This window comes from Tropicimonas isoalkanivorans, from assembly GCF_900112335.1.
In the GTDB taxonomy this organism is placed as follows: Bacteria; Pseudomonadota; Alphaproteobacteria; order Rhodobacterales; family Rhodobacteraceae; genus Tropicimonas; species Tropicimonas isoalkanivorans.
Genome location: NZ_FOLG01000015.1, coordinates 57672 through 111079, shown reverse-complemented (window position 1 = coordinate 111079; position 53408 = coordinate 57672). Strand labels below are relative to the sequence as shown.

Sequence of the window (53408 nt, the reverse complement as noted above, 5' to 3'; positions counted from 1 at the left end):
CGTCGAAGGAACCGACTCGCAGCAGGTGGGCCAAGTCGCCGCCAACATCCGCGAATGGCGCAGCCCCGAGCCCTACAAGGGCAAGGGTATCCGCTACGTGGGCGAGTTCATCTTCCGCAAGGAAGGCAAGAAGAAGTAAGGACGAGAGAGATGGCAAACAGCAAACGGGACCTGTTCCTCAAGCGCCGCCTGCGCGTCCGGAACAAGCTTCGCAAGATGAACGCCGGGCGTCCGCGCCTGAGCGTGCATCGCTCCAACAAGAACATCAGCGTTCAGTTGATCGACGATGTGAACGGCGTGACGCTCGCCTCCGCCTCCTCGCTGGAGAAGGATCTGGGCGTTATCGGCAAGAACAACGTGGATGCCGCCAGCAAGGTCGGTGCCGCGATTGCCGAACGCGCAAAGAAGGCCGGGGTCGAGGAGTGCTACTTCGACCGCGGCGGGTTCCTCTTCCACGGCAAGGTGAAGGCTCTGGCCGACGCCGCGCGTGAAGGTGGCCTGAAGTTCTGAAAGTGCGGGCGGCGCTGGCGCCGCCCCGATGATCCGGGGCCGGGACGACCGTGCCGGCCACCAGGATTGAAACAGCCGTGGCGCACTGCGCCCATGAGACAAGGAATGCCGAATGGCAGAACGTGACAACCGCCGGGGCAACCGCCGCGACCGCGACGAGGCCCCTGAATTCGCCGATCGCCTGGTGGCGATCAACCGTGTGTCCAAGACCGTCAAGGGCGGTAAGCGTTTCGGCTTTGCCGCGCTCGTCGTCGTGGGCGACCAGAAGGGCCGTGTCGGCTTCGGCAAGGGCAAGGCGAAGGAGGTCCCCGAGGCCATTCGCAAGGCCACCGAGCAGGCCAAGCGCCAGATGATCCGCGTGCCGCTGCGCGAGGGCCGGACGCTGCACCACGACGTGCAGGGCCGCCACGGTGCGGGCCGCGTCGTCATGCGCACCGCCCCGCAAGGTACCGGTATCATCGCTGGTGGTCCGATGCGTGCGGTCTTCGAGATGCTGGGCGTTCACGACGTGGTCGCCAAGTCGATCGGGACGCAGAACCCCTACAACATGATCCGTGCCACGCTGGACGGCCTGAAGCAGGAATCCAGCCCCCGCATGGTCGCGCAGCGCCGTGGCAAGAAGGTTGCCGACATCCTGCCGAAGCGGGACGAAGCGCCTGCCGAGAGCACCCAGACGGCCGAAGACGCCGCTCCGGCCGAAGCGTAAGGAGACGGACACATGGCCAAGACCATCGTCGTGAAGCAGATCGGCTCGCCGATCCGCCGCCCCGCCATCCAGCGCCAGACGCTGATCGGGCTGGGCCTGAACAAGATGCACAAGACCCGCGAGCTGGAAGACACCCCGGCTGTCCGCGGCATGGTTGCGAAGATCCCGCACCTCGTCGAGATCGTCGAAGAGCGCGGCTGAGCAACGCTGCTCGAACCGTTTCATGGCGCCTCCGAGCAATCGGGGGCGCTTTGTCGTTCTGGGGTGCGGACGTTTTTGACCCTCAATCGTGTCGCATCCGCGGACATTAGTACGCAGCGATCGGCGCGGTAGACGTTAACCATACTTAATGAAGATATGGATGGCTTTCATGAAAACCGGCTGGATTGTCCTGGCGCTCGTTTTGAGCGCCTCCGGCACCGTGGCGGGATCGCCGATACCCCTCCTTGAGACCGCTCGCCCGGAGATCGCCCATGGTGGCGGATGCCGGAAGTCCTCACCACCGGGACAGTGCTGCCACATGCAGACGAGCACAGGGAAGGTGCACTGCCACTAAGGCGAGAGACGGTATCGGTGGCAATGGTGTCCCCCATTGTTCCCCGGCGTCTGTTCTGCCATTGGGATGGAAACCCTGTTCTTTGGAAGTCCCGACGTGCCCGACCTGAACGTCTCCAACCTGCTGCGGGAGTTCATCACGCTGTTCGTGGTGATCGACCCCATTGGCACTCTGCCGGTGTTCTATTTCGCAACGCAGTTCGTCCCGGATCGCCTGCATTGGCGGTTCGCTGTCCGGGCGGTGTCGGTGGCGACCGTGGTGCTCATGCTGTTCCTCGTCGGGGGGCAGTTCCTGCTGGAGGCGATCGGGCTGCGGCTGGGCTCGTTCCAGATCGCGGGGGGGATCGTTCTGTTCCTCTTCGCGCTCAGCATGATTTTCGGCGAGGCGAAGCCGTCGCGGGAGATCGAGGAGGCCGAGCGGGACCACCTTGCGGGGGCGATCTTTCCGCTGGCGATGCCGTCCATCGCCTCGCCGGGGGCGATGCTGGCCATCGTGATCCTCACGGACAACCACAGCAACTCCGTGTCCGATCAGATTGTTACGGCGATGGTTCTGCTCGTCGTTCTCGGCTTCACTCTGCTTCTGCTGCTGATGGCCGGCCGGCTGCGGCGCGTGATGGGCAACGTCGGGGCGAATGTCATCAGCCGCGTCATGGGATTGATCCTGGCCTCGGTGGCGGTCGACGCGGTGCTGTCAGGGGCGGAGACCGTGGGGCTGATCGCGATCCCGGAGGAGGGCTCGCTTCTGCAGGGCGCGGATGTGATGGAGGCGGCGCCCGATAAGCCTTGATGGACGCGCGCGCATCGCCTAAGAGGCGCTGCATGGCTCTTCGGGGCCGACTCAACCATCAAGAAACGCCGTGTTCGGCCGCTCCCGTCGCTGGGGGCCGCATCCGGCAAGGAGAAGCGACATGAAACTGAACAACCTCAGCCCCGCCGAGGGCTCCTCCCCCAAGAAGAAGCGCATCGCGCGTGGCCCCGGCTCCGGCAAGGGCAAGACCGCCGGGCGCGGTATCAAGGGCCAGAAGTCCCGCTCGGGCGTGGCGATCAACGGCTACGAAGGCGGCCAGATGCCGCTCTACATGCGCCTGCCGAAGCGCGGCTTCAACAAGCCGAACCGCAAGGCCTGGGCGGTGGTGAACCTGGGCATCCTCCAGAAGTTCATCGACGCCGGCAAGATCGACGCCGGTCAGCCGATCACCGAGGATGTGCTGGTTCAAAGCGGCCTCGTGCGCCGCAAACTCGACGGCGTGCGCGTTCTTGCCAAGGGCGAATTTGGCGCGAAGGTCGACCTCGAAGTCTCCGGTGCCTCCAAGTCCGCCGTCGAGGCGGTTGAGAAGGCCGGCGGCTCGCTGAAGGTCACGTCTCCGGCAGCCACCGAGGCCGCGGCCGAATAAGAGGTTGTGGGGGGCGGCAATGCCCCTTACTTAAACCCCAAGTTTTCCAGCGCCGCCGACCGGAGAACGGTTCGGCGGCGCATTGCCAAGAGAGACCGCGAATGGCATCTGCAGCAGAGCAAATGGCGGCCAACATGAGCTGGGCCGCCCTGGGCAAGGCCACCGAGCTCCGCCAGCGCATCTTTTTCACCGTGGGCCTGCTGATCGTCTATCGCCTGGGCACCTACATTCCCGTGCCCGGGATCGACGGTCAGGCGCTGCGCGATTTCATGGATCAGGCGGCGGCCGGCATCGGCGGCATCCTGACCATGTTCACCGGCGGCGCCCTCGGCCGGATGGGCATCTTTGCCCTCGGCATCATGCCCTACATCTCCGCCTCGATCATCATCCAGCTCATGGCCTCCATGGTGCCGGCGCTGGAGCAATTGAAGAAAGAGGGGGAGCAGGGGCGCAAGAAGATCAACCAGTACACGCGCTACGGCACGGTGTTGCTGGCGACCTTCCAGGCCTATGGCCTCGCGGTGAGCCTGGAGGCGGGCAATCTGGCCCACGATCCGGGCTGGTTCTTCCGCGCGGCGGTGGTCATCACGCTGGTGGGCGGGACGATGTTCCTGATGTGGCTGGGCGAGCAGATCACCGCCCGGGGCGTCGGCAACGGCATCTCGCTCATCATTTTCGTCGGCATCGTGGCCGAGATCCCGGCGGCGTTGGCGCGCTTCCTGGCTTCCGGCCGGTCCGGTGCCGTCAGCCCGGCGGTCATCATCGGGGTTCTGGTGGCGATGCTTCTGATCGTGTCCTTCGTGGTCTTCATGGAGCGGGCACTGCGGAAGATCCACATCCAGTACCCGCGCCGGCAGGTCGGCATGAAGGTGTATGACGGCGGGTCGAGCCACCTGCCGATCAAGGTGAACCCGGCCGGCGTGATCCCCGCGATCTTTGCCTCGTCGCTGCTGCTGCTGCCGACGACGATCGCCACGTTCTCCGGCGGCAATACAGGGCCGGTGATGTCGACGATCCTCGCCTACTTCGGGCCGGGGCAACCCCTTTACCTGCTGTTCTTCGCGTCGATGATCGTGTTCTTCACGTACTTCTACACGGAGAACGTCGCCTTCAAGACGGACGAAGTGGCTGACAACCTGAAGAACCAGAACGGGTTCGTGCCGGGCATCCGGCCGGGGGCGCGGACGGCGGAATATCTGGACTACGTGGTGCGCCGCATCCTCGTGCTCGGGTCTGCCTACCTTGCAGCGGTCTGTCTGTTCCCGGAGGTTTTGCGCAACCAGTTCGCCATTCCCTTCTACTTCGGCGGGACGTCGGTGCTGATCGTGGTGTCGGTCACGATGGACACGATCCAGCAGATCCAGTCGCACCTGCTGGCGCACCAGTACGAAGGGCTGATTGAACGCTCGCAGCTTCGAGGCAAGAAACGCACGCGCAAGGCGCCCGCACGGCGCTGACCCGTCTGAAACTCAACCGATGCACGGGCGCCCAGTCGGGCGCCCGTTTTCGTTTTGATCCGTCCCGCGATTACCGAGTGTTAACCTATTTGCGCTTGTCTCCGGGACCGTAGGGCCAGTGGACGCGGAGCGGCGCATGTCGAAGATCTGGGATCGCATATCGGGTGTGGCGACCGGACGGTCGGGATCGGCACGTGTGGAAACCCCGTTGCGCTACCCGCCGCCTGCGCGAAGTGGGACTGCCGGAGGCTTTTCGGAGGCCGCGTTGCAGGGTCTGGAAGACCTTGAGGCGCGTTTGCCCCCGCCGGGGGCGGAGACGCGTCCGGCCAGCGAACCGCGCTACCGCGAGACGGCGCGGTTAAAGGGCGATGCGGCGGCGGGCGGCGGGTTGGTGCCGGGGGACGACGGTCAACTCCGGCCGCATTACTGGGGCCACCGCGAACGGCTGCGCCAACGGTTCCTCGCGGGTGGGCACGCGGCGATGCCGGAATACGAGCTGCTTGAGATGCTGCTCTTCAACGCGATCCCGCGCGTCGACACGAAGCCGTTGGCCAAGCGACTATTGGCGGCCTTCGGCGACCTGAACGGCGTGATTGCCGCGCCCGAAGCACGACTGTTGGAGGTGGAGGGGGCGACCGACAAGGTCTACTACCAACTTCGGCTGGCAGAGGCGTTTGCCCACCGGATGGCGCGGGCGAAGGTGTTGCAGCGTCACGTTCTGTCCTCTTGGGACGCGCTGATGGACTATTGCAAGACCGTCATGGCGCACCGGGATACGGAGCAGTTCCGGGCGCTCTACCTCGACCGCAAGAACAACCTGATTGCCGACGAGGCGCAGGGGGAGGGCACGGTGGACCACGTGCCGGTCTATCCGCGGGAGATCGTGAAGCGGGCGCTGGCGCTGAACGCGAGCGCGCTGATCCTGGTGCACAACCATCCCTCGGGCGATCCGTCGCCCTCCAACGAGGATATCGTCATGACGGACCGGATCGCGGACGCCTGCCGCGCCGTCGGCATCACAATTCACGACCACGTTGTCATCGGCAAGGAGCAGGATGCGTCCTTCCGCCAACTGGGGTATCTGGCCTGACCGGACGCCGTGCGACGGGGCGCCGAAGTGGCAAGACGCGGGGCGGCGCGAACCTGCGCGGACGGCCAGCCCGCGCATTGACGGCGGTTCCAAATTCCGTAATGATCGGTCTTCCTGAAGGACCGGGTCGGGGGCCGTTTTGAAAACCCTTGACAGACCGGAGCCGGGGGTCTTGACGGCCTGCCGGTTTACCTTTAGTTGACACCCTCTCAATCGAGAATCGCCGTCGTCTCCCGTGCATGCGCAGCTTGGGGCGGTCGGCGGCAAACCTGGCCCGGTGGCGTTCGAGCTGTCGGGCCTCTGTTGTGAAAAAAGGTTCTGGAATTACGGAACCGCAACCATGAAGGAAGACGTTTCTTGGCACGTATCGCTGGGGTCAACATCCCGACCGCAAAGCGCGTTCCCGTCGCGCTGACCTACATCACCGGCATCGGGCACAGCTCGGCCGAAGCCATCTGCGACGCCGTCGGCATCGACAGCGCCCGCCGCGTCAATGAGCTCAGCGACGCCGAAGTGCTGGCGATCCGCGAGCACATTGACGCCAACTACACCGTCGAAGGCGACCTGCGCCGCGAGACGCAGATGAACATCAAGCGCCTGATGGACCTCGGCTGCTACCGTGGCCTGCGTCATCGCCGCAACCTGCCCGTGCGCGGTCAGCGCACCCACACCAACGCCCGCACCCGCAAGGGCCCGGCGAAGCCGATCGCCGGCAAGAAGAAATAAGGGGAGGCAAGGTCAATGGCTCGTGACAGACGTCCCGCAAAGCGCAAGGTTTCCAAGAACATCGCCGCTGGCGTTGCGCATGTGAACTCTTCGTTCAACAACACCAAGATCCTGATCTCCGACGTGCAGGGCAATGCGATCTCCTGGTCGTCCGCCGGCACGATGGGTTTCAAGGGCTCCCGCAAATCGACCCCCTATGCCGCACAGATGGCCGCCGAAGACGCTGGCCGCAAGGCGCAGGAACACGGCGTGAAGACGCTTGAGGTCGAGGTTCAGGGGCCCGGTTCGGGGCGGGAAAGCGCACTGCGCGCCCTCGCCGCTGTGGGCTTCAACATCACGTCGATTCGCGACGTGACGCCGATTGCGCACAACGGCTGCCGTCCTCCGAAGCGCCGCCGCGTCTGAGGAACAGGTCTTTTATTCCGGATCGCGCCGCACAGGGCGCGGTCCGTGCTGGCATTTTGATCCTCGGGCGTTCGTTTCCTCGGACATGGGACGCGAACAGGTATGGAGGCGACATACATGATCCACAAGAACTGGCAGGAACTCATCAAGCCCACCCAGCTGGAGGTCAAGCCCGGCGCAGATGCAAGCCGTAAGGCCACGGTCGTGGCCGAACCTCTGGAGCGTGGCTTCGGCCTGACGCTGGGCAACGCCCTGCGCCGGGTGCTGCTGTCCTCGCTGCAGGGCGCTGCCATCACCAGCGTTCAGATCGACAACGTGCTGCACGAGTTCTCGAGCGTGGCCGGCGTCCGTGAGGACGTGACGGACATCGTGCTGAACCTCAAGGGCGTGGCGATCCGGATGGATGTCGACGGGCCGAAGCGCCTGTCGGTCTCGGCCAAGGGTCCGGGCGCGGTGACGGCTGCGGACATCGCGGAAACGGCCGGCATCGAGATCCTGAACAAGGACCACATCATCTGTCACCTCGACGACGGCGCGGACCTTTACATGGAGCTGACCGTGAACGTCGGGAAGGGCTATGTGGCGGCGGACAAGAACCGTCCCGAGGATGCGCCCATCGGCCTGATCCCGATCGACGCCATCTACTCGCCGGTCAAGAAGGTCTCCTACGACGTTCAGCCGACCCGCGAGGGCCAGGTGCTCGACTATGACAAGCTGACGATGAAGATCGAGACGGACGGGTCGGTCACGCCGGACGACGCCGTGGCCTTTGCCGCGCGCATCCTGCAGGATCAGCTCAGCATCTTCGTCAACTTCGAGGAGCCGGAAGCCGCCGGCCGCCAGGAGGAGGACGACGGGCTGGAGTTCAACCCGCTGCTTCTGAAGAAGGTGGACGAGCTGGAACTGTCGGTCCGGTCGGCCAACTGCCTGAAGAACGACAATATCGTCTACATCGGGGATTTGATCCAGAAGACCGAAGCCGAGATGCTGCGCACCCCGAACTTCGGCCGCAAATCGCTGAACGAGATCAAGGAAGTGCTCTCTGGCATGGGCCTGCACCTCGGCATGGACGTCGAGGAATGGCCGCCGGAGAACATCGAGGACCTGGCCAAGAAGTTCGAGGACCAGTTCTGAGACTTGGGGGTGGGACGCGCCACGACGCGTGTCCCACCCGCCCACCCACACGCATCGTGGCGCGTGGGCCGGGCAAACGAGCGGGCATCCTGCCCCAAGGAGAGCCGGTGACACGCATCGCCGGCCAGACAAAGCAAAATCGCCCGTAGAGGGCAAACCGGAGATAGACACATGCGTCACGCCCGCGGATACCGCCGCCTGAACCGAACCCACGAGCACCGCAAGGCGCTCTTCGCCAACATGGCCGGCTCTCTGATCGAGCACGAGCAGATCAAGACCACGCTGCCCAAGGCCAAGGAACTCAAGCCGGTGGTCGAGAAGCTGATCACCCTCGGCAAGCGCGGCGACCTTCACGCCCGCCGTCTGGCCGCCTCCCGCTTGAAGCAGGACAAGCACGTGGCCAAGCTGTTTGAGGTTCTCGGGCCGCGGTACGCCGAGCGTCCGGGTGGCTGCGTCCGCGTTCTGAAGGCCGGCTTCCGCTACGGCGACATGGCACCCATGGCGATCATCGAACTGGTCGACCGCGATGTGGATGCGAAGGGCGCAGAGGACCGCGCCCGAGAGGGCGCCGCCGAGGCGTGACGCCTCGCGGATCTCTCAAAGGATACGAAGCCCCCGCTTGCCGGGGGCTTTTGCTTATCGTGTCGGAGGATTCGGACCGACCCCGATGGGGAGCCGATCCCACACTGCCCGATTTTAACACATTCACTGTTGATCGGGCTCCGCGCTCATGCTGAAAATTTTGGCGGAATAGCAGGTCTGCGATGATGCTCGAACGCGCGACAATCGACAGGGAACTCAAGGCGCTGCAGGCGTTGTCTCCGGCCGGGTATTTCGTCGGGCTTCACATCCGCTTCACTGCACCCCTACTGACCTACCAGACATACAATGCCGCCTGGATCGAGCATTACACCGCCAATGCCTATGCGATGCGCGACCCGATGACGGCGTGGGGCTTTTCCACCGAGGGTGCCGCGCGCTGGAGCGAGATCCAGATTCCGGACCCGTTCGGCATCATGGGGGAGGCGGCGGATTTCGGGCTGAAGTACGGGGTGCAGATCGCTGTCGGTCCAATCTCGTCGCGGACCATCGCAGGCTCAGCGCGGGCGGACAGGGAATTCGAAGATGAGGAGATCTCGGCCATCGCCGATATCGTGCGTCGTCTGCACGCGTTGGCCGAACCGCCGGAAAAGCTGACGACGGCGCAGGTGGAGGCGCTCCGCCTGATCGGTGCGGGCGATCGCCATGCCGCTGCGGCGGCGAAGCTCGGGATTTCCGAAAGCGCGCTCAAGGCCCGGCTGACGTCGGCGCGGCAACGGCTCATGGCCCGCACCACGGCCGAGGCGATCCAGCGCGCCAAGGATGCGCGCCTGCTCTGAGCCGGCATCTTTCGCTCGGCAAGGGCCGGCCCTAGGGTAGCCGCATGTCCGACCTATTCGACTCGCCCGGCGCCACCCAGGAGCCTCCTGCGTCCAGACCGCTGGCAGACCGCTTGCGCCCGGCGAAGCTGTCCGAGGTCATCGGGCAGGATCATCTGCTCGGCCCCGACGGCCCGCTGGGAACGATGCTTTCGGCTGGCCAGTTGTCGTCGCTCGTTCTGTGGGGGCCGCCTGGCGTGGGCAAGACGACCATCGCCCGGCTCCTGGCGGACGAGACGGACCTGCATTTCGTTCAGATCAGCGCCATCTTCACCGGCGTGCCCGATCTGAGGAAGGTGTTCGAGGCGGCGCGGCTGCGGCGGCGAAACGGGCAGGGGACGCTGCTGTTCGTCGACGAGATCCACCGGTTCAACAAGGCGCAGCAGGACGGCTTCCTGCCGCATATGGAGGACGGCACCATCGTTCTGGTGGGGGCGACCACGGAGAACCCGTCCTTCGAACTCAACGCCGCGCTTCTCAGCCGGGCGCAGGTGCTGGTGCTCAACCGGCTCGACGGGGCGGCGCTGGAGGCCTTGCTGGCGCGGGCGGAGGCGGAACTGGGCCTGAGCCTGCCGCTGACCGAGGACGCCCGCGCGGCGCTGCTGGCGATGGCCGATGGGGATGGGCGTGCGCTGCTGAACCTTGTGGAGCAGATCGCCGCCTGGGGCGCCCGGACGCCGATCGACACCGATGTGCTTCGGACCCGGCTGACGCAGCGTGCCGCGCAGTACGACAAGTCCGGCGAGGCGCATTACAACCTGATCTCGGCGCTGCACAAATCGGTGCGCGGCTCGGACCCGGATGCCGCGCTCTACTGGCTGTCCCGGATGTTGAAGGGCGGGGAGGACCCGCGGTTCCTGGCCCGGCGGATCACCCGGATGGCGGTGGAGGACATCGGGCTGGCCGATCCGCAGGCGCAGGGGATCTGCCTGGAAGCGTGGCAGGTTTACGAACGGCTGGGCAGCCCCGAGGGGGAATTGGCGCTCGCGCAGGCGGTGGTTTATCTGGCGCTCGCGCCGAAATCCAATGCGGGCTACGCGGGGTTCAAGGCGGCGATGGCGGCGGCGGCGCGCACCGGCTCCGAGCCGCCGCCGAAGCATATTCTGAACGCGCCGACCTCCATGATGAAGGATCAGGGCTATGGCGCGGGCTACCAGTACGACCACGACGCCGAGGATGGGTTTTCCGGGCAGAATTACTTTCCCGACGGGATGAAGCGCGGGCTTTATTATTTTCCCGTCGAACGCGGCTTCGAGCGGGAACTGAAGCGGCGGCTGGACTACTTCGTCAAGCTGCGTGCGCGGCGCGAGGGAGAGGGCAAATAGGAATTCGCGCGTTGGGCAGGGCGGCGACCCCGGAACGGCCGCAGCCGCCGGGGCGCTTGACAATCCGGCGTGGCCGCTCGACACCGGCGCCATGATCTTCACCGTTCTTCAGGTCGCCCTTGGCGGGGCGATCGGCGCCTCCTGCCGCTACCTCACCAACGTCGCAATGAAGGCGCTCTTTGGCATTGGCTTCCCTTGGGGAACGCTGACGGTGAACATCGTCGGCTCCTTCCTCATGGGCGCGCTGGTGGTGGTTCTGGAGCGCAAGGGCGGCAACCATCTGACTCCCTTGCTGATGACGGGGCTTCTGGGCGGGTTCACGACGTTCTCGGCCTTTTCGCTCGATACGATCTTCCTGATGGAAGAGGGCCGGGCGGAGATCGCGTTGATTTACATTGCCGCCTCCGTGCTGATCTCGTTGGCGGCGCTGGTGATCGGGCTTGCCTTTGCCCGCGGGGTGGTGCCGCTGCCATGAGCCGGGTTCAACAGATCGAGATCGGCCAAGAGGACGCCGGACAGAGGCTGGACCGATGGTTCCGCAACCGGTTCCCGCATGTGGCGCAGGGGCGGATCGAGAAGATGTGTCGCAAGGGCGAGTTGCGCGTCGACGGCGCGCGGGTCAAGGCCTCCACCCGCATTGAGGCCGGGCAGGTGGTGCGGGTTCCGCCACTGCCGGACCCGGGGACGGAGGCGGACCGGACGGAGCGGCCGACGGTGTCCGAGGCCGACGCCAAGATGATGCGCGATGCGGTGATTTACAAAGACGACCATATCATCGCGATCGACAAGCCTGCCGGGTTGCCGTCCCAGGGTGGCAGCAAGCAGACGCGCCACGTGGACGGGCTGGCCGAGGCCCTGAAATTCGGTCTGGAGGAGAAGCCGCGGCTGGTGCACCGGCTCGACAAGGACACCTCGGGCGTTCTGTTGCTGGCGCGGACCCGCAACGTGGCCGCCGCGTTGCAGGAGGCGTTCCGGGCGCGCGACACGCGCAAGATTTACTGGGCCGCCGTCGCGGGGGTGCCGCAGCCGCAGATGGGAACGATCCGCTTCGGGCTGGTGAAGGCGTCCGGCCATGGCGCGGGCGGCGAGGGGGAGAAGATGCGCTGCATCCACCCGCGCGAGGTGGAGACGACCCCGGGCGCGAAGCGCGCCACGACGGACTATGCGGTGCTGTCGGGGCTGGGCGGGCGCGTGAGCTGGGTGGCGCTGGTGCCGGTCACGGGCCGCACCCACCAGTTGCGCGCCCACATGGCCGAGATCGGGCATCCGATCATTGGCGACGGCAAATACGGCGGCTCGGGGCAGGAGAACCTGGGGGACGGCTGGGGCGCGGGGCTGGGCGGGGCGCTGTCGCGCAAGCTGCACCTGCACGCGCGCTCGCTGAGCCTGACCCACCCGGTGACGGGCAAGCGGCTGACGTTGACCGCGCCGCTGCCGGAGCACATGGCCCGCACGTGGGAGATGCTGGACTGGCGCGCGGCGGACGTACCGTCGGACCCGTTCGAGGAGGTCGAATGACCGCCGGTGCCCCCTTGCGCCTGGTCGTCTTCGACGTAGACGGCACGCTCGTGGACAGTCAGGCTCACATCCTCGCGGCCATGGCGCAGGCGTACGGCGCCCTCGGGCTCGCCGCGCCGCCACGGGAGGACGTGCTGAGCATCGTCGGGCTGTCGCTTCCGGTGGCGCTGGCGCGTCTGTCGCCGGACCTTGGCCCCGCAGATCGCGATGCACTTTCGGTTGCCTACAAAGAGAGTTTCGCCTCGATTCGCCTGTCCGGCGCGCCGGAGGTGATGTCGCCGCTCTTCCCCGGCATCCGCGCCGTCATTGACGGGCTGCTCGGGCGCGACGATCTGCTCGTTGGGCTGGCAACCGGCAAGTCGCGGCGCGGGCTCGATCACCTACTGGAGGCCCACGGCCTGACCGGCGCCTTCGTGACGGAGCAGGTGGCGGACTTCCACCCCTCCAAGCCGCATCCGTCCATGGTCCTGACCGCGCTGGAGGAGGCGGGCGTAGAGGCGGGGGATGCGGTGATGATCGGCGATACGACATTCGACATGGAGATGGGCCGGGCGGCCGGGGTGGCGACGCTCGGCGTCGCCTGGGGCTACCATCCGGCGGACGCCCTGACAGGGGCAGGGGCCAATGCGGTGGTGGATGCCGTCGAAGATCTGCCGGCGGCGATTGCGCGGATCTGGGAGAGCTGAATGGCGGACTGGAAGGCAAAACGCTTCTGGGAAAGCGCGAGCGTGACCGGGGATGCGGCGGAGGGCTGGGGCGTCGCGCTCGACGGCCGGCCGGTGCGGACGCCCGCGAAGGTGCCGCTGGCGGTTCCCTCCCGCGCGCTCGCAGAGCGGATCGCGGCGGAATGGGACGCACAGGACGGCGAGATCGACCCGCTCTCGATGCCCTTCACACGCTCCGCGAATGCCGCCATCGACAAGGTTGCCCCGCAGTTCGCCGCCGTGGCTGCGATGATCGCGGACTACGGCGAGACTGACCTGTGCTGCTACCGGGCGGCGGAGCCGGACCAGCTCTGCCGGCAACAGGCCGATGCGTGGGACCCCATGCTGGAGTGGGCGCGTGCGGCGTTCGGCGCGCGGCTTGTTCCCACCGTCGGTGTCGTCCCGGTCTCCCAGCCTGAAGAAAGCCTAGAGCGGCTTCGGGAACGCGTGGCCTCGCTGGATGCCTTCGCGCTGACGGCGCTGCACGACCTGGTGAGTCTCTCTGGTTCCCTGTTGCTGGGCCTTGCGGTGCTCGAAGGGCACCTGCCGGCGGAAGAAGCGTGGCGGCGCTCTCGAATTGACGAAACGTACCAGCAGAGCCAATGGGGCGTCGACGAACTGGCCGCAGCGGCGGCTGCCGTGAAGCGGGAGGAATTCCTGCACGCCATTCGTTTCCATGACTTATCTCGCGCGGATGCCTGATTCCTGACAGTGCGGGGGAATGGGTGCCTAAAATTTCGCCCATGCCCTCCGGCGCCCTTGCAGCACGTGGTCGCGTGCCGACGCACGGGGACGCGCCCTTGACCTTTATTTAGTAATTTGCCCAATGTCGTTGCGTTGAGAGGGCCAGACCCTTTCAAACGAAATCACCTCGGGTCTCAAGGCCCGGGTCAAAAAGGACCACCACTCGCTCACGGGTGGGACCATCAGGAAGAGGTACATATGAAACAGACCGTACTCGTTGGGGCTTTGGCTCTGGCCGGACTGTCCGCTGGCGTTGCGGGAGCCGCGACCCTGGACGACGTCAAAGCGCGCGGAAAGCTGAACTGCGGCGTCACCACCGGACTGACCGGATTTGCGAACCCCAATGCGAATGGCGAGTGGGAAGGCTTCGACGTGGCCGTCTGCCGCGCCGTCGCAGCCGCAATTCTGGGTGATCCGACCGCAATCGAGTTTGTCCCGACCACCGGCAAGACCCGCTTCACCGCGCTGGCGTCCGGCGAGATCGACATGCTCGCCCGAAACACCACGTGGACCTTCACCCGCGACGTCGACCTGAAGTTCGAATTCGTCGGCGTGAACTATTACGATGGCCAGGGCTTCATGGTTCCGAAGGAACTGGGCGTGTCCTCGGCCAAGGAACTCGATGGCGCCACCGTCTGCATCCAGACGGGCACCACGACCGAGCTGAACCTCGCGGACTTCTTCCGCGCCAACAACATGGAATACGAGCCCGTTCCGGTGGAAACCGACAACGAGGCGCAGCAGCAGTACCTCGCGGGTGCCTGTGATGCCTACACCACGGACGCGTCCGGTCTTGCCGCCGTCCGCGCCACGTTCGAGGCGCCCGGCGATCATATCCTGTTGCCGGAAATCATCTCGAAAGAGCCGCTGGGGCCGCTCGTGCGCCATGGCGACAACGAGTGGGGCGACATCGTCCGCTGGACGCTGAACGCGCTGATCGCGGCCGAGGAATACGGAATCACCTCCGCCAACGTCGACGAACTGGCGCAGGGCACCGAGAGCCCCGAGATCAACCGCATCCTCGGCACCGAGGGCTCGCTGGGTGAAATGCTCGGTCTCAATGCCGATTGGGCCAAGAACGCCATCAAGGCGGGCGGCAACTATGGCGAGCTGTTCGAGAAGAACATCGGCGAAGCCACCCCGATCGGTCTGGCGCGCGGGCTGAACGCGCAGTGGACCAACGGCGGCCTGCTCTACGCACCGCCCTTCCGCTAAGGATCAAATCAGGGGCGCGGCACAGGCCGCGCCCCTTTCCGTATCTTCCCAAGAACGAAAACATCCGGGCGCGGTCGCGGGACGTTATTCTTGCATCCCCAGGACGCCAGGAGCGACGTAGGGAACACTGCCATGAGCATAACGACCGCCCCGCCGAAGGAGTCGTTCCGGCTCGGCATGCTGGTCTACGATACCCGTTACCGCTCGATCACCATCCAGATCGTCGCGCTGATCGGGTTCCTGATCCTGGCCGGCTGGCTGGTGAACAACACCCTTCACAATCTCGCGGTCCTCGGGAAACCCATCGACTTCTCGTTTCTTAAGGACTCCGCCGGGTATGACATCAACCAGCGGCTGATCGATTACAACTCCCAGTCGAGCCATTGGCGCGCGACCGTGGTAGGGCTGATCAACACGCTCCTCGTGGCCTTTCTCGGCTGCATCACCGCGACGATCATCGGTATCATCGTCGGCGTGCTGCGGCTGTCCAACAACTGGCTCGTGGCGCGGCTGATGACGGTCTACGTCGAAACCTTCCGCAACGTGCCGGTGCTGCTGTGGATCGTCTTCACCATGGCGATCCTCATCGAGACCCTGCCCGCCCCCCGCGATTTCCGCGGCGACGATTCGGAGGCCAGCATGGTCCTGTTCGATTCCGTTGCGCTGACCAACCGGGGGTTCTACGTGCCGGAGCCGATGTTCTCCCGTGGACTGGGAGACCTGCCGATTTTGGCGGACCGGTCCAGTCCTGCCTGCGCGGTGCCGGAAGGGGGCGGACCGGTGAGCGACTCCTGCGGGCTGTTCCAGGTGAGCCTCGACCTGCTGCTGATCCTCGCGGTGCTGGGGGCCGGGTTCTACGTTTCGAGCCTGATCCGCAAGCGGGCCGACCGTATTCAGAACCAGACCGGCGACAGGCCCACCACGTGGTATCTTCGGCTGGGCGTGGTGGTCATTCCCACGGTGGCGGTGCTGGTGCTGCTGGGCTTTCACCTTGGGCGACCCGAGCTGAAAGGGTTCAACTTCCAGGGCGGCATCTACCTGCGCAACTCCCTCATCGCGCTGTGGCTGGCCCTGTCGCTCTATACGGCAGCCTTCATCGCAGAGATTGTCCGCGCTGGCATCCTTGCCATCTCCAAGGGGCAGAGCGAGGCCGCGGCGGCACTCGGGCTCCGGTCGAACCGGATCATGAGCCTGGTGATCCTGCCGCAGGCGCTCCGGGTCATCATCCCGCCGCTGATCTCGCAGTACCTGAACCTCACGAAGAACTCTTCGCTGGCCATCGCCGTCGGATACATGGACCTGACCGGCACCCTGATGGGCATCACGCTCAACCAGACCGGGCGGGAGCTGGAGACGGTGTTGATGGGGATGCTCGTCTACCTGTCGATCAGCCTCTGCATCTCGGCGGTGATGAACCTTTACAACCAGCGCGTGAAACTGGTGGAGCGGTAAGATGACAGAAACGCATTTCGTCCGCACCCAGATGATCGAAGAGCAGGAACCGCCCGGGGCAACGACCGGTGCTGTCGGCTGGATGCGGGAGAATCTCTTCTCCTCGCCGCTGAACGCGATCCTGTCGCTCCTGTCGCTGGCGTTCATCTACTGGCTACTCGCGCAGGCGCTGCCGTGGCTGATCTCGCCCACGTGGCAGGCCAACTCGCTGACCGAGTGCCGGGAGATCATTGCCGAGGCGGGCTACGGAGGGGCGTGCTGGGGCCTGATCCGCGAACGCTTCCTGCAGTTCATTTTCGGCTTCTATCCGCCCCACCTCTATTGGCGTGTTGTCCTCGACTTTGCCCTGCTCGCGGTCGCCCTTGCGCCGATCCTGTTCACGGGGCTGCCGCGCAAGATGCTGTACTTCTCGGCGGTCTATCCCTTCCTGATGCCGTGGCTGCTTTGGGGCGGTACGATCTGGACTCCGGTCATGGCGGCGGTCGGGTTCGTCATCGGCTATCTCGCGCAGCGGTTTCTCAAGCCGGTGGTCGGCGACCTGGCGGCGACGATCCTTGCGTTCGTCCTTCCGGTGGTCTGGTGGATCTTTCTTGCCGGGCCGGTGCCCAATGCCTTTGCCTCGATCCTGCCTCTGGCCATCGAGACGGTGGAGAGCCGGGCCTTCGGCGGGTACATGCTGTCGATCACCATCGGTGTCGTCGCCATCGCGTTGTCGCTGCCGATCGGTATCCTCCTGGCGCTCGGGCGGCAGTCGGATCTGCTGATCGTCCGCTCGCTGTCGGTGGGGTTCATCGAGTTCATCCGCGGCGTGCCGCTTATCACGCTGCTCTTCGTCGCCTCCACGCTGCTCAACATCTTCATGCCGCCGGGCACGGATTTCGACATCATCCTGCGGGTCATTATCATGGTGACGCTCTTCGCCTCGGCCTACATGGCCGAAGTGATCCGCGGGGGGCTGGCGGCGCTTCCGAGGGGGCAGTACGAGGCGGCGGACGCGCTCGGGCTGGACTTCTGGATGGCGCAGCGGCTCATCATCATGCCGCAGGCTCTCAAGATCTCCATCCCGGGGATCGTCAGCACCTTCATCGGGGTGTTCAAGGACACCACGCTGGTCTCCATCATCGGCCTTCTGGACCCTCTCGGGCTGTCCCGCGCGATTCTGGCCGACTCCAACTGGAACGGTATCGTCTGGGAGATCTACGGCTTCATCGCCGTCATGTTCTTCATCTTCTGCTTCTCCATGTCCCGCTACTCGATGTACCTGGAGCGCAAGCTTCGGACGGAACACCGCTAAGGAAACGCCATGTCTGAAATGCCCGCAGAACGCACTGTCGACCGCTCGCACATGCAGGTGTCCGACGAAATCGCGATCCAGATCACCCACATGAACAAGTGGTACGGCACGTTTCACGTGTTGCGCGACATCAACCTGACCGTCCACCGGGGCGAGCGGATCGTCATTGCCGGCCCGTCCGGGTCCGGCAAGTCGACGCTGATCCGCTGCATCAACCGGCTGGAGGAACACCAATCCGGCGAGATCATCGTCGACGGGACGGAACTCAGCTCGGATCTGAAGAACATCGACAAGATCCGCTCCGAAGTCGGGATGGTGTTCCAGCACTTCAACCTGTTCCCGCACCTGACGATCCTGGAGAACTGCACGCTGGCGCCGATCTGGGTCCGCAAGGTGCCGCGCAAGCAGGCCACGGAGACGGCCATGCATTTCCTGGAGAAGGTGAAGATCCCGGAGCAGGCCAACAAGTACCCCGGCCAGCTTTCGGGCGGCCAGCAGCAGCGGGTGGCGATTGCGCGTTCGCTCTGCATGATGCCGCGGATCATGCTGTTCGACGAACCGACCTCGGCGCTCGACCCTGAGATGATCAAGGAAGTGCTCGACACGATGGTCGAACTGGCCGAGGAGGGCATGACCATGCTCTGCGTGACCCACGAAATGGGCTTCGCCCGGCAGGTCGCAAACCGGGTGATCTTCATGGATCAGGGTCAGATCGTGGAGCAGAACGAGCCGGAAGCATTCTTCAACAACCCGCAGCACGAGCGCACGAAGCTGTTCCTGAGCCAGATCTTGGGGCACTGAGCCCGGTTACTGCGTGGGGTCGGCGCCCTCTGCTGCGTCCACCTCCGCCAGGTCATGCGGGGTGAGGAACTGGCGCGGCTTGCCTTGCTGCGGCTGAACCTCAGACCAGGTCGCGACATCGAATGCCAGAACCAGCAGCGCGCCTGTCGGATAATCCGTGAAACGGGGGTGGTCCGGGGCGGCATCGGCCATGTCCTGTGCAAAGGCCGCGATGCCGGGGTTGTGCCCGATCATGAGCACGGTCTCCCCGGTGGCACCGCGCAGCGCGTCCAGCATTGTCTCGGGCGTGGCGTGGTAGAGTACCGGCCGCATGTCGGCCTCGCCCGCGAGTTTCAGCGCTTCCCAGGTTTCCCGCGCCCGCCGGGCGGAGGAGCACAGGATCTCGTCCGGCTGCCATTCGCTGTTGCGCAGCCACTTGCCGAGCGCCTTGGCGCTGCGCTTTCCGCGCTTGTTGAGGGGGCGGTCGATATCGTTCAGTTCGGGATTCACCCAACTCGATTTCGCGTGCCGAAGGAGGATAAGATGTTTCATGGGCTTTCGTGAGCGGCGCGGAGGTTTTTGCCCGTGGGTGGCACGGTCGTCCGATCATAGGACGGACTCCGCAGAAGCGAAGCCCTTTTCACATCTTGCGCGGCTTCTCCTCGAAGGGCACCCGGATCAGCGAGCCGGCCCCGTGGTCCGTGAACAGCTCTAGCAGACAAGCGTTGGGCGCGCGGCCGTCCAGGATGACGACCGCACGGACGCCGCCGGCAATCGCCTCAAGTGCGGTTTCTGTCTTGGGGATCATCCCGCCCGCGATCACGCCGCTGTCCGTCAGCTCCCGAACCTGGTCGGGGCTGAGCTGGGTCACGACAGCGCCGCTTGAGTCCTTCACTCCCTCGACGTCCGTCAGCAGCAGCAGCCGGTCCGCCTTGAGCGCGGCGGCGATAGCGCCGGCGGCGGTGTCGCCGTTCACATTGAACGTCTCGCCGTCCCGCCCGGCGCCGAGGGGCGCCACGACGGGAATGATTTTGTGCGCGTGCATCTGGTGGATGAGTTCCGGCGAGACCTCCACGGGCTGACCGACCAGCCCGAGCGCCGGGTCCACGGGATCGCAGACCATCATGTTGGCGTCCTTGCCGGAGATACCCACAGCACGGCCGCCCTGGTTGTTGATCGCCTGAACGATCCGCTTGTTGACGAGCCCGGAGAGCACCATCTCCACCACTTCCATGGTGGCTTCATCGGTGACGCGTTTGCCCTTCACGAACTCGCTCTTGATCTCGAGCTTCTTGAGGAGGTCGTTGATCATCGGGCCGCCGCCGTGAACGACCACCGGATGCACGCCCACCTGGTTCATCAGCACGATGTCGCGTGCGAAGCTCGCCATCTGCTCGGCGTCGCCCATGGCGTGGCCGCCGAACTTGATGACGACGGTGGCGCCGGTATAGCGCTGAAGATAGGGAAGGGCTTCGGACAGCGTCCGGGCGGTGGCGATCCAGTCGCGGTTCATGTTCTGCTTCTTCATTCGTCGGCTCGAGTGCTTGCTTGGTACGTGGTGTTACGCGCCGGGGCGCGCGGTGCCAAGGGCGTTTGCGGCATTTGCCGCGCCATAGCCGTTTCATGAGAGCACGATCTCAGGCCATCGCGCGGCCCGACAGCCGCGCGATGGCACGCGTTATGTGCGGAACACGCGGTAGATTGCCGGGATCACCAGAACCGTCAGCAGGGTGGAGCTGAGCAGGCCGAAGAGCAGCGACAGCGCGAGGCCCTGGAAGATCGGGTCTGCCAGGATCACGGCGGCGCCGATCATTGCGGCGACGGCGGTGAGCAGGATCGGCTTGAAGCGGATCGCCCCGGCCTCGATCAGCGTCTCCACCTTGTCCTTCGCCGGGTCCGCGTGACGAATGAAGTCCACCAACAGGATGGAGTTGCGGACGATGATGCCCGCGAGCGCGATAAAACCGATCATTGAGGGTGCCGAGAACGGCGCGTTGAACAGCCAGTGTCCCGCCATGATGCCGACGAAGGTGAGCGGCACCGGCGTCAGGATCACCAAGGGCAGCAGGAAGGAGCCGAACTGCGCCACCACAAGGATGTAGATGCCCAGCAGCGCCACACCGAAGGCGGCGCCCATGTCGCGGAAGGTAACCCAGGTCACTTCCCATTCGCCGTCCCAGAGGAGCGTCACCTGCGCTTCGTCCTCCGGCTGGCCGTTCAGACGGATCTCGGGTTTTGTGCCCTCGTCCCACTCCATCTCTTCCAGTGCATCGCTGACGGCGAGCATGCCATAGAGCGGCGCCTCGAAATCCCCGGCGAGTTCGGCCATCACCATCTCCGTGGCGCGGCCGTTGTGGCGAAAGATCGGGTAGGAGGCCTTCTCCTCCCGGATGTCCACCACGTCGCCCAGTTCGACGACGCCCCGGGCGCCCGGAAGCACGTTCGCGGGGATGGGCGTCGACAGGAACCGCTCGTCCACCACGCGGTCGGATTTGTCCCGCTCGATGGTGATCGGAATCGGGTACCGGCCGCCGCCCCGGTGGGAGTAGCCGACGGTGCTGCCGGCGTTCAGGATCGCGAGGGTGTCGAACACGTCCGTCTCTTGTACGCCGAAGAACTCAAGCTGGTCGCCGGAAATGGTGGCGCGCAGGCGCCGGGGCTGGATGCCATAGCTGTCATCGACATCAACAATGAACGGAACGCTCGCGAAGGCTTCGCGGATCTTCGCCGCCGCCTCGCGCCGGGTATCCGCGTCGGGGCCATAGACCTCCGCCAGCAGGGTCGCGATGACCGGCGGGCCCGGGGGCGGCTCGACCGTTTTCAGAGTCGTGCCTTCGGGGACGTCGAGGTCGGAAATGCGCTCCCGGATCTCCAACGCAATCTCGTGGCTGGAGCGGTCACGGTCCCCCTTGGGCGTGAGGTTGATCTGAACGTCGCCCATCTGCGGCTGCTCCCGCAGGTAATAGTGGCGCACCAGCCCGTTGAAGTTGAACGGCGCGGCGTCGCCGGCGTGGGTTTGCGCCGAAATCACCTCGGGCAGGGTAAGCACCTCGCGCGCCACGGCCTGCGCCACGGCGTCGGTCTGCTCGACGGCGGAGCCTTCGGGCAGGTCGATCACGACCGATAGCTCTGACTTGTTGTCGAAGGGCAGGAGTTTGACGGTGACGTCCTTGGTGTAGAGCAGCGCCAGCGAGCCGAAGGAGATGGCCGCGGCCACGAGCAGGAACAGCAGGCTCCCGCTCTTGGTGCGCAGAAGCGGCCGGGCGACGGCGGCATAGATCCGCCCCAGGGCGCCGCCCTGGTGTGCCTGGTCGTTCGGGTCATGGGCCGGCGCACGGCCGGCGATCTTCACCATGAGCCAGGGCGTAATGATGACGGCCACGAAGAACGAAAAGATCATCGCGGCGGAAGCGTTCGCCGGAATCGGGCTCATGTAGGGCCCCATCAGGCCGGAAACGAACAGCATCGGCAGCAGCGCCGCGACCACGGTGAGCGTGGCGACGATGGTGGGGTTGCCCACCTCGGCCACGGCGCGGATCGCCTTCGTCACACGGTCGGCCTTGTCCGGCATCGCCCAGTGCCGCGCGATGTTCTCGATCACAACGATGGCGTCGTCCACGAGGATCCCGATGGAGAAGATCAGCGCGAAGAGCGACACCCGGTTGAGCGTGTAGCCCATGATCCAGGCCGCGAAGAGCGTGAGCAGGATCGTGACCGGGATCACGATGGCGACCACGATCGCCTCTCGCCAGCCGATTGCGAAGAGCACCAACGCGACAATGGAGACGGTGGCGAGGCCGAGGTGGAACAGCAGTTCGTTCGCCTTTTCGTTGGCCGTCTCGCCATAGTCCCGGGTGATGTCGACCTGCATCGTGTCCGGGATCAGTTCGTGCTCCAGCTCCTCGACGCGGTGCAGGATCTCTTCGGCCACGACGACGGCATTGGCCCCGGCGCGCTTGGCTATGGCGAGCGTCACGGCGGGGGTGCGCGTGACGGTGCCGTCCTCGGCGCGGGTGACGTTCGAGACGATCCGGTCCGACGTGTCGGGCACGAAGCTCACATCGGCCACGTCGCGCACATAGACCGGGCGGTTGTCCCGCGTGGTCAGAAGGAGGTTGGCGATCTCGGCCGGCGCCTTCAGCGTTTCGCCGGCCACGAGCGAGATCTGCTCGCCATTGTCGCGGACGAGGCCGGTGGAGAAGGCCCGGTTCGCGCCCTGCACCTTTCCGGCAAGTTGTTGGAGCGTGACGCCGTAGAGCGCCAGACGCTCCGGGTCCGGCGCGATGCGGATCGCCTCCGGCGCCTCGCCGACGATATAGGTCAGCCCGACATTCTCGATCTTGGCGGCTTCCACCTGCAATTCGCGGGCAACTCGGGTGAGGTCGTTGGCGGTGACGCCGTTGTCCGGCGCGGAGGGGGTGAGCGTCAGCGACACGATCGCCACGTCGTCGATCCCGCGGCCGACGATCAGCGGATCGTCGATCCCCACGGGGATGCGATCCATGTTGGCGCGCACCTTTTCGTGGACCCGCAGAATGGCAGCGTCCGAGGAGGTGCCGACGAGGAACCGCGCGGTGACCATGGCGTAGTCGTCCATGGTCTGGGAATAGACATGCTCCACCCCGTTGATGCCTTGCACGATGGTTTCCATCGGCTCGGTCACCAGCTTCATCGCGTCCTCGGCCTTGAGGCCGGGCGCCTGAATGTGGATGTCCACCAGCGGGACGGAGATCTGCGGCTCCTCCTCCCGCGGCAGGCTGACGAGCGCGATCAGGCCGGCGGCCAGCGCGGCCATGATCATGAGCGGGGTCAGCGCCGAACGGATAAAGGCGCTGGTCAGGCCGCCGGCGATGCCGCGGCGCATGGGGTGGGGCTGGTCAGTCATGGCCGGCCACCAGCGTTTCGCCGCCCGAGAGGCCCGAGAGGACCTCGATCATCGGTCGGCCGTCGATCTCGACCCGTTCGCCAAGGACGACCGTGCGTTGTACGGCCATGCCGTCCGACCCCGTCACGGTGACGAAGTCCAGGCCCATGCGGGAGACGACCGCCTCGTGCGGGATGACCACGGCTTCCGTAGAGCCCACGGGCAAGCGGACCAGAACGCGGGCGTCGACGAAGTCCTCGTTGAGGCCCTCCACCTCAACGTCCGCGATCACGCGGCCGTTCTCGATCTGGGGATAGATCTTCGCCAGGTGGCCGGTGCGGGTCTGGTCCCCGGTGCCGATTTGAATGTCGGCGCCTTCCTCCAGAACCCCCGCGTGGCGCTCCGGCACGGCGAGGCGCAGGAAGAATCCACCGCCGCCGATCTGCGCGATGGTCTCCCCGGGCTGCACGACCGCGCCAGCGGTGACCGGCACGTCAAGGACGGTGCCGGAGAGCGGCGCGAGGACCGCTCCCTCGGCCTCGCGCTGCTTCAGAACGGCGCGGTCCGCATTCGCCGCGCCGATCTGGCCCTTGAACACGTCAACCTGCGTGCGCAGGGCATCCAGGCGCTGGGCGGTGGTGACACCTCGTTCCAGCAGGTTCTCACCGCGGGACAGTTCGGCCTCGGCGTTATCGAGTTGCGCTTGCAGGGAGGTCAGTTGCGCGTCCACCGCGCGAAGCTGCAGGTCCAGCTTCTCGTCGGAGACCGTGCCAATCAGCTGCCCTTCTTCGACATGGGCACCTTCGGAGACCTCGATGCTGACCAGCGTGCCCCCGAGCCGTGTGCGGGCAGGGATGCTGTCTTTCGTTTCGATGCGTCCGAACACCGCCTTCCATTCGGGCACCTCGACGCGCGTCGCTTGCATTGGCGTCTGTGCCTCTGCGAACAGGGGCAGGGCGAGGGCGAGCAGTAGTGGCAGAATTCGTCTTGGCATCGGGACCTCCTGTCCATCCGGCGGTGCAAAACATATGCGTTTTTGTGAATGTTTTGCAAGACCCGTCCTGATCAGGCTGCGGAAATCTCTCCTGTATCCTCCTCCATTCCCATTTTCGCATTTTAAAACAGCTATTTGAAATGCAATTTATGCATAAAAGCGTAGGAGGCGGCGCAAAGGCCGCCTCCTGCGTTTCGCCTGACCGTTCTAGGCGACTGGCTTGATGCGGCTTGGCTCGTCCGCTTCCAGGTAGGCCTCCTCCTGCGGCGACAGGTCGATCTCGTCGTAGCCGGTGAACATCGGCCGGATGTGCTCCCACAGGGAGTGGCCGGTGGTCATCAGGTAGAGGTGCATCACGATGAACGACAGGATGCCGAAGGCCGCCAGCACATGCAGGTTGCCCACGATCTCGATCCAGAGGCCCGAGGACGCTGCCGGTTCCCACAGCCGATAGGTGAGGTAGGCGATGCCGGTGATCCAGATCGTCGGGAAGATCAGGAGCTTGAGCGCGAGGTAGGCCATGGCCTGCAGCGGGTTGTGCTTGCGCCAGTACGCCTTCCGATAGGGATGTTTCTCGCCCTTGAAGATGCCGTAGCTGTAGAACCGGATCACCTGCCCCAGACCGTCCGCGGAAGGGACGTAGTGCTTCCACGTGCCGGTGGTGAAGTGCCAGAAGATCGCGAAGATCCAGAGCACCATCAGCAGCAGCGCCGCGTACGTGTGCACCAATACCGCCTGCTGGTACGGTATCCACTCGTGCAGACCGTAAAGCCGGAATCCGGTAAAGGTCATGACCAGCACCAGGATCACCTGGCTCCAGTGCCAGAAGCGTTCGAACGGCGGGTAGATCTTGACCATACGTTCGGACATCTCAGTGCTCCTTCATGTTGCGGCGGCCGATGAGGCGCATGAGGGCGTGGATGACCAGCCCCAGCAGGGTCAAGCCGAAGATCAGCGCCCCGAGTTTGCCGCCCGGGCCCATCGGGTTGGCACCGGGGATGTGGATGCCGGCGATGTTGGCGAGACGGCCATTCTCCTTGTGGCATTCCTCGCAGGCGACGTGGTCTTCGGCCGGCGCGACCATGTGGGTGACGGGCCAGTACATCTCGGTTGCGACGAAGTCGTAGCTGCCGGAGTATTCCGTCCCGGACGCCTTGGCGCCCGCTTCGAACGCCTTGTCCCAATCCCACTTGCCCCAGTAGGCCGTCTCGGACCCCGGTCCGAAGAGGTGCGGGTAGAGCAGACGGTTACGTTCCGTGTCGTAAGGCTGCTTGCCGCGCATGACCTTGAAGGGCCAGATCCGGCTGTTCTCGTCATCCTGGCCGCCGGAGATCATGTTGACTTCGACCACCCCGCTGGGGTCGATGTCGTGATCGGCATTGGCATATTCCACCTGGCCGTCGAACCAGAAGTACTCCGGCTTCAGGTTCTCACCCCATTCGAAGTCCCCCTTCATCGTGACATATGTGGGTTTCTTCTTGCCGTCGGCGGTCTCGTACTTCGCGACTTTCATCGGCTTGCCGTCTTCGCCCATCTTGCCGGCGGTCGACCAGTCCCACATCGTCTTCGTGGGGACGCCGCCTTTGGCGTATTCAGGGATGTGGCAGGTCTGGCAGGCGATCTTGTCGCGGTGGCTGTTCAGCTTGAAGCCGATCAGGGAGAACTTGTCGTGCGGCTCGGTGCCGTGGCAGCTTTCGCAGGTGGCCACGTCGCGCCGCTGGCCGGGCAGGCCGGCGCCCTCGGTGTCCTTGGCCGTCACGTTGTAGCGCGATCCGTGCCATTGGTGCTGGTCGCTCACGTGGCAGGTCGAGCATTCGAAGTTCAGGCCGTCGGAGGCCATGTGGACGTCGATGTCTTTCGTGGGGTTGTGCAAGACCGACGAAAGATCCCCATGTTTCACGTTGTCGCCGCCGCCGCCGTAGAAGTGGCAGTTGCCGCAGTTGTCGCGATCGGGCAGGCCAACGCTCTGCGCCACCAGCGTCAAGTCCACCGGGTTGGCCGGTTTGCCTGTGTTGGTGACGGCGCCCTCCTTGACCTCCGTGCCGAAGGGCTGGCCCGCGCCGGCGGGCACCTTGAAGTAGGTGTCGGATTTGTCGTGGCAGACAAGGCAGTCCACCGCGTTCGCCTCCTGCGGGGGCGGCGTGTTCATGTCCTTCCAGCCGTAGCCCACGTGGCAGGAGGTGCAGCGCGGTTCGTTCCCGGCCACGCCGACGCAGTAGGAGTTGATCACGTTGTTCTTGCCGAGGTCCTGCCCGGTGACGGGGTGCTCGTAGTCCCACGTCCAGTGGATGGACTGTTTGACCTGATCGGAAGCTTCGGTGTGACAGGTCAGGCAGGCGGCGGTCACCTCCGGCCCGGAGGCGAAGTCCTTTTGCAGGATCTCCAGATTGGAATGGTCCACCGTGGTGTTGGATTTCTTTGCCGGCGGTGCCTCCGCCTCCTGTGCCACGACGGCCCCGGCCCCTGTCAGTGCAAGGGTCAGGCCGATCACGGCCGTCATCTTTCCGGAAATCATGTGCACATCCCTCCATCTCGTGGATTGCCGGGCGCTCCTGAGCGGCCCAACAAATGCACGGATGGGGCATTAATTCCATGATCTATAACAAGTTTTGAATTTATGAATATAACCTACAGAAAGGAAAATATATTGTAAAGGTGCATAAATACAGAGGTGATGACAGGCTGATTTGGCGGAGAATTTTCGTGACAAGAATAGAAAGGCTCATCTTACCTGCGCCATATCTGCATCTGTGAGGGTCTTATAGCTTATTTTGGATGCATATTTTGTCGCAGCGTGGACACTGTGAAGCGACCGGTTCCGACACGCCGCTGGCCGCCCTTCCATTGCGGCCGAGCGCTTGTCATGCCGGGCGCGGGGGGGGTACCCGTTCGGCATCGAGTCAGGGGTGCGGACACATGGCCATCGACTGGGTTCAACACCGGCGGGACGACCACAAGATCGGCCAACTGCAGGAGTTTCTCAAGCAGATCGTCTACGGTGGAAACGATGGTATCGTGACGACCTTCGCCATTGTTGCGGGCTTTGCCGGAGCCTCCGCGGAGGGAACGGCGCAAGTGGGTGCGCTGGCGGTTCTGGTCTTCGGTCTCGCCAACCTGTTTGCCGACGGCGTGTCGATGGGGCTCGGTGAATTCCTGTCCACCCGGTCTCAGCGGGACGTCTACGTTAGCCAACGGCGTTTTGAACTGGACGAGTTGCGAAACAACCCCGACCGGGAACGCGCCGAGCTGGTGCAAATGCTCTGCGAACGCGGCATGGGGCCCGAACCGGCTGGCCGGATTGCGTCGGAACTGATCCGCTGCCCCGAACTCGTGGTGGACATGATGATGTCCTACGAATTCGAAATCCCCGACATGCGAAACGGCTCCGCGGCGATGGACGGGATGGTGACGTTCCTGTCATTCATCACCCTCGGGGCGATCCCGCTCATTCCCTACTTTATAATGACGCCGACGCCGACGACGTTCTGGCTCTCTGTCGCAGCCACCTTCACGGCGCTCGCCCTGCTGGGCCTGCTGCGGTGGTGGTCGACCCGGCAGGGAGCGCTGCGATGCGTCGGCGAGGCGGTTCTCGTGGGCGGCGCCTGTGCGCTCGTGGCCTATGTCGTGGGCGCCGCCGTGGGGTCGATTGGCTAGCCCCCCGCCGCGTCAATTGGGGCCGGTCAGAAGTACCGCATCCAGATATAGACGTTCGAGATCGCCAGCATCAGCATCGTCACGGGGAAGCCGATCTTTACGAAGTCGACGAAGCCGATGGGTTGCTTGGCCTTCTCCGCGAAGGCGGCCACCGTGAGGTTGGCACTTGCCCCCAGAAGGGTGCCGTTGCCGCCGAGACAGGCACCGAGCGCGAGCGACCACCACAGCGGCTCGATCGCCTCCGCGCCGCCGAACGTGTGGGCGGTGGACTCGATCATCGGGATCATGGTGGCTACGAAGGGGATGTTGTCGAGGATGGCCGACAGGATGCCGGAGGCCCAGAAGATCAGGAACGAGGTCTTCATCAAGTCGCCCTGGGTGAGATCGAGGATCTTGGTGGCGAAGATCTCCAGCAGTCCGGCGTGTTCCACACCGGCCACCACCACGAACAGGCCGCCGAAGAAGAAAATCGTCACCCATTCGACCTCGGCGAAGATGCCGTGCAGGGAGTCCGACTGCTTCTCGCTTTTCTGATGGCCGAAGGCGAGCAGCATCAAGAGCGCCGCGCCTGCCAAAGCCGACGTCCCAGGCATCAGACCGTAGCCGTGCCCGACGGTGAAGCCGAGCAGGACGAGAGCCAGCACGCCCAGGGATTTGACCATGAGCCGTCGATCGGTGATCGCCTCGTTCTCCTTGAACTTCATGATCCGCAGGCTGGCCTCCGGCGGAATGTGCGACAGGGCGCGGCGGTTGAGCAGGATCGTGACGCCAAGCATGACCACGAGGCAGACCGTCGCGATGGGTGCCAGGTTCATCAGGAAGTCATTGAAGCTGAGGTTGGCCGCGGACCCGATGATGATGTTGGGCGGGTCGCCGATCAGGGTCGCGGTGCCGCCGATGTTCGACGCCAGGATCTCGGCCATGAAAAAGGGAAAGACGCGCGTCTTCAGCTCGTCGGTGATGAGCAGGGTGATCGGTGCGATCAGCAGGACAGTGGTCACGTTGTCGAGCAGCGCCGAAAAGACCGCCGTTATCAGCGTGAGCATGACGAGGATGCCCATTGGCTTGGCGTTCACGCTCTTGGCGGCCTTGATCGCCGCGTACTGAAAAAGGCCGGATTTGCTCGTGATGCTGACGATCATCATCATCCCGATGAGCAGCGCGAGCGTGTTCGCATCCACGCCCGAGACGGCCTGCTCCTGGTTGATGATGCCGAAGACGACCATCAGCGCCGCGCCAAGCATGGCCAGAATGGCGCGGTTCACCTTTTCACTGATGAGGGCGACATAGACGAGGATGAGGATGCCGGTCGCGACCCAGAGCGGGTCGATGCCCAGCAGATCCGGAATGGAAAGGGCGGCCTCGCCGTGGGGTGAGGAATGGTCCATGAATGTTCACATGCCGAGGATTTCGACTTCGCCGAAAACTCGGTCCAACAGGGAGTTAGGGCTGACAGTGCCAACGAAGCGGCCCGTCTCGGGGTCGACCAGGATCACGTGGCGCTTGTATTTGTGGATGAGGTAGATGCCCTCCATGACCGGCGTATCGGGGGCCGCGATGGGGATGTTTTTGGGGTTGGACAGGTTGTCGGACACCTTGACGGTCTTCAGGCGCTCGAGTTCGGCGTCGAAGTCTTCCTTCGACAGGCTCATGAAGCTGAGGTTGCCGATCCTGCCGCGCCAATTGTCCCTGTCCGAGCCGATGGTCGCCGCTTTCGGCAGAAGTAGCTTCATCAGCGTCGGCTGCGTGAAAACGCCGATGTACTTACCGTTCTCGTCCACCACGGGCAGAATACGGATGCGGCTACGGCGGATCACGTTGAAGGCGGTCGCGACGGTGGCGTCGGGGCGGATTGTCTCCTGAAGCTCCGGCGGAAGCATGACATCCTGGCAAGTCAGACCCATTTTCGACCTCGCGTGCTTGATGGCAGAAACCGGCGCCCCATCGGGGAACGGGATGGCCTCGGTCGCGCCATGTAGGCGGTTGCGGGCCGGACCGGATGCCGGAGGGCTGGTGGCTGTCTTTCACTCTTTCGGTGCCAATACCAGCGTGCGCGTTGACGCGGGGCGAAGGATACTGTCGCATACAGAGTGGAGGAAGTTCGATTGTTTCACTGGGCGCCGCAGGGAACTCCGCAAAGCTTCGGGCGTTTTGTTCAGGAACCGAGGGGGAAACATGCTGCAATCGTTCAAGGATCTTATCGACAAGCCGATGCGCGCCGGCGACCGCAAGGCCAGTTTTCGCGATGCCTTCTTTCGTATCGATGAGGGGATCCTGCGCTACGCGGCGCTCGACATTGGCGGCTGGTTGAGCATCGACAATATCATCGTCTCGATGGACTTGATCGAACCTTCGGCGGCAGGGGACGGGGAGTGGGTGGTCAAGCTCGACGAAGACGCCCTTGCTGGTGCGCCGCGTTGGGAGCGGCGGGAGGAACGGGAGGAGGTCGACCTGCAGGGCTGGCCACCGGTGATCGTGGGCCCGTTCGGCAGCACGATATCCCCTCTGCTGCTCTATCAACAGCTCCGCGAGTTGCGCGGCACCGGAGCTGGCAACGACGACGGTGAAGAGTCGCCGGTCCAGTCGATGGAGCGCGCTGGAAAGTGGCTGGGCCTTACGGCCTTCGATGCGGTGGGAGAACTCGGAAAGGTCGAAGATTTCATCTTCGAGACGGACACCAACGCCATCCATGCTGTGATTCTGGATCGCGACGCCCCGGGTACGGACCTGGGCCGGGAACTACCGATCCATCACTTCCGACACATGGCCGATCAGGAAACGCATCTCGTGCTGGACCTGCGGGGCACACCCGCCCCGGACGTTGAGGCGGAGCCGGACCGAAAGCTCTGACCTCCGCTTACGTCGGAGGTTGAGCGACGGGCGACTCCGGTTGCCGGACCCGACCCGTGCGCTTCCGCACTTCCCGCAACGCCACGGTGGGTTTGTGATGTGTCGGGTGCGGCCGAGGTGTCGGCCGGGCAAGCCGTTCAAGTTCAGCGTTAAGTTGCGCTCCGATCAGAGTCACCAGGGCGCTGAACCAGAACCACAGGAGCAAGCCGACGACCGCGCCAAGGGAGCCATAGATCCGATTGAGATCGGCGACGTTCCGGAAATAGGTCGCCAGCAGGAGCGAACCCACCGCCCACATCAACACGGCCGCCTGGGCGCCGGGCGTAATCCAGCGCAACCGCCCACCCCGGCGGTTCGGGCCGTACCGATAGACAAGGGCGAGCGCGAAGGCGACGACGCCCAGGAGGATCAGCCATTTCGCGGCGCCGATCAGGAACTGCACCGCGAAGGGCAGGTGGAAAAAGCCGATGATCGGCGGAAGAATGACCACGAAGACAATCGACACCATCGCAACTGTCACCAGCAGCGCAGTCAGGAGCAGCGCAACGCCATTGCGGCGGAGGACATTCTTTCGATGGGGCTTTTCGTAGATGACGTTCAACCCGCGGATCAGCGATGCAACCGCGGCCTTCGAAACCCACAGTGCGATGCCGATGGAGATGACCGAGGTCCACTGGAGCGTCGATGTGGCACCGCTGACCATCGTGGCGACTTGTGCCTGTAGAAGGTCGAAGGCGCTGACGGGCAGCATCGGGCGGAGGAGGGCAAGTTGTTCGCCGACGACCTCCGGGTCTGCCCAGTATCCCCAGATCGCGACGACGGCGGCCAGTGCGGGCAGGATTGCCAGGAACGCGTAGAACCCCACCCCGGCGGCTATGAGGCTGAGATTGTCTTCGTCCATCCGCCGCGACGTGCGGATAACGACCTTTCGCCATTCCCGCCAGGAGTACTGGCGGGGGCGAATCTTGACTTTATGCGGCGTGAGGGTGTCCGACACGGCCGCGTGCCTGTCAGGGCGCCGTACGCGCCGACCGGGGACCGGCGACCAGCCAAATGATGAAGCCGATCAGCGGTAGGATAACGACGAGCAGCACCCAGAGTACCTTTTTGCCCGTGGTTTCGCCGGAACCGACGATCGAGATGATGGCCCAAATGTCCAGGGCAAGCAGGATGAGGCCGAACAGGCCGCCGAGATCAAACATGTGGAAGTCTCCTCAAGACTGGCGTTTGGTAGATAAGCTGTCTCGAAGACCGGATGTTCCGTGTGCCGGCTGCCTTTTTACTGATTTGCGCCCGCGCGAAGGTGCGCGCAAACGCGCAGGCGGGCGGAAAGTTCCCATATTTTTCTGTAATTTAGTTGCTCTTTCCGGGAACAGCATCCCCCCCATCGCGTTCTTCCGTCAGAGGCGCAGGGCAGACACTGCCGTGCGCAGGAAGTTGAAATGGAGCAAGTTCATGAAACGGATTCTGACAAGTACCGCTATCGTCATGCTCGCCGCTATGCCGTTTTTTTTGCAGGATGCGGCGACCGCCGAGAAACCCGAGGTGAATGCTGAAGCGAGCGCGAACGCGCAAGCCGATGCCGGCATCTCGATGGAGCAGGACGGCATGACCATCAACGCTGCCGACCTGATTGGTCACCCGGTGTACGTGGGCGCCGAAGGCGAGGCGACTGTCGATGAGGCTGTCGCTGACGTGCCTGACGGTTGGGAACGTGCCGGCGAAATCGGCGACGTTATTCTGACCTCCGAGGGCGGTATCGAGTCGATCACGATGGACATCGGCGGCTTCCTGGGCATGGGCGAGAAAAACGTTCAGACCAGCATGGACAACCTGAAGTTCGTGCAGGACTCCGATGAAGAAGGCGAATACTTCATCGTCTTCACCGGCGACCGCTCGAAGCTTGAGATGGAAGAAGAGTACGACCGCGCTGCGCTCGATGAGGACAGCTACTCCGTCTACTCCGAACGTCCGGAAATGGCGGCTCAGCAGACCTCTACCGAGATGGAGCAGGAAACCGAGCAAGCCGCTGCGGAGACCAAGCAGGAGGTCGAACAGACCGCCGACGCCGCTGAGCAAAACATGGAGAAAGCTGGCAACGAGGCCGAGCAAGAGCTTGAGCAAGCTGCCAATGAGACGGAGCAGGAGGTCGAACAGACCGCCGAGGCCGCCGAGCAGAACATGGAGCAAACGGCCGACGCCGCTGAGAAGGAGATGGAGCAGACCGCTGATGCGGCAGAGCAGAACGTGGACGCCGCTGAGCCGGTTGCGACCGACACCGCTGCCGTTGATCCCGCCGCTCAAGAGCCTGCCGCCAACAATGGCGACTCCGACCGCGTCCTGACTGCTGAAGAGCTGGACGGCATGCCGGTTATCGGGAGCGACGGTGACCGTCTCGGTGAAGTGTCCGATATCGTCCTGACCGACAGTGGCGAAATCGACAGCGTCATCATCGACGTAGGCGGCTTCCTCGGCCTTGGCGAAAAGCCGGTCGCGATCCCCTTCTCCGAACTGACGCTGCAAGAAGGTGAAGGCCTTGCCGATCAGACGGTGAAGATTAACCGCACCGAGGAAGAGCTTGAGCAAATGGAGCGTTGGGAAGGCTGATACGCCTTGAACGCTGGAGTGCCGCCTAACGTGGCATTCCTTCCACGGAATTGGGCCGGCGCGATGCGCCGGCCTTTTTCGTTCATGCTGGCGAAGCAGGGAAATATGCGGCGGTTGCCGGACGCAAGTTGCCGCTGGCGGGAGATATTACGAAGACGTTCCTAGAACCCGCTCCACGCGCGGGCCAATCAGCCAACGCTGGAACATGTCGTCGAACTGGTCGGGAGCCTCGTAGAAGGGCAGGTGGCCCGTTTCCATCAGCAGCGCGCGCGCATTGGGAAGAGCCTGCAGCAGCGCGATTTGGTGTTCCGGTGGAACCACTGGGTCCTTCGTCCCGACCACGGACGTGACCGGGCAGGAAACCAGGGGAAGCTCCTGCCGCATCGACTGGCCGCGTACCCAATTGAGCATCAGTCGTAGCGCCAGGGGATTGCAGCAGGACAGCTCCGCGCGCATCTCGTCGGGGAGCGGAGCCGCACCACGGCTGCCCGACTGAACCATCGCGCCCCATCGCTGAAAGTTCTCGGGGGACTCCAGGGCGTACCGCCAAAGAAGGCTGACCGCGAGATGCCCAAAGCCGGGCAGGGCAGTGAGCCGCGCGTGCAACGAGCGGGCGCTTGCGATCCCGCCAGAGAACAACGACCCGACCAGCAAAATATCCCGGACACGCTCCGGGTACCGGCGCGCGAGTTGCAGGGCAACCAACCCACCGGTGGAATGGCCGACCAAGCGCCACCGCCCGGTAGGAAACGCGGCGTCCAGACGGCGGGCGTAGATGTCGAGAAACCGCTGATCCCTTAGCATAGCGGCCGTTCGGGCGCTGGTGCAGCTTGCGCTGTGCCCAGGAAGCGGTAGAGCGACCGTTGGCTGCGGCAACGGCTGCTGTCGCGAAATGATGGGTCGCCAGAGCGCGTTCGTTTCAAGCAGGCCATGGAGCAATACGACGGGGCCACCCGGGATATCGTCGGCAAAGACCTCCATGGGCAGGTCCGCATCGGACAGGGATGGATCGACGGCCGACGGTGGCCTGAAGGACCGTGCGCCCATGAGGGGACGTCGGGCGAGGTGCGCCCACGACGGAGCCCACCTGCCTTTCGTATGTGGGGCCCCGGCCGTCAACGGGAAGGCCTTACGCAAACGGCCGCGCAGAGCGCGACCGGAGCGCCGACGCGCCGGATGCGCGCCGGAGGATGGATTTTCCTACCGTGGTTACTGTGCGGACCTGTCATGTTGGCCTTCTTCGACTTCTTCCACGATCTTTGCAACGAAGGCATCCAAATCGTCCGGAGAGCGGCTGGTGACGATACCACAGTCCGTCACGACCTCCTCGTCCTTCCAGTTCGCGCCCGCGTTCTTCATGTCGGTCTTGATGGACGCGAACGACGTCGCATCGCGGCCCGAGATAACGCCGGCCTCGATCAGAAGCCAGGGCGCATGACAAATGGCGGCGAGCGTCTTGCCGCTGTCGTGGAAATCCTTCACCAGTTGCACGGCCTCGTCGGTGGCGCGCAAGGTGTCGGGGTTGATTTGACCACCGGGGAGAACCAATGCGTCATAGTCCTCGCAGCGCGCGTCCTTGATCGAGAGGTCGGCGTCGGCGTCGCGGCCCCAGTCCTTTTCGTCCCAGCCTTTTATGGTGTCGCCATCGGGTGTCGCCACGTGAACGGTCGCACCGCGGGCGCGCAACTGATCCCTCGGTACCTCCAGCTCCGACTGCTCGAAGCCGTTAGACGCCATGATGAGAATCTTTGCATTTTCTATTGCGGGCATGGTTTGCTCCTTCCGTATCTCTTCGTTATGGCGCCCAACGTTCACCGGTCCCCGAGGTTCCGTGGGCATGTGCCACCACACGACTTCGTCAGAGCATCCCCAGCACGGTCACCGGAGCCGCGGTGGCGGCAGCCATGAACACCAGCCCGAGCAGGGCGAAGGCCCCATCCCGCTCCAGCAGCGAGGTCACGAACAGCGTGACGGCGGCACCGAGAAGGGAGGAGGAGAACGGGACGAGTTCCAGGATCGGCATCGCGGCACCACAGATGAGGCACAGCACTTGCACCGTCTTCCGGCCGGGGCGGCGCGTCAGAGGCTTCACGCGCTCGCGCGAGTGCCGGTCCAGCCAATCGGCGATCTTCCTGAGCCGTTTCATCACGCCGCGCAGCCGCTCGCCGCTGACTTTCTGACGCATCAGGAAGTCTGGCAGCCATATGTGATCCCGGCCGAAGATCATTTGCGCCGAAATGGCCGCAATCGTCAGGCCGCAGACGGAGGAAAACAGAGGCACGCCGCTGAGCGGGGAAACCACGAGCAGGGCGGGAATGATGAGGACGGGAAGGAAGGAATTCGAGCCGAAAGCCTCCAGCATATTGCTGATCCGCACCTCATCGCGATCACTCAACGTGTCGAGTTGATCGACAATGCTTCGGATGGGCTGAACGGTTTCGGTGGAGCCGTCGGCTCCGACTGCTTGGGCATCGCTCACGAACTTCCCATCCTGTTTTTCGCTGTTTCAATAGGTGAACTTCCGGAAGGTGAGTCGGTTCCCTTGCGGGGGTGAGAGCCGCAGCGCCCGCCCTAGTCCGTTGTCCACGGATGGGCCCGGCAGTCCCCGCTGCGTCAGCCGTCCAGAAGGCTCTGAAGACGTTCGATCCGTTGCTCCGTGATGCCGCGTGGATCGTCCCCGGCCGCGTCCGGCCAGTCCCGTTCCAGCGCGGCCTGCAAGGGAAACGCCTGTGCCGTCCGGAGCTGCCCCAGTTCGTCCCACCCGACCGGCATGGCCACCGGCGCGCCGTCGCGGGCTCGGAGGGAAAAGGGCGCGATTGCCGTCGCTCCGCGCTCGTTGCGCAGCCAGTCGATAAAGATCCGGCCTTTCCGCTTCGCTTTCGACATCGTCGCCGTGAAACGGTCCGGCTCCTTTTCTGCCATGAGTGTGGCCAGGACGCGGGAAAAGAGTTTTACCGTCTCCCATTCGGCCACCCGGCGCAGCGGCACGACAACGTGAATGCCCTTGCCACCCGTCACCATGGGCCAGGCCGGCAGCCCCAGATCGGACAGGATATCGCGCAGATCGCCCGCGGCTGCCACGACCTCCGCGAACGCCAGACCCTCATCGGGGTCGAGATCGAACACCATGCGATCCGGGCGCTCCAACCGATCGCGTCGCGATCCCCAGATGTGAAATTCCAGCGTCCCCATCTGCGCCGCCCCGACGAGGCCCGACGCATCTGTCACGTACATGTAAGGTTCCATCTGGCCATCGCTTTCCCCGATCTCGACAGTACGGAGCGCGTCGGGGAACCCCTTGCCGGCGTGCTTCTGAAAGAACGTTTCGCCACGCATCCCCTCCGGCGCACGTACCAGGGAGAGCGGACGGTCTTCGCATGTGGGCAGCATCCGGTCGGCGACGGCCGCGTAGTAGTCCGCCACCTGCCGCTTGGTGATCGCCGCGTCGGGGTAGACGACCCGCTCCGGGTGGGTGATGCGGATTCCGGCGACCGTTTGGCCCGTGTCGTCCTCGGCCATGACGTCCCCCTCCAGTTCGACGCTCTCAGGCGACTTGTCCTCTCTTAGCCCGTGAAACACTGCATGGCGCAGGCGTTTGTCGGCGGTCCATTCGGCGTAGCTCACCTCGGCCACGAGCTTGGGCGTGACCCATTGCACGCCACGGGCTTCCGACGTCGGCGCCTTTGCCGGTGCGGTCTTGCGGGCGATCGGCTTCATGGCTGTGCTCAGCGCTTCCATGTCATCGCTGTCGAAACCGGTGCCGACCTTGCCGGCATAGACGAGATCCCCCTCCCGGTACGCGCCGAGCGCGAGGGAGGCGAACGGGCGTCCGCGCTTGTCGCTTTGCTGCCAACCGAGAATAATAAACTCGTCGCGGCGCTCACATTTCACCTTGAGCCAGGTCTTGCCGCGCCCGGCGCGGTAGGGCGCATCGGTCCGCTTGGCAATCAACCCTTCACCGCCCGCCTTGCAGATGGTGGCAAAGGACTCTGAGGCGTCCCCTTCGATCACCGGGGAGAGTTGGACAAGGCCGAGGGGCGGGGCCTGACGGACCAGTCCGTCGAGAGCCTCGCGGCGCGCATGGAGCGGTTGACCGGTCAGGTCGGTTCCGTCCAGTTCCAGGAGATCGAAGGCGTAAAATGTAAAAGGGCCGCCCGCCTTGATGGCCTTTTGCAGGTTGGAAAACCCCTGCAGGCCCGCGCCCGCCACGATCTCCCCGTCGATCAGCGCGCTCTTGCAGTCGAGCGGGGCGAACCCCGGCAACAGATCCTCGAACCGATCGGACCAGTCATGTCCGTTCCGGGTAAAGACGCGCGGGCCCTTGCCACCAAGCGCCACCAGAGCGCGGTAGCCGTCGAACTTCAATTCGTGCCACCAATGGTCCCCGTGGGCGAGGGCATCGTGCAAGGTGGCGAGTTGCGGTTTACGGAACCCGGGGCGTTTGCCGGGGTGCTCTGCCGGGGCAGGATCGGCCCCCGAGGCGATTTCGCGCATGGTCCGATGGGTCGACACACTGCGGCGATAACGCAGCACGGGGTCGCGGCGCCTGGCTGCGTCGTCGTCCTCCTTCATCATCAGCCAGTTTTCGCGGTCCTTGTCGTGCTTGGCTTTCCCCTGCATCCGGACCAGGTGCCATCCTCCAGTGAGCCGGCGGCCATGCAGGGTGAAATGGAGATGCCCCTTCTGCAACCCCTTAGCCACCGGCTCCACCGGGCGCCAGTGGCCAATGTCCCACAGCATCACCGTGCCGGCGCCGTAGTTGCCCTTGGGGATCGGTCCCTCGAAGTCGAGATAGGAGAGGGGGTGATCCTCCGTCCGCACGGCCAGCCGCTTCTCGGAGGTGTCCAGCGCGGGGCCTTTCGTGACCGCCCAGCTCAACAGCACACCGTCCCATTCCAGCCGCAGGTCGAAGTGGGTGCGCGTTGCGTCGTGTTTCTGAATGGAGTATCGCGGGGCGAGGCCGCTGGGGTCGCCGGCATCCTGCGGTTCGGGCGTGGTGGCGAAGTCGCGCTTGGCGCGGTATTTGTCCAACCTGCCCAAAGGTCAGGCCGATTTCTTGCCGCCGCCCGAGTCCGCGCTGCCCGACTTCTTCCGCCGCCCGCCGGATTTGCTCTGCTTCACGCTTTCTTTAAGGGCGGCCATAAGGTCGACGACGTTCTCGCCGCCAGGCCGGTCGCCGTCGGACCCGGCTTTGGCGCGCGGGGTCTTCCGGTTCTTTCGCTTCCGCTCGATCAGCTCTCGCAGGGCAGTATCGTATCGGTCCTCGAAGGCCGCGGCGTCAAAGGGAGCGGTCTTGCGGTCGATGAGTTCGGTCGCAACCGAAAGGAGGTCCTCCTCCGCTTTATCGTCTTCGATTGACGAGAAGAGCGGGTCGGCGTTCCGGATCTCATCGGCGTAATGAAGCGTCTCCAGCAGCAGCCCGTCGCCGCAGGGCCGGATGGCGCAAAGGTATTCCTTGCCGCGCATCGTTAGCTGCCCCAGCCCGACCTTTGTTTCCTGCCGCAAGGCGTCCCGCACCACGCGATAGGCATCCTCGGCGAGGTCGTCGGTGGGGACCACATAGTAGGGACGGTCGTAATAGAGCGGGGGGATGTCACACAGGCCGACGAACTGAACCAGTTCGAGTGTCTTCTTGGTCTCCAGGCGGATCGCGTCGATCTCGTCCGGCTCCAGCAGGAGATACTCGTCGTCGCCGAGCTCGTAGCCCTTGAGAATGTCCTTGCTGTCCACCGGGCCCACGCCAGGCACGGTCTTTTCATAACGCACGCGCTTGCCCGTCGGCCCGTGGATCTGTCGGAAACTAACGCGCGCCCCGCTTTTCGTTGCAGAGTGGATCTCCACTGGTATCGACACCAGCGAAAGCCGAAGCTGACCTTTCCAGACCGCGCGTGAGGCCATCTCATCCTCCAGATTCGGGACTCAACGCCTACGGAGGGAATTTGTTCATTGGCCGTGCGGGCGCGGACGGTTTAGGCCTCTTCCTCGTGTGCTTCTGGTTCGACTTTGCCAAACCGAGCAAGGACCCGCGCACCGAGGAGGCACATGACCGCCCAAGACGCCCCGGCGAGCCAACCGGCCAGAACGTCCGTTGGCCAGTGAACCCCGAGGTAAACCCGGCTGACGCCAACCATGACCGTGACAAACACCGCAACGCTGAGCACATATATCTTGAGCCGCATCTCCGGCAGGATACGGGCGACCATAACGGCCAGCGTAAGGTAGACGACAGCCGCCATCATCGAATGGCCGGACGGGAAACTGGCGGTGTGAACGATGGAGCCGTGCGGAACGAGATCCGGTCGCGGGCGGGAAAATATCCCCTTCGCCGTGTTGGACACGGTCACGCCGCCGCCGATCACCACGAGCATGTACAGCGCTGACCTGTACCGTCCGGAAAGCAGGAAAAATAAGGCGGTGGCGACCGTTGCCAGCGTCACAACCAGCAGGCCACCGAGCGCCGTCATGTCCCGGCCCACCTCCTCGACCCAGGGAGGGCCGAGTGGGTCCGTCGGGTCGCCCGGCGTTCGGAGCGCCAACAGGAGCTGTGTGTCGATGTTGCGCGTTTCGCCTTCGAAGACCTCTCCGGCGAGTTCCATGAAGCCCCACAAGGACATCGCGATGAAACAGAGGGTGAGCAGGGTGCTCAACTCCACGTTCTGCCGAATCCACCGGGCGGGGGAAATTATCGTTTGTTCAAGCACGGTGCATCATCGCCGGAGGGTTGAATAAGCCTTGCAAACTCTGGTCTGCCCACATTGTAACAGTTCACGCGCCCCCGGACAGTAAGATCCGATCAGAATATGGCGCCCAATACGAGCAAGAGAAGGATGCATACCACGACGCCTGCGCCGATTGCAAACTTGGACGGGATCGTCCCGGTTTCCGGCGCGCCATCTCCGTGTCGAAGAGTTGACCCGTTGCCGTGCTCGTTGGGCGCCGCTGACAGGTCTCCCTCCGGCGGTCCTTTAACGAGCATGGTGTCCGCCGGCTCGATCGGCGGGATCATCTCGGAGCGGGCGTCCTCCGTCTGGGCGCGGTGGGTCGTCTCCTCCTTCTCTGCGTGCGACTCGTCGATCTCGGATTGCGGTTTGTGCGTCGTTCCGTTGGCAGCCATGTCTCGTTCCTCCTCCACATTACGAGGTCATCTGCATGGTACCAACGGGCGCACCCTCGCGGATGTTCCGGATTGCATGGCTCAGGATCGCGTAAAGCGGGGTCAGTCGCGGGGCCCGAGAGCCTAGTCCGAGGTCCGGCCCACAGGCGGCTCTGCGACAGTGCGTTCCCCATCCGCTTCGTCGCCGAACGCTTCGTCGGCGTCGAGTGGTTCCTCGCCCGGCGCCACATAGGCCGCGCTCTGCTCGATCGCGGCGTTGGTTTGGGCCGGGTGCATCCGGGCGTCGGCGGGCATAGCGGTGGCCGCCCACTCTCCAACCCTGTCTTCCGCTTCCTCGCGCGGCAACTTTTCCAGTCGCCCGATAAAGGTGATGAACGCCTCGCGGTCCCCGTCGATGGCCAGCACGTCGTTTTCGTGCGCCTCCGGCCAGCGCGTGAGTATCGAGGCCGACAGCTCCGGCCAACTCGTCTGGATCTGCGTCCATTCCATGTCTTGCATCCTTCTATTGCCTGTTCGGCAGGAGAACGGGCGGGTCTCCCCAAAGTTCCCCGCGCTGTTCCCCCGCCTTGTGACCGCATCGGGCGACGCCTGCCTCACATCATCGGCGTACCGCCGACCACGGCGACGGTTGCGCCGAAGGCGTAGCTGGAGGCGGAATTGATGATCGACCCGCCCTCCCTCATCACCGGCACCGCCGCCTAGCATAGGTAGAACATCGCGTGGATGTTGGTGCGCAATGTCCTCTCCCGTTCCTCGTCGGAGTTGTTTTCGGAAGCATCGCAACAGACCTGATGAGCGGCGTTGTTGACGAGGATGTCGGGGCGTCCGAAGACCCCGACGGTTACCCGCACGGGCGCGCGACGATGGTCCGCATCCTGAATGTCGCCCGCGTGCAGGTAGGCGCGGCGGCTGGCCTGCTCAACGAGGGCGCGGGTCTCTGCGGCCTCGTCGTGTTCGAGGAGGCTCTCCTGCACCTTCGATCGCGACGAACGGGTGCGGCTGGGCGAGGCTTTCGCGGGTCACTCAATTGGGCAACCGCTGGGCGATCTTCCGCCCGTCATCTCGGGCCGGTGCATTGCCTCTCTGAGCCAGCGCTGCGGTCTCTTCTATTTGGAGGGTGGGTCCACATATACAGGCTCGTGACCGAGCCAACGACCGACATTCCGGCGCGGGACGACCGTGCCTTCAAGCGCCATCGCGACACCGCGGTGCGGGCATTCGTGCGCCAAACGTTTGGCCCCCTCGGGACACTCCGCCTGCACCGGGCGGCGTTCGGTCTGGACCTGTTGCGCGCCCCGGCAAACGTCGCCCTCGCGCCGGTTTTCCTCCTGACCCGCCTGGCGGCCCTTCTCGCGAAGGTACTGGGGGCCAAACGGCTGTCAGCCTGGCTCATGCGCCGCGACATCCTTCTGGAAACCAACGTCTCGACGAAGGTCCGCGAGCGGATGCTTGCCTTCATCGGCGAGCTAGCGGCGCGGGAGCCTCGCCTGTCGGCCTCGCCCACCCAGATCGAGGCGGCGGTGTCCGATTACGTGGGCGTGCGGAACGCGGTCGCCGAGATCACGACATCGCTGGTCGTCCTGGCCTTCGGTCTGGCGATCTTTCACTCGGCGACCCCTGGCGTGATCTCCCTGGCCGGTCCGGTCGCTGAAATGCATGCCCGCACCACGGCCATCGAGAGCTTCCCGCTCGGCCAGGGGCTCGGGCGAATGTACTACGGCCTGTTTCCGCAAGTGCTTCCCGTGTGGCAGGTTGTGCTGAGCGGGGTCATCCTTGCGGCGGTTGCGTCGGTCGTCACGACCTTTGCGGGCGTCATTGCCGACCCGTTGCAGGTCCTCTCGGGCACGCACCGGCGCCGCATCAATCGCCTGCTCGACCGGCTGGCTACCAACCCCGGCGCAGGGCAGGGGCTGGCGCGGGAACACGTCGCGGCGCGGATGGGCGATATGACCGATATGGCGCTAAGCCTCTGGCGGTTTCTACGTGGCTGACGTGCAGGTCCAGCACTCGCACCCTGTGAGGTGATCGTCAGACGCCGAGGCACTCCGCCAGGCGGGCGAACGTGTCCTCGGGCGAGCTTCGTGACCGCTCCGACACAAACCCGTCGAGGGCAGGCCAGGCCCGGATCGCTGCGTCGACTTCCGGGTCGCTACCGGCCGCGTACAGTCCGGCCTGGATCATCATCTCGGACTTGTCGTAGGCGCCCATTCGCTGGCGCGCCAACCGTATGAGAGCATTCTCCTGTTCGTTGCAGGCGCCGGGAAGGCAGCGTGAGACTGAGCGCAGGACGTCAACGGCGGGAAACCGGCCACGTTCGGCAATCTGACGGTCCAGAACGATATGCCCGTCGAGAACCCCGCGAAGGATGTCGGCAATGGGCTCTTCCATGTCGGACCCTGCAACCAGCACGGTGAAAATGGCCGTGATGTCGCCGCCGCCTTTCGCCGCGCCCGGGCCGGCGCGCTCCGCAAGGGCCATGATCTGGTGCGCGACCGACGGTGGATAGCCCCGGAGCGAGGACGTTTCTCCCGAAGCCAGGGCGACTTCGCGGTGGGCCTCCGCAAACCGGGTGACAGAGTCCGCCAGGAAAAGCACATGCCGTCCCTGATCCCGGAAATGCTCCGCCACGCTCATCGCGGTCCAGAGGGCGCGACGTCGGGTGAGGGGCGGCTTGTCGGACGTCGCCGCGATCACCACAGACCTTGCAAGACCCTCGGGACCGAGTGTGTTCTCGACGAAATCCCGAACCTCCCGCCCCCGTTCTCCGACCAGCGCGATCACGGCCACATCCGTCTCCATACCGCGCGCCAACTGGCCCAAAAGCGTGGATTTTCCGACCCCGGAGCCAGAGAACACGCCGACGCGCTGACCGCGCACGAGCGGCAGGATCGTGTCGAACACGGCCAGGCCGGTTCCGATCCTCGCGCCGAAGGGGCGCCTTTGCGTGGCATTCGGCGCGGCAGCGCGGAGCGGCCTTTCGGAGGCGCCATGTGCGAGCCCGCACCCGTCCATCGGTTGCCCGTAGGGGTCGATGACGCGACCGATCCAATCGTCCGATGGCGCGATGGCCGGCGCGCCCATCAGGGTCACCGGATCGCCGATACGCACGCCATCGCCGGAGCCGTCGACAAGCACACGGACCCCCGCGTCGGAAATGTCGATGACCTCGCCCCCGAGCCGGCCATCCCGCGCGCTGAGGTGGATGGTGTCGCCCAGGGCGGCCTCCTGCTCCAATCCCTCGACAAGGATCGTGCCGCGCGCGGCTTGCGCAATTCTTCCCACGGACCGCACCGGCTTCAGCGTGCCGATTCCGTGCAGCAAGGTATCAAGGCTTCTGCCGTGCATTCTGCTCTCCCGGTTGTCGCACACAGTTTCTAAAGGAATCGGGGTTAAACCATCGTTGAAAGCCGTGGGAGAACCCCCGATGTTCCAAAATCTCGAGATATTTCGGCTCGCGCAGGGCATGGCCGAGCACGCCGCGTCGCGCCAGTCGGTCGTCGCCGGAAATATCGCCAACGCCGACACCCCGGGGTACCGTCAGCGCGATATTCCCGACTTTGCCGAGATCTGGCGGAACGACACCTCCGGCATCGGAATGCGCCGGACGCGGGACTCTCATCTGTCGCAGGCGCCGGGATCAGAACGTGCCCGGTCCTTCGCCGTCTCGGATGCACCCGCAGACCCCAATGGAAACACCGTTTCGCTGGAAACCGAGATCATCAAGTCAGCGGAAATCCGTCAGCAGCACGAAATTGCGCTCTCCATTTACCGAAGCGGATTGAGCGTTCTGCGTACCAGTCTCGGCCGGCGGTAGGAGATCAGGATTATGAGCGATCTTATGCAGTCGCTGGCGGTATCGGCCAGTGGAATGAGGGGGCAGGCCACCCGGCTTCGCCATGTCTCGGAGAACATCGCCAACGTCGATACGCCCGGATATCGGCGCAAGATTACGTCGTTTGAGACCGAACTGGCGTCCGGTGAGCGGGCGGGGCTGCTCCGAAATGGCCCGGTGACGCTGGACCAGACGGAGGCGACCCGGATCTTCGATCCCGCGCACCCGATGGCGGACGAGAGCGGGTACTACGACGGATCGAACGTGGACCTGCTGGTGGAGGTCGCCGACGCGCGCGAGGCGCAGCGAAGCTACGAGGCCAATCTCAAGATGTTCGACCAGGCGCGGCAGATGACGCTGAGCCTGCTCGAACTGATGCGAAAATAACAGGAGACCAGAATGGATATCCGAGCAGCTCAGGCCGGCCAGGCCTATTCCGCCGCAAAGCCGGCGCTTGCCGCCGCCACGGGGCAATCGAAGAACCCGGTGGCAGATGCAGCCACAAAGTTCGCGTCCGTCCTGCAGAATGCCGAAGCGACCGCCAAGGGCTCCGCCCTCGAAAGCGCGGATCCGCACGCGTTGGTGATGGCTTTGAGCCAGACGGAACTGGCTGTGGAAACGGCCGCCACGCTGCGGGATCGCGTCGTCGAAGCGTATCAGGAAATCCTCCGGATGCCGGTGTGATCCCATGAACGAGACGGTCTTCTACGACACGATGCGCGAGGGGCTCTGGACGGCGGTGACGATGTCCGTGCCGATCCTCTCGGTTGCCCTCGTGGCCGGGCTGAGCGTTGGCCTGTTCCAGGCTCTGACGTCGATCCAGGAAATGACGCTGACGTTCGTGCCGAAGCTGCTGGCCATCGTCCTGGTGTTCTGGGCGTCGATGGGCTTCATGACGCAGAGCCTCGTCAGCTTCTTCCACGGGAGCCTCCTCCCACTGATCCGGGCGTTCTGAGCGATGAGCGTGGGATATGTGACGCTCTCCCGGCAGACCGGGCTGATGCGCGAAATGCAGACGATCGCGAACAACATCGCCAACCTGTCGACGACGGGGTTCCGTCGCGAAGGCGTCGTGTTCTCAGAGCATATTGCCGCGACGCCGGGCCCGGGTGGGTCGGTGTCTATGGCAGCCGCACGGGCGCGCCATGTCGATCTCTCACAAGGGGCCGTGGAACCGACCGGCGGCGCGCTGGACCTCGCCATACAGGGCGAAGGCTTCTTCCAGGTTCAGACCCCTCAGGGCATGCGTCTCACGCGTGCGGGCGCCTTCATGCCGAACGAGGCTGGGGATCTGGTGACGCCGGAGGGGCACCTCGTGCTCGACGAAGGCGGAGCTCCGGTCTTCGTGCCGCCCGACAGCGGGTCCGTCGCCGTCGCGGCTGACGGAACGCTCAGCGCCGACGGCCGCCCGCTCGGCCGGATCGGGCTGTTCCGTCCGGCCGACCCCGCCGACCTCCAGTATCAGTCGGGAAGCCTGTTACAGGTCTCGGGCGAGCTCGAACCTGTCGACGACAGCACTGTCCGTCAGGGATTTCTTGAGGCCGCGAACGTCAACCCCGTCCGCGAGATCACCCGGATGATCGAGGTGCAGCGCGCCTATGAACTGGGCCAGTCCTTTTCCGAGCGTGAATCAGACCGCGTCTCGAAGGTCATCGAAACGCTAACCAGGTAGAAAACGGAAGCGATGCAGTCACTCAGTATAGCCGCCACCGGGATGACCGCCCAGCAGATGCGGGTCGATGTCATTTCCAACAACCTCGCCAACATGAGCACGACGGCCTACGACGCGCGCCGTGCGGAATTCACAGATCTGCATTACCAGCAGCTTGCCCGCCCCGGCACGATCAACGCCGCCGACGGAACAATCCTACCGACCGGCGTGCAGGTCGGTCTCGGGGTTCGGCCGTCCTCAGTCACGGTCTTGCAGAAGCAAGGGACGCTCACCGAAACAGGCGGCAATCTGGACGTCGCGATCGATGGCTCCGGCTACCTTGAGGTGACGCTTCCGAGTGGCGCATCGGCCTACACGCGCGATGGTGGTCTCAAGGTATCTCCGGACGGCCTGATCGTAACCTCCGAGGGTTTTCCGGTCGTGCCCGATATCACCATCCCGGACGATGCCAAGAGCATTTCGATCAGCCCGGAAGGCGAGGTCTTCGCGTATTTCGACGACCAGGTGGATGCGCAATCCCTGGGGGAGTTCTCCCTTGCCGATTTCTCGAACCCCAAGGGCCTGGAAGCGATCGGGTCCAACATGTTCCAGGAGACGGCCGCGTCGGGCCCGCCGATGGTCGCGGCCCCCGGCGAGGACGGGCTCGGCATGTTGCGCCAGGGATATCTGGAGGACAGCTCCGTCGATGCCGTTCGGCAAGTGACGGACCTCATCAAGGCGCAGCGCGGGTACGAACTGAATGCCAAGGTGATCACTGCGGCCGATCAGATGCTCGGCGCAACCACGCAGATCCGATGAGACGCACCCTTCTGATCCTATTTGGAACGATGGCTGCCATGCCGGGTCCGGGTGGCGCACAGACATTGGTCGCCGCCCATACGATCCGAAGCCACGCCGTCCTTTCGAGCGAAGACCTGTCAACGATCGAGGACTCCGTGGCCGGTGCCCTCCGGTCGCCAGCCGAAGCGGTCGGCATGGAGGCGCGGGTGGTGTTGTATGCGGGGCGCCCCATCCACCCGGAAGACATCGGCCCGCCCGCCGCGATCGAGCGAAATGAAACGGTGACGCTGCTCTACCGTTTTGGCGGTCTCACGATCACGGCGGAGGGGAGATCCCTTGCCCGTGCGGCCGCCGGCGAGACGGTCCGCGCGATGAACCTGGAATCCCGCGCCACGGTCACCGGTATGGTCGACGCCAGCGGGCAGATCTTCGTCGACGCCGCCAATCGGCGTCCCTGACACATTGAGAAAACCGGAACCACTCCCATGCGATTTGTTGCCACTCTCCTGTTGCTGACACTGACGCTCGCCGGATGCGCGCGCGTCACCGAGGTCGGCAAGCGGCCGGCGTTCACCCCGAACTCCAACACCTACGAACACCGCGCGATGTCGGTGATACCGCTGCCAGAAACCACGGAGCCTTTCCGCAAGTCCGATACGGCCTCTCTGTGGAGCAAGGACCGGCAATCGCTCCTCGGGGACCGTCGAGCCAGCAAGCGGGGCGACATCCTGACGGTGGTGATCGAGATCGACGACAAGGCGGAGATGTCGAACACCACCGCGCGCTCGCGCAGTTCGGGCGAACAGATGGGGGTCAGCGATCTTTTCGGCCTTCCGCAGAGGATCAACGAGAATATGCCTGCGGGATCGTCGATGGACCCCGCCGTCAAGGCGCATTCGAACAGTTCCTCCGAGGGCGACGGGTCTGTCAAACGGCGCGAGAAGCTGACGCTCCGCGTGGCTGCAACCGTGGTCGAGGTGCTTCAGAACGGTGTTCTTCAGATCAAAGGGAGTCAGGAAGTGCGGGTGAATTTCGAGATCCGCGAACTGCTCGTTTCCGGCTATGTGCGTCCCGAAGATATCACCCGGATGAATGAGGTGACTTACGACAAGATCGCCTCGGCCCGGATCTCCTACGGCGGGCGGGGCCAGCTCTCGGACGTTCAGCAACCCCGCTACGGTCAGCAGATCGCCGACATCATCCTGCCGTTCTGAGGAGGCACGCATGCGACTGCTTTTACCCGGAATTCTGGCCCTCGCGGGGGCCGGCGCGGGCCTCACGGCAGGCCATATCCTGAAGCCCGCCGAAGTCGCCGCAGAAACCGCAGTTCACGAGCATGGGACCCAGAATTTGTCCGACCATGCGCAGGACCCTGATTTGGCAACCGATCCTCACGGCCAAACGTCGGCGCATGGCGAGGCGCCGCATGGGGCGGTGTCCGGCACGGAGTTCGTGGATCTCAGCAACCGTTTCGTCGTCCCGATTCTGAAGGGCGGTCGGATGACGTCGATGGTCGTTCTGTCGCTTTCACTTGAAACGATGGTCGGAAGCCGGGAGGACGTCTTCGCGAAAGAGCCACGGATCCGGGATGCGTTGCTTCAAGTAATGTTCGACTACGCCAATGCCGGTGGGTTCGACGGCACCTACACCTCCACGCGAGCGCTGGATCATCTGCGGACGGCGCTTCGGGAGGAGGCTCGACAGATCGTCGGCGACTCCGTTCTGGACGTGCTGGTGACCGACATAGCGCGCCAGGATAGCTGAGGCGGGAGGCTTGCGGTTGGGACGGATACGCATCTCGGGCGTCGACCTGATAATTCTCGTCAAGGGCGCCGGAACCGATAAGCCGCCCCTGTCCCGCCATTGGCGGAGAACGCGCAGATCGTATCCTTACGCAGGTCCGGCATCCCGAGGGTTACGTGTCGGTTTTGTGCTGCCGCGTGGTGGCCCAAAAGCTGCGTATCGGTCAGCGCGCTGGCCCGCGCCGCAGCGACGCCGCCCGGTGCCGGGGTGCGGCGATATAACGGCGACAGAGCGCGGCACATGGACGACCGGGACGAAGTGATCGGACAGTACTTCTATCTGCGCGGGATCCAAGTGGTGGTCCCAATGCAGGACGTCCTAATGAACCGGGAGGGAGCGCCCGGGGATGATGAGGTGGGTCATGAACCTCTCGTTCATCCGGTCCATCGTTTGGGCGGTGTTGGAGGCATCCCTGACCAGCCGGTCATTAGGGTCGCTGCCCCAGCGAGCGCGGTGGATCTTGAATTGGTGCAGGATGACGTGATGCTTCCATCCGGCCAACAGGCATTTCGCCAATGGAAGAATGTCAGAGCTGTCGAATGGCGTGAGATCCCAACGGTTCAGAATAGCGGTCGTAGGCGTGCACCTGTCGCGTCGAGCCGGCCACCGCCATCCCTTCGGCGAGCCGTGCCGTCGCGCCTCCGGCGAAGCGGCCCAGATCCATGACATCCCCCGCGCACTTCACCCAGATGGCTTTGAACCAGCCTTGGATCCGCCGTTCCTGCGGCTTGAGCATCGTTGGAACCCGCCGCGCCCCACCCAGTGACTTATCGTGCAGTCGGGTCCAAGGCCGCGAGGCGAATGCGGCGTGGGGCAGGTCTGCTCGGAAACCGTCTTGCATCGCATCGACCCGTCTAAGGATTGCCTCTTCCATCACTCCGGGGCGGCCATTGAATGGCCATCACGTGCGGGATGGTTCAAGCCGGGTCGATGCGCAAAGGATGCCCTATGAACATTTATAACCGCTTGACGCTTTCGGGTGGAAAACCTAAGAAGCGCGGGCCGTAGGGGTATAGCTCAGCTGGTAGAGCGACGGTCTCCAAAACCGTAGGTCGCGGGTTCGAGCCCTGCTGCCCCTGCCAATCTCCGGAAATTGACTGTCACTGCGCACTGCCGAACCTGCTGTCGTTTGGTAAGCCGTTGGCATGGGACAGCCGCCTTTCCTTTGGGCGGGACCGAGGGACGGTCCCGTTGATTTGACTTCTTCCGGCCGGGCTTCTCGGCCAGAGGGAACGTCAGGCGCCGGGGCGGGCAGCGTAGACCGCCAGCATGTCGCTGATGAGCGTCGCCGCCGCCAGGGCGGTAATCTCCGAAACGTCGTAGGGCGGAGAGACTTCGACCAGGTCCATTCCTCTGAGGTCGATACCGGCCAAGCCGTAGAGCATCTCTTGCGCCTGATAGGTGGTAAGCCCCCCGATGACCGGGGTGCCGGTGCCGGGGGCGGCGGACGGGTCCAGCGCGTCGATGTCGAAGGTCAGGTAGCAGGGGCCGTCGCCAACGATCTCCCGAATGCGGCGGGCGATCTCGGCTGGCCCCTGTTGATGGACCTCCCGCGAGGAGATCACGTTGAACCCCAACGGGTCCGGGTTGTGGGTGCGGATCCCCACCTGCACCGAGCGCTCCGGAACGACCAGCCCCTCCCGCACCCCGTGCCAGAGCATCGTCCCGTGGTCGATCCGGTCGGGCTCGTCGGCCCACGTGTCGGTGTGGGCGTCGAATTGGATGACGTGCAGCGGGCCATGCTTTTCAGCGTGGGCTTGTAGCAGGGGATAAGTGATGAAGTGATCTCCGCCAATCGACAGGAGCGCGGTCTCCGTGGCCAGAATCTTCCGGGCCGTTGCCGCGATGGTGCCGGGAATATCCGCGGGCTTGCCCGGGTCGAACTCGCAGTCCCCGTAATCGACGATGGCGAGTTGCTCGTAAGGGTCCGTCTCCCATGGCCAGGGGCCGGACCAGGCGATGTTGGCCGAGGCCGTACGAACGCCACGCGGGCCGAACCGCGTTCCCGACCGGCCGGAGAGCGCCAGATCGTACGGCACACCTAGGATGGCAACGTCCGCGTTGGTCAGGTCGCGGGTGAAGCGGCGGCGCATGAAGCTAAGCGCGCCCGCGTAGGCGGCCTCCGGGATCGTTCCACGAAGGTCGTCGCGGGTGAAGGCGAGGTCTCCGGCGACCGGGGTGACGCTGCTGCTGTCTGACATGGGGGCGGGCTCTCCTGGCGCGTACATGTGGCGGATCATCGGTACGCCGCGGTGGGCAGAGTGGCAATCGCGATCCTCGGCGTTCCCGTTTCGACTGGGGAAACCATGATCTCCGGGGCGCCGCCTTACACGGACAGGTCCTCCACCGCCACGTTGACGGCCTTGCGGAACATCTGTTCGGCCGGTGTCGGCTGCGCGTCGGGGCGGGACATCAGGCCCACCGGCCCGACGGTAAGCGCCGTCTCGAACGGCAGGCGTACCAGCCGTCCATCGGCAATCTCCTTGGCGACGACACCGGCCGAGATGATCCAGACGGCATCCGTGGCGGCGGTGAAGTTCCGCCCGAAGGCCCCCGACACCGTTTCGATGCGATCCGGGATCTCACCCACGCCATGCGCCACCAGCACCCGTTCGATCAGCGGCCGGATCGCGGAGGCCTCCGGCGGAAAGATCACCGGCCATTCGCTTAGGCGCCGCATGTCCGGATCAGCGAGGAGGGGATGGCCGGGGCGGACGACGAATTCGACGTATTCGTTGTAGAGCTGCGTGAAGGAAATGCCCTGCATCGTGTCGGTCTGTCCCAGCCGGCCGATCACGAGGTCCAACCGTCCCTGTCGCAGCAGGTCAATCAGGTAGCCGTGCGGGCCATCGGTGATGCGCAGGGTAATTTCGGGCGCGAGGGTTCGGAAGCTGCGCACGACCTCCGGCATCAGGCGGGCGGCGACGCTCGGAAGCGCGCCGATGGAAAGCGTGATGCTTCCCCGGCTGCCGATCTGCTCCACCCCGTCCAGCCCTTGTTGGAGCGCTGCAACGCTCATCTCGGCGAAGTGCAGGAAGACCTCGCCCTGCCGGGTCAGCGCCACGCCCGCGCGGTTGCGGATCAGGAGCGCCGTGCCGAGGATTTCCTCCAACTCCTTCAACGTCTTGGAGATCGCCGGTTGGGTGAGCGAGAGCCGCTCAGCGGCGCGCTTGAGGCTCTTTTGCCGGACGATCTCCACGAAACACTGGATATGGCGGACCTTGATTCGACGGTCGATCATCAGAAACTTTCCAATTTCGGAAACTATCTCGTAAAATATCTCATTTTACATCGCCCTATCAACAAGTCATCGTTCATCCCGGGAGGAACGACATGCGCACACAGGTCTGCATCATCGGCGGTGGGCCCTCCGGGCTGCTGTTGTCGCAATTGTTGCACCGGAGAGGCATCGATACGGTCGTGCTGGAGCGGAGGACCCGCGAGCACGTCCTGAGCCGGATCCGGGCCGGGATTCTTGAGGTGGGGTTCGTCAACCTGATGCGGGAGGCCGGCGTGGCTGACCGGATGGACCGCGAGAGCTTCGTGCACGAGGGAACGGTGATCGCCTACGGCGACGAGATGTTCCACGTCAGCTTCCAGGAGCACACCGGGACAGACGTCATCGTTTACGGTCAGACGGAACTCACCCGGGACCTTTACGACGCGCGGGAGGCGGCGGGCGGCACGATCCTGTTCGATGTCGACAACGTCGTCATCAACGGGGCCGACACGGATGCGCCTTTCGTCACCTTTGAGCAGGACGGCCGTCAGGAGCGGATCGACTGCGATTTCGTCGCCGGCTGCGACGGCTTCCACGGCGTCAGCCGCCAGACGATCCCGCTGACGGTTCGGCGCGAATACGAGAAGGTCTACCCCTTCGGCTGGCTCGGCATCCTGTCGGAGACACCGCCGGTCCACGAAGAACTGATCTATTCGTGGTCGGAACGCGGCTTCGCGCTCTGCTCCATGCGCAACGCAAACCTGAGCCGCTACTACATCCAATGCTCACTGTCGGACAGCCCGGAAGATTGGAGCGACGAGAACTTCTGGGAGGAGCTGAAGCGGCGCATCCCGTCGGAGGCGGCCGAAAAGCTGGTGACCGGTCCCTCCATCGAAAAATCCATTGCGCCGCTCCGCAGCTTCGTGACCGAACCGATGCGGTGGGGCCGGCTGTTTCTGTGCGGGGATGCGGCGCACATCGTGCCGCCGACAGGGGCGAAAGGGCTGAACACGGCGGCCTCGGATGTCCATTACCTGTATCACGGCCTCGCGCAGTTCTACGAGGAGAAGGACAGCGAGGGGATCGACCGCTACTCCGAACGCGCGCTGGCGCGAATCTGGAAAGCGGAGCGGTTCAGCTGGGCCACGACCAACCTGCTGCACCGCTATCCCGACCAGTCGGACTTCGACCTGAAGATGCAACGGGCCGATATCGCCTTCCTGCGGGACAGCGAGGCGGCACAGAAAGTCTTTGCACAGAACTATGTGGGGCTCCCTTACTGATGTGGATGATACCGTCTTTTGGAACGAATGGCGTTCTGACGCCGGCTCCGGCGAATGGGGCTGGGCCCGGACGTGGTCTTGCAACCCAGTACGAACCGCCTGAAGCGGACGAAAAGACCCTCGGGCGTGACCCGGACCGGGCGTGGCACGCGTTCATGGCAATTCGCGCCAATCCGGCGAACCTGCTGCCCGAGAACCGGCATGTCTGAACGCTACGAAGCGGGCATGTCCGTTCGACGCAAGGTTCTGGGCGACGCGCACGTGGATCGTGCCGAGGCCGCCAAGACCGAATTCGACGCCCCGTT

At 64.4% G+C, this 53408-nt stretch carries 61 protein-coding genes and 1 tRNA gene (2 of these 62 cut by a window edge); 38 read left to right on the top strand and 24 right to left on the bottom strand.

Features of this window, described 5'->3' with window-relative positions:
- From rplF to BM075_RS19805, 22 genes are all read left to right on the top strand, one after another.
- A protein-coding gene (gene rplF, locus BM075_RS19915) for a 50S ribosomal protein L6 (protein ID WP_093362457.1) crosses the window boundary here: on the top strand, positions 1-139 show its 3' end. It extends 395 nt beyond the left edge of the window; 139 of the gene's 534 nt are visible here — the last part of the coding sequence; its start codon lies beyond the left edge, outside the window; the stop codon is at positions 137-139.
- Positions 140-150: 11 nt separating this feature from the next.
- Positions 151-510: a 50S ribosomal protein L18 gene (gene rplR, locus BM075_RS19910; protein ID WP_093362456.1), complete on the top strand. Its 360-nt coding sequence runs from the start codon at positions 151-153 to the stop codon at positions 508-510.
- A 112-nt stretch (positions 511-622) separates the two neighbouring features.
- Positions 623-1216 carry a 30S ribosomal protein S5 gene (rpsE, locus tag BM075_RS19905; protein WP_093362455.1) on the top strand — a complete coding sequence of 198 codons (594 nt, stop codon included), beginning with the start codon at positions 623-625 and terminating at the stop codon, positions 1214-1216.
- A gap of 12 nt (positions 1217-1228) precedes the next feature.
- Positions 1229-1417 carry a 50S ribosomal protein L30 gene (gene rpmD, locus BM075_RS19900; RefSeq protein WP_089233448.1) on the top strand — a complete coding sequence of 63 codons (189 nt, stop codon included), beginning with the start codon at positions 1229-1231 and terminating at the stop codon, positions 1415-1417.
- Positions 1418-1868: 451 nt separating this feature from the next.
- Complete coding sequence (locus BM075_RS19890) at positions 1869-2561, top strand: MarC family protein (protein WP_245758923.1); 693 nt, start codon at positions 1869-1871, stop codon at positions 2559-2561.
- 121 nt (positions 2562-2682) lie between these two features.
- Entirely contained in the window at positions 2683-3168 is a 486-nt protein-coding gene (gene rplO / locus BM075_RS19885; protein WP_093362452.1) for a 50S ribosomal protein L15, read from the top strand.
- 101 nt (positions 3169-3269) lie between these two features.
- Positions 3270-4625 (top strand): preprotein translocase subunit SecY, encoded by a 1356-nt coding sequence (secY, locus tag BM075_RS19880; protein ID WP_093362451.1) that lies wholly within the window; start codon positions 3270-3272, stop codon positions 4623-4625.
- 136 nt (positions 4626-4761) lie between these two features.
- Positions 4762-5715 carry a RadC family protein gene (radC, locus tag BM075_RS19875; protein WP_093362450.1) on the top strand — a complete coding sequence of 318 codons (954 nt, stop codon included), beginning with the start codon at positions 4762-4764 and terminating at the stop codon, positions 5713-5715.
- 357 nt (positions 5716-6072) lie between these two features.
- A complete protein-coding gene (gene rpsM / locus BM075_RS19870; protein WP_093362449.1) occupies positions 6073-6441 on the top strand; it encodes a 30S ribosomal protein S13 in 369 nt (122 codons plus the stop codon).
- A gap of 15 nt (positions 6442-6456) precedes the next feature.
- Positions 6457-6846 carry a 30S ribosomal protein S11 gene (gene rpsK / locus BM075_RS19865; RefSeq protein WP_093362448.1) on the top strand — a complete coding sequence of 130 codons (390 nt, stop codon included), beginning with the start codon at positions 6457-6459 and terminating at the stop codon, positions 6844-6846.
- Between the two features lie 117 nt (positions 6847-6963).
- Positions 6964-7980: a DNA-directed RNA polymerase subunit alpha gene (locus tag BM075_RS19860; RefSeq protein WP_093362482.1), complete on the top strand. Its 1017-nt coding sequence runs from the start codon at positions 6964-6966 to the stop codon at positions 7978-7980.
- Between the two features lie 171 nt (positions 7981-8151).
- Positions 8152-8562: a 50S ribosomal protein L17 gene (rplQ, locus tag BM075_RS19855; protein ID WP_093362447.1), complete on the top strand. Its 411-nt coding sequence runs from the start codon at positions 8152-8154 to the stop codon at positions 8560-8562.
- Between the two features lie 185 nt (positions 8563-8747).
- Complete coding sequence (locus BM075_RS19850) at positions 8748-9359, top strand: autoinducer binding domain-containing protein (RefSeq protein WP_093362481.1); 612 nt, start codon at positions 8748-8750, stop codon at positions 9357-9359.
- A gap of 44 nt (positions 9360-9403) precedes the next feature.
- Entirely contained in the window at positions 9404-10723 is a 1320-nt protein-coding gene (locus BM075_RS19845; RefSeq protein ID WP_093362446.1) for a replication-associated recombination protein A, read from the top strand.
- A 91-nt stretch (positions 10724-10814) separates the two neighbouring features.
- A complete protein-coding gene (gene crcB / locus BM075_RS19840) occupies positions 10815-11198 on the top strand; it encodes a fluoride efflux transporter CrcB (protein ID WP_093362445.1) in 384 nt (127 codons plus the stop codon).
- Positions 11195-12241: an RluA family pseudouridine synthase gene (locus BM075_RS19835; RefSeq protein WP_093362444.1), complete on the top strand. Its 1047-nt coding sequence runs from the start codon at positions 11195-11197 to the stop codon at positions 12239-12241. The genes crcB and BM075_RS19835 overlap by 4 nt, the downstream gene beginning before the upstream one ends.
- The gene (locus BM075_RS19830; RefSeq protein ID WP_093362443.1) at positions 12238-12927 is read left to right on the top strand and encodes an HAD-IA family hydrolase; all 690 of its coding nucleotides are present in this window, start codon (positions 12238-12240) and stop codon (positions 12925-12927) included. The genes BM075_RS19835 and BM075_RS19830 overlap by 4 nt, the downstream gene beginning before the upstream one ends.
- Positions 12928-13647, top strand: coding sequence for an ATP12 family chaperone protein (locus BM075_RS19825; protein WP_093362442.1), 720 nt, complete (start codon positions 12928-12930; stop codon positions 13645-13647). It begins immediately after the preceding gene.
- A gap of 240 nt (positions 13648-13887) precedes the next feature.
- Positions 13888-14904 carry an amino acid ABC transporter substrate-binding protein gene (locus BM075_RS19820; protein ID WP_093362441.1) on the top strand — a complete coding sequence of 339 codons (1017 nt, stop codon included), beginning with the start codon at positions 13888-13890 and terminating at the stop codon, positions 14902-14904.
- A gap of 132 nt (positions 14905-15036) precedes the next feature.
- Positions 15037-16356 carry an amino acid ABC transporter permease gene (locus BM075_RS19815; protein ID WP_093362440.1) on the top strand — a complete coding sequence of 440 codons (1320 nt, stop codon included), beginning with the start codon at positions 15037-15039 and terminating at the stop codon, positions 16354-16356.
- A 1-nt stretch (position 16357) separates the two neighbouring features.
- Positions 16358-17650: an amino acid ABC transporter permease gene (locus tag BM075_RS19810; protein ID WP_093362439.1), complete on the top strand. Its 1293-nt coding sequence runs from the start codon at positions 16358-16360 to the stop codon at positions 17648-17650.
- Positions 17651-17659: 9 nt separating this feature from the next.
- Positions 17660-18451 carry an amino acid ABC transporter ATP-binding protein gene (locus BM075_RS19805; protein ID WP_093362438.1) on the top strand — a complete coding sequence of 264 codons (792 nt, stop codon included), beginning with the start codon at positions 17660-17662 and terminating at the stop codon, positions 18449-18451.
- Positions 18452-18457: 6 nt separating this feature from the next.
- On the opposite strand, the gene BM075_RS19800 is transcribed toward BM075_RS19805, so the two are convergent.
- From BM075_RS19800 to BM075_RS19775, 6 genes are all read right to left on the bottom strand, one after another.
- The gene (locus BM075_RS19800; RefSeq protein ID WP_093362437.1) at positions 18458-18982 is read right to left on the bottom strand and encodes a SixA phosphatase family protein; all 525 of its coding nucleotides are present in this window, start codon (positions 18980-18982) and stop codon (positions 18458-18460) included.
- An 88-nt stretch (positions 18983-19070) separates the two neighbouring features.
- Complete coding sequence (gene argB, locus BM075_RS19795) at positions 19071-19958, bottom strand: acetylglutamate kinase (protein ID WP_093362436.1); 888 nt, start codon at positions 19956-19958, stop codon at positions 19071-19073.
- A 150-nt stretch (positions 19959-20108) separates the two neighbouring features.
- The gene (locus BM075_RS19790; RefSeq protein ID WP_093362435.1) at positions 20109-23315 is read right to left on the bottom strand and encodes an efflux RND transporter permease subunit; all 3207 of its coding nucleotides are present in this window, start codon (positions 23313-23315) and stop codon (positions 20109-20111) included.
- Positions 23308-24288, bottom strand: a complete 981-nt coding sequence (locus BM075_RS19785) for an efflux RND transporter periplasmic adaptor subunit (protein ID WP_093362434.1) — start codon at positions 24286-24288, stop codon at positions 23308-23310. The genes BM075_RS19790 and BM075_RS19785 overlap by 8 nt, the downstream gene beginning before the upstream one ends.
- 207 nt (positions 24289-24495) lie before the next feature.
- Entirely contained in the window at positions 24496-25158 is a 663-nt protein-coding gene (locus BM075_RS19780; RefSeq protein ID WP_093362433.1) for a cytochrome b/b6 domain-containing protein, read from the bottom strand.
- Between the two features lies 1 nt (position 25159).
- Positions 25160-26803 (bottom strand): tetrathionate reductase family octaheme c-type cytochrome, encoded by a 1644-nt coding sequence (locus BM075_RS19775; RefSeq protein ID WP_218152881.1) that lies wholly within the window; start codon positions 26801-26803, stop codon positions 25160-25162.
- Between the two features lie 401 nt (positions 26804-27204).
- On the opposite strand from BM075_RS19775, the gene BM075_RS19770 reads away from it, so the two are divergent.
- The gene (locus BM075_RS19770) at positions 27205-27942 is read left to right on the top strand and encodes a VIT1/CCC1 transporter family protein (protein ID WP_093362432.1); all 738 of its coding nucleotides are present in this window, start codon (positions 27205-27207) and stop codon (positions 27940-27942) included.
- A 26-nt stretch (positions 27943-27968) separates the two neighbouring features.
- Here the strand turns inward: BM075_RS19770 and BM075_RS19765 are convergent, their stop codons facing one another.
- Positions 27969-29330, bottom strand: coding sequence for an ArsB/NhaD family transporter (locus BM075_RS19765; RefSeq protein WP_093362431.1), 1362 nt, complete (start codon positions 29328-29330; stop codon positions 27969-27971).
- A gap of 6 nt (positions 29331-29336) precedes the next feature.
- Positions 29337-29846, bottom strand: coding sequence for a CBS domain-containing protein (locus tag BM075_RS19760; protein ID WP_093362430.1), 510 nt, complete (start codon positions 29844-29846; stop codon positions 29337-29339).
- 271 nt (positions 29847-30117) lie between these two features.
- Here BM075_RS19760 and BM075_RS19755 point away from each other — a divergent pair, with 271 nt between their 5' ends.
- Positions 30118-30792: a hypothetical protein gene (locus tag BM075_RS19755; RefSeq protein ID WP_093362429.1), complete on the top strand. Its 675-nt coding sequence runs from the start codon at positions 30118-30120 to the stop codon at positions 30790-30792.
- A gap of 7 nt (positions 30793-30799) precedes the next feature.
- Here BM075_RS19755 and BM075_RS19750 read toward each other — a convergent pair whose 3' ends face one another.
- Positions 30800-31789, bottom strand: coding sequence for a YihY/virulence factor BrkB family protein (locus BM075_RS19750; RefSeq protein ID WP_245758922.1), 990 nt, complete (start codon positions 31787-31789; stop codon positions 30800-30802).
- Positions 31790-31802: 13 nt separating this feature from the next.
- A complete protein-coding gene (locus BM075_RS19745; protein WP_093362427.1) occupies positions 31803-31994 on the bottom strand; it encodes a PLDc N-terminal domain-containing protein in 192 nt (63 codons plus the stop codon).
- Positions 31995-32247: 253 nt separating this feature from the next.
- Between BM075_RS19745 and BM075_RS19740 the strand changes: the two genes are divergently transcribed.
- A complete protein-coding gene (locus tag BM075_RS19740) occupies positions 32248-33399 on the top strand; it encodes a PRC-barrel domain-containing protein (RefSeq protein ID WP_177208423.1) in 1152 nt (383 codons plus the stop codon).
- A gap of 147 nt (positions 33400-33546) precedes the next feature.
- Here the strand turns inward: BM075_RS19740 and BM075_RS19735 are convergent, their stop codons facing one another.
- The 9 genes from BM075_RS19735 to BM075_RS19695 form a co-directional block, all read right to left on the bottom strand.
- Positions 33547-34446 (bottom strand): alpha/beta hydrolase, encoded by a 900-nt coding sequence (locus BM075_RS19735; protein WP_093362425.1) that lies wholly within the window; start codon positions 34444-34446, stop codon positions 33547-33549.
- A 162-nt stretch (positions 34447-34608) separates the two neighbouring features.
- Complete coding sequence (locus BM075_RS19730; RefSeq protein WP_093362424.1) at positions 34609-35169, bottom strand: type 1 glutamine amidotransferase domain-containing protein; 561 nt, start codon at positions 35167-35169, stop codon at positions 34609-34611.
- A gap of 88 nt (positions 35170-35257) precedes the next feature.
- Positions 35258-35878, bottom strand: coding sequence for an exopolysaccharide biosynthesis protein (locus tag BM075_RS19725; protein ID WP_093362423.1), 621 nt, complete (start codon positions 35876-35878; stop codon positions 35258-35260).
- Positions 35879-36012: 134 nt separating this feature from the next.
- Positions 36013-38439 (bottom strand): DNA ligase D, encoded by a 2427-nt coding sequence (ligD, locus tag BM075_RS19720; protein WP_093362422.1) that lies wholly within the window; start codon positions 38437-38439, stop codon positions 36013-36015.
- 3 nt (positions 38440-38442) lie between these two features.
- Complete coding sequence (ku, locus tag BM075_RS19715) at positions 38443-39297, bottom strand: non-homologous end joining protein Ku (RefSeq protein WP_093362421.1); 855 nt, start codon at positions 39295-39297, stop codon at positions 38443-38445.
- Positions 39298-39368: 71 nt separating this feature from the next.
- Positions 39369-40052 carry a phosphatase PAP2 family protein gene (locus tag BM075_RS19710; protein ID WP_245758921.1) on the bottom strand — a complete coding sequence of 228 codons (684 nt, stop codon included), beginning with the start codon at positions 40050-40052 and terminating at the stop codon, positions 39369-39371.
- Between the two features lie 140 nt (positions 40053-40192).
- Complete coding sequence (locus tag BM075_RS19705; RefSeq protein WP_093362420.1) at positions 40193-40513, bottom strand: hypothetical protein; 321 nt, start codon at positions 40511-40513, stop codon at positions 40193-40195.
- A 123-nt stretch (positions 40514-40636) separates the two neighbouring features.
- Positions 40637-41002 carry a hypothetical protein gene (locus tag BM075_RS19700; RefSeq protein WP_093362419.1) on the bottom strand — a complete coding sequence of 122 codons (366 nt, stop codon included), beginning with the start codon at positions 41000-41002 and terminating at the stop codon, positions 40637-40639.
- A gap of 209 nt (positions 41003-41211) precedes the next feature.
- Positions 41212-41487, bottom strand: coding sequence for an SDR family NAD(P)-dependent oxidoreductase (locus BM075_RS19695; protein WP_093362418.1), 276 nt, complete (start codon positions 41485-41487; stop codon positions 41212-41214).
- Between the two features lie 165 nt (positions 41488-41652).
- Here BM075_RS19695 and BM075_RS19690 point away from each other — a divergent pair, with 165 nt between their 5' ends.
- The gene (locus tag BM075_RS19690; protein WP_245758920.1) at positions 41653-42504 is read left to right on the top strand and encodes a DUF6635 family protein; all 852 of its coding nucleotides are present in this window, start codon (positions 41653-41655) and stop codon (positions 42502-42504) included.
- A gap of 37 nt (positions 42505-42541) precedes the next feature.
- Here BM075_RS19690 and BM075_RS19685 read toward each other — a convergent pair whose 3' ends face one another.
- Entirely contained in the window at positions 42542-43858 is a 1317-nt protein-coding gene (locus BM075_RS19685; RefSeq protein WP_093362417.1) for a FliI/YscN family ATPase, read from the bottom strand.
- A gap of 79 nt (positions 43859-43937) precedes the next feature.
- Here BM075_RS19685 and BM075_RS19680 point away from each other — a divergent pair, with 79 nt between their 5' ends.
- Genes BM075_RS19680 through BM075_RS19640 form a run of 9 tightly spaced genes read left to right on the top strand, consistent with a single transcriptional unit; the run spans position 43938 to position 48561 of the window.
- Positions 43938-44327, top strand: coding sequence for a FlgB family protein (locus BM075_RS19680; RefSeq protein ID WP_093362416.1), 390 nt, complete (start codon positions 43938-43940; stop codon positions 44325-44327).
- Between the two features lie 12 nt (positions 44328-44339).
- Positions 44340-44732 carry a flagellar basal body rod protein FlgC gene (gene flgC / locus BM075_RS19675; protein WP_093362415.1) on the top strand — a complete coding sequence of 131 codons (393 nt, stop codon included), beginning with the start codon at positions 44340-44342 and terminating at the stop codon, positions 44730-44732.
- Between the two features lie 12 nt (positions 44733-44744).
- Positions 44745-45029 (top strand): flagellar hook-basal body complex protein FliE, encoded by a 285-nt coding sequence (fliE, locus tag BM075_RS19670; protein WP_093362414.1) that lies wholly within the window; start codon positions 44745-44747, stop codon positions 45027-45029.
- Between the two features lie 4 nt (positions 45030-45033).
- Complete coding sequence (locus tag BM075_RS19665; protein WP_093362413.1) at positions 45034-45300, top strand: flagellar biosynthetic protein FliQ; 267 nt, start codon at positions 45034-45036, stop codon at positions 45298-45300.
- 3 nt (positions 45301-45303) lie between these two features.
- A complete protein-coding gene (locus BM075_RS19660; RefSeq protein WP_093362412.1) occupies positions 45304-46017 on the top strand; it encodes a flagellar hook-basal body complex protein in 714 nt (237 codons plus the stop codon).
- Between the two features lie 12 nt (positions 46018-46029).
- Positions 46030-46815, top strand: coding sequence for a flagellar basal-body rod protein FlgG (gene flgG, locus BM075_RS19655; RefSeq protein WP_093362411.1), 786 nt, complete (start codon positions 46030-46032; stop codon positions 46813-46815).
- Positions 46812-47255: a flagellar basal body P-ring formation chaperone FlgA gene (gene flgA, locus BM075_RS19650; protein WP_093362410.1), complete on the top strand. Its 444-nt coding sequence runs from the start codon at positions 46812-46814 to the stop codon at positions 47253-47255. The genes flgG and flgA overlap by 4 nt, the downstream gene beginning before the upstream one ends.
- Positions 47256-47282: 27 nt before the next feature.
- The gene (gene flgH / locus BM075_RS19645; RefSeq protein WP_093362409.1) at positions 47283-48011 is read left to right on the top strand and encodes a flagellar basal body L-ring protein FlgH; all 729 of its coding nucleotides are present in this window, start codon (positions 47283-47285) and stop codon (positions 48009-48011) included.
- Positions 48012-48021: 10 nt separating this feature from the next.
- Entirely contained in the window at positions 48022-48561 is a 540-nt protein-coding gene (locus tag BM075_RS19640) for a flagellar basal body-associated FliL family protein (RefSeq protein ID WP_093362408.1), read from the top strand.
- Positions 48562-48918: 357 nt separating this feature from the next.
- Here the strand turns inward: BM075_RS19640 and BM075_RS19635 are convergent, their stop codons facing one another.
- Both BM075_RS19635 and BM075_RS19630 read right to left on the bottom strand, forming a co-directional pair.
- Positions 48919-49101 (bottom strand): hypothetical protein, encoded by a 183-nt coding sequence (locus BM075_RS19635; protein ID WP_093362407.1) that lies wholly within the window; start codon positions 49099-49101, stop codon positions 48919-48921.
- A 25-nt stretch (positions 49102-49126) separates the two neighbouring features.
- Positions 49127-49336 carry a hypothetical protein gene (locus BM075_RS19630; protein WP_093362406.1) on the bottom strand — a complete coding sequence of 70 codons (210 nt, stop codon included), beginning with the start codon at positions 49334-49336 and terminating at the stop codon, positions 49127-49129.
- 270 nt (positions 49337-49606) lie between these two features.
- Here BM075_RS19630 and BM075_RS19625 point away from each other — a divergent pair.
- Positions 49607-49682, top strand: a tRNA-Trp gene (locus BM075_RS19625).
- A gap of 153 nt (positions 49683-49835) precedes the next feature.
- Here the strand turns inward: BM075_RS19625 and speB are convergent.
- Positions 49836-50801: an agmatinase gene (gene speB / locus BM075_RS19620; protein ID WP_093362405.1), complete on the bottom strand. Its 966-nt coding sequence runs from the start codon at positions 50799-50801 to the stop codon at positions 49836-49838.
- A gap of 125 nt (positions 50802-50926) precedes the next feature.
- The gene (gene pcaQ, locus BM075_RS19615) at positions 50927-51841 is read right to left on the bottom strand and encodes a pca operon transcription factor PcaQ (protein ID WP_093362404.1); all 915 of its coding nucleotides are present in this window, start codon (positions 51839-51841) and stop codon (positions 50927-50929) included.
- A 92-nt stretch (positions 51842-51933) separates the two neighbouring features.
- On the opposite strand from pcaQ, the gene pobA reads away from it, so the two are divergent.
- Together pobA and pcaC are read left to right on the top strand one after the other, a co-directional pair.
- Entirely contained in the window at positions 51934-53103 is a 1170-nt protein-coding gene (gene pobA / locus BM075_RS19610) for a 4-hydroxybenzoate 3-monooxygenase (protein WP_093362403.1), read from the top strand.
- Positions 53104-53304: 201 nt separating this feature from the next.
- Positions 53305-53408, top strand: partial view of a 4-carboxymuconolactone decarboxylase gene (gene pcaC, locus BM075_RS19600; RefSeq protein WP_093362401.1) — the beginning only. Its footprint extends 274 nt past the window's final position; 104 of the gene's 378 nt are visible here — the first part of the coding sequence; the start codon lies at positions 53305-53307; its stop codon lies off the right edge, out of view.

What these genes read in the sequence shown, in the direction of transcription:
- flgG (WP_093362411.1), top strand. Translation starts at nt 46,030, where the DNA reads ATGCAGTCACTCAGTATAGCCGCCACCGGGATGACCGCCCAGCAGATG.
- BM075_RS19800 (WP_093362437.1), bottom strand. Translation starts at nt 18,982, where the DNA reads ATGAAACATCTTATCCTCCTTCGGCACGCGAAATCGAGTTGGGTGAAT.
- BM075_RS19830 (WP_093362443.1), top strand. Translation starts at nt 12,238, where the DNA reads ATGACCGCCGGTGCCCCCTTGCGCCTGGTCGTCTTCGACGTAGACGGC.
- fliE (WP_093362414.1), top strand. Translation starts at nt 44,745, where the DNA reads ATGGATATCCGAGCAGCTCAGGCCGGCCAGGCCTATTCCGCCGCAAAG.
- pobA (WP_093362403.1), top strand. Translation starts at nt 51,934, where the DNA reads ATGCGCACACAGGTCTGCATCATCGGCGGTGGGCCCTCCGGGCTGCTG.
- speB (WP_093362405.1), bottom strand. Translation starts at nt 50,801, where the DNA reads ATGTCAGACAGCAGCAGCGTCACCCCGGTCGCCGGAGACCTCGCCTTC.
- BM075_RS19755 (WP_093362429.1), top strand. Translation starts at nt 30,118, where the DNA reads ATGCTGCAATCGTTCAAGGATCTTATCGACAAGCCGATGCGCGCCGGC.
- flgC (WP_093362415.1), top strand. Translation starts at nt 44,340, where the DNA reads ATGAGCGATCTTATGCAGTCGCTGGCGGTATCGGCCAGTGGAATGAGG.
- BM075_RS19630 (WP_093362406.1), bottom strand. Translation starts at nt 49,336, where the DNA reads ATGCTCAAGCCGCAGGAACGGCGGATCCAAGGCTGGTTCAAAGCCATC.
- BM075_RS19775 (WP_218152881.1), bottom strand. Translation starts at nt 26,803, where the DNA reads ATGATTTCCGGAAAGATGACGGCCGTGATCGGCCTGACCCTTGCACTG.
- BM075_RS19835 (WP_093362444.1), top strand. Translation starts at nt 11,195, where the DNA reads ATGAGCCGGGTTCAACAGATCGAGATCGGCCAAGAGGACGCCGGACAG.
- pcaQ (WP_093362404.1), bottom strand. Translation starts at nt 51,841, where the DNA reads ATGATCGACCGTCGAATCAAGGTCCGCCATATCCAGTGTTTCGTGGAG.
- BM075_RS19700 (WP_093362419.1), bottom strand. Translation starts at nt 41,002, where the DNA reads ATGGAATGGACGCAGATCCAGACGAGTTGGCCGGAGCTGTCGGCCTCG.
- ku (WP_093362421.1), bottom strand. Translation starts at nt 39,297, where the DNA reads ATGGCCTCACGCGCGGTCTGGAAAGGTCAGCTTCGGCTTTCGCTGGTG.
- BM075_RS19805 (WP_093362438.1), top strand. Translation starts at nt 17,660, where the DNA reads ATGTCTGAAATGCCCGCAGAACGCACTGTCGACCGCTCGCACATGCAG.
- BM075_RS19660 (WP_093362412.1), top strand. Translation starts at nt 45,304, where the DNA reads ATGAGCGTGGGATATGTGACGCTCTCCCGGCAGACCGGGCTGATGCGC.
- BM075_RS19820 (WP_093362441.1), top strand. Translation starts at nt 13,888, where the DNA reads ATGAAACAGACCGTACTCGTTGGGGCTTTGGCTCTGGCCGGACTGTCC.
- flgA (WP_093362410.1), top strand. Translation starts at nt 46,812, where the DNA reads ATGAGACGCACCCTTCTGATCCTATTTGGAACGATGGCTGCCATGCCG.
- rpmD (WP_089233448.1), top strand. Translation starts at nt 1,229, where the DNA reads ATGGCCAAGACCATCGTCGTGAAGCAGATCGGCTCGCCGATCCGCCGC.
- rplQ (WP_093362447.1), top strand. Translation starts at nt 8,152, where the DNA reads ATGCGTCACGCCCGCGGATACCGCCGCCTGAACCGAACCCACGAGCAC.
- secY (WP_093362451.1), top strand. Translation starts at nt 3,270, where the DNA reads ATGGCATCTGCAGCAGAGCAAATGGCGGCCAACATGAGCTGGGCCGCC.
- BM075_RS19760 (WP_093362430.1), bottom strand. Translation starts at nt 29,846, where the DNA reads ATGGGTCTGACTTGCCAGGATGTCATGCTTCCGCCGGAGCTTCAGGAG.
- BM075_RS19665 (WP_093362413.1), top strand. Translation starts at nt 45,034, where the DNA reads ATGAACGAGACGGTCTTCTACGACACGATGCGCGAGGGGCTCTGGACG.
- BM075_RS19765 (WP_093362431.1), bottom strand. Translation starts at nt 29,330, where the DNA reads ATGGACCATTCCTCACCCCACGGCGAGGCCGCCCTTTCCATTCCGGAT.
- BM075_RS19740 (WP_177208423.1), top strand. Translation starts at nt 32,248, where the DNA reads ATGAAACGGATTCTGACAAGTACCGCTATCGTCATGCTCGCCGCTATG.
- BM075_RS19785 (WP_093362434.1), bottom strand. Translation starts at nt 24,288, where the DNA reads ATGCCAAGACGAATTCTGCCACTACTGCTCGCCCTCGCCCTGCCCCTG.
- BM075_RS19640 (WP_093362408.1), top strand. Translation starts at nt 48,022, where the DNA reads ATGCGACTGCTTTTACCCGGAATTCTGGCCCTCGCGGGGGCCGGCGCG.
- BM075_RS19680 (WP_093362416.1), top strand. Translation starts at nt 43,938, where the DNA reads ATGTTCCAAAATCTCGAGATATTTCGGCTCGCGCAGGGCATGGCCGAG.
- rpsK (WP_093362448.1), top strand. Translation starts at nt 6,457, where the DNA reads ATGGCTCGTGACAGACGTCCCGCAAAGCGCAAGGTTTCCAAGAACATC.
- BM075_RS19745 (WP_093362427.1), bottom strand. Translation starts at nt 31,994, where the DNA reads ATGTTTGATCTCGGCGGCCTGTTCGGCCTCATCCTGCTTGCCCTGGAC.
- rplO (WP_093362452.1), top strand. Translation starts at nt 2,683, where the DNA reads ATGAAACTGAACAACCTCAGCCCCGCCGAGGGCTCCTCCCCCAAGAAG.
- BM075_RS19705 (WP_093362420.1), bottom strand. Translation starts at nt 40,513, where the DNA reads ATGGCTGCCAACGGAACGACGCACAAACCGCAATCCGAGATCGACGAG.
- BM075_RS19770 (WP_093362432.1), top strand. Translation starts at nt 27,205, where the DNA reads ATGGCCATCGACTGGGTTCAACACCGGCGGGACGACCACAAGATCGGC.
- rplR (WP_093362456.1), top strand. Translation starts at nt 151, where the DNA reads ATGGCAAACAGCAAACGGGACCTGTTCCTCAAGCGCCGCCTGCGCGTC.
- BM075_RS19810 (WP_093362439.1), top strand. Translation starts at nt 16,358, where the DNA reads ATGACAGAAACGCATTTCGTCCGCACCCAGATGATCGAAGAGCAGGAA.
- BM075_RS19735 (WP_093362425.1), bottom strand. Translation starts at nt 34,446, where the DNA reads ATGGGCGCACGGTCCTTCAGGCCACCGTCGGCCGTCGATCCATCCCTG.
- BM075_RS19860 (WP_093362482.1), top strand. Translation starts at nt 6,964, where the DNA reads ATGATCCACAAGAACTGGCAGGAACTCATCAAGCCCACCCAGCTGGAG.
- BM075_RS19730 (WP_093362424.1), bottom strand. Translation starts at nt 35,169, where the DNA reads ATGCCCGCAATAGAAAATGCAAAGATTCTCATCATGGCGTCTAACGGC.
- BM075_RS19845 (WP_093362446.1), top strand. Translation starts at nt 9,404, where the DNA reads ATGTCCGACCTATTCGACTCGCCCGGCGCCACCCAGGAGCCTCCTGCG.
- flgH (WP_093362409.1), top strand. Translation starts at nt 47,283, where the DNA reads ATGCGATTTGTTGCCACTCTCCTGTTGCTGACACTGACGCTCGCCGGA.
- radC (WP_093362450.1), top strand. Translation starts at nt 4,762, where the DNA reads ATGTCGAAGATCTGGGATCGCATATCGGGTGTGGCGACCGGACGGTCG.
- BM075_RS19685 (WP_093362417.1), bottom strand. Translation starts at nt 43,858, where the DNA reads ATGCACGGCAGAAGCCTTGATACCTTGCTGCACGGAATCGGCACGCTG.
- BM075_RS19790 (WP_093362435.1), bottom strand. Translation starts at nt 23,315, where the DNA reads ATGACTGACCAGCCCCACCCCATGCGCCGCGGCATCGCCGGCGGCCTG.
- argB (WP_093362436.1), bottom strand. Translation starts at nt 19,958, where the DNA reads ATGAAGAAGCAGAACATGAACCGCGACTGGATCGCCACCGCCCGGACG.
- BM075_RS19780 (WP_093362433.1), bottom strand. Translation starts at nt 25,158, where the DNA reads ATGTCCGAACGTATGGTCAAGATCTACCCGCCGTTCGAACGCTTCTGG.
- BM075_RS19825 (WP_093362442.1), top strand. Translation starts at nt 12,928, where the DNA reads ATGGCGGACTGGAAGGCAAAACGCTTCTGGGAAAGCGCGAGCGTGACC.
- BM075_RS19815 (WP_093362440.1), top strand. Translation starts at nt 15,037, where the DNA reads ATGAGCATAACGACCGCCCCGCCGAAGGAGTCGTTCCGGCTCGGCATG.
- crcB (WP_093362445.1), top strand. Translation starts at nt 10,815, where the DNA reads ATGATCTTCACCGTTCTTCAGGTCGCCCTTGGCGGGGCGATCGGCGCC.
- rpsE (WP_093362455.1), top strand. Translation starts at nt 623, where the DNA reads ATGGCAGAACGTGACAACCGCCGGGGCAACCGCCGCGACCGCGACGAG.
- BM075_RS19850 (WP_093362481.1), top strand. Translation starts at nt 8,748, where the DNA reads ATGCTCGAACGCGCGACAATCGACAGGGAACTCAAGGCGCTGCAGGCG.